General features: G+C 69.0%; 53 protein-coding genes (1 of these 53 cut by a window edge). 24 read left to right on the top strand and 29 right to left on the bottom strand.

Annotated features, from left to right (window positions below):
- Together ABZW60_RS13685 and ABZW60_RS13680 are read right to left on the bottom strand one after the other, a co-directional pair.
- Positions 1-393, bottom strand: partial view of a Uma2 family endonuclease gene (locus ABZW60_RS13685; protein ID WP_355476537.1) — the 5' portion only. 111 nt of this gene lie to the left of the window's left edge; 393 of the gene's 504 nt are visible here — the first part of the coding sequence; it begins with the start codon at positions 391-393; its stop codon lies off the left edge, out of view.
- Complete coding sequence (locus tag ABZW60_RS13680) at positions 390-1,046, bottom strand: DsbA family protein (RefSeq protein ID WP_355476535.1); 657 nt, start codon at positions 1,044-1,046, stop codon at positions 390-392. Before ABZW60_RS13680 ends, ABZW60_RS13685 begins: the two co-directional genes overlap by 4 nt.
- Before the next feature lie 48 nt (positions 1,047-1,094).
- Here ABZW60_RS13680 and ABZW60_RS13675 point away from each other — a divergent pair, with 48 nt between their 5' ends.
- Complete coding sequence (locus tag ABZW60_RS13675) at positions 1,095-1,688, top strand: TetR/AcrR family transcriptional regulator (protein WP_355476533.1); 594 nt, start codon at positions 1,095-1,097, stop codon at positions 1,686-1,688.
- On the opposite strand, the gene ABZW60_RS13670 is transcribed toward ABZW60_RS13675, so the two are convergent.
- A complete protein-coding gene (locus ABZW60_RS13670; RefSeq protein ID WP_355476531.1) occupies positions 1,669-3,366 on the bottom strand; it encodes an IucA/IucC family siderophore biosynthesis protein in 1,698 nt (565 codons plus the stop codon). The two genes, ABZW60_RS13675 and ABZW60_RS13670, sit on opposite strands and share 20 nt — an antisense overlap.
- Positions 3,366-3,953, bottom strand: a complete 588-nt coding sequence (locus tag ABZW60_RS13665) for a GNAT family N-acetyltransferase (RefSeq protein WP_355476529.1) — start codon at positions 3,951-3,953, stop codon at positions 3,366-3,368. Before ABZW60_RS13665 ends, ABZW60_RS13670 begins: the two co-directional genes overlap by 1 nt.
- Before the next feature lie 139 nt (positions 3,954-4,092).
- Between ABZW60_RS13665 and ABZW60_RS13660 the strand changes: the two genes are divergently transcribed.
- A complete protein-coding gene (locus ABZW60_RS13660) occupies positions 4,093-4,764 on the top strand; it encodes a GPP34 family phosphoprotein (protein ID WP_355476527.1) in 672 nt (223 codons plus the stop codon).
- Here ABZW60_RS13660 and ABZW60_RS13655 read toward each other — a convergent pair.
- Positions 4,761-8,003 (bottom strand): BTAD domain-containing putative transcriptional regulator, encoded by a 3,243-nt coding sequence (locus ABZW60_RS13655; RefSeq protein WP_355476525.1) that lies wholly within the window; start codon positions 8,001-8,003, stop codon positions 4,761-4,763. The genes ABZW60_RS13660 and ABZW60_RS13655 overlap by 4 nt on opposite strands.
- 163 nt (positions 8,004-8,166) lie before the next feature.
- On the opposite strand from ABZW60_RS13655, the gene ABZW60_RS13650 reads away from it, so the two are divergent.
- Together ABZW60_RS13650 and ABZW60_RS13645 are read left to right on the top strand one after the other, a co-directional pair.
- Entirely contained in the window at positions 8,167-9,057 is an 891-nt protein-coding gene (locus ABZW60_RS13650) for a hypothetical protein (protein WP_355476523.1), read from the top strand.
- Between the two features lie 50 nt (positions 9,058-9,107).
- Entirely contained in the window at positions 9,108-9,998 is an 891-nt protein-coding gene (locus ABZW60_RS13645; protein WP_355476521.1) for a hypothetical protein, read from the top strand.
- Here ABZW60_RS13645 and ABZW60_RS13640 read toward each other — a convergent pair.
- From ABZW60_RS13640 to ABZW60_RS13630, 3 genes are read right to left on the bottom strand one after another with little or no spacing between them, the layout of a single operon-like run.
- Positions 9,995-11,551: an AMP-binding protein gene (locus tag ABZW60_RS13640; RefSeq protein ID WP_355476519.1), complete on the bottom strand. Its 1,557-nt coding sequence runs from the start codon at positions 11,549-11,551 to the stop codon at positions 9,995-9,997. The genes ABZW60_RS13645 and ABZW60_RS13640 overlap by 4 nt on opposite strands.
- Positions 11,552-11,561: 10 nt before the next feature.
- Positions 11,562-12,686 (bottom strand): DUF5938 domain-containing protein, encoded by a 1,125-nt coding sequence (locus tag ABZW60_RS13635; RefSeq protein WP_355476518.1) that lies wholly within the window; start codon positions 12,684-12,686, stop codon positions 11,562-11,564.
- Entirely contained in the window at positions 12,686-13,492 is an 807-nt protein-coding gene (locus tag ABZW60_RS13630) for an SDR family oxidoreductase (protein WP_355476516.1), read from the bottom strand. The genes ABZW60_RS13635 and ABZW60_RS13630 overlap by 1 nt, the downstream gene beginning before the upstream one ends.
- 167 nt (positions 13,493-13,659) lie before the next feature.
- Between ABZW60_RS13630 and ABZW60_RS13625 the strand changes: the two genes are divergently transcribed.
- A complete protein-coding gene (locus ABZW60_RS13625; RefSeq protein WP_355476514.1) occupies positions 13,660-14,295 on the top strand; it encodes a TetR/AcrR family transcriptional regulator in 636 nt (211 codons plus the stop codon).
- Positions 14,296-14,315: 20 nt separating this feature from the next.
- Here the strand turns inward: ABZW60_RS13625 and ABZW60_RS13620 are convergent, their stop codons facing one another.
- A complete protein-coding gene (locus ABZW60_RS13620; protein ID WP_355476512.1) occupies positions 14,316-14,720 on the bottom strand; it encodes a hypothetical protein in 405 nt (134 codons plus the stop codon).
- A 173-nt stretch (positions 14,721-14,893) separates the two neighbouring features.
- Positions 14,894-15,607, bottom strand: a complete 714-nt coding sequence (gene deoD / locus ABZW60_RS13615) for a purine-nucleoside phosphorylase (RefSeq protein ID WP_355476510.1) — start codon at positions 15,605-15,607, stop codon at positions 14,894-14,896.
- A gap of 39 nt (positions 15,608-15,646) precedes the next feature.
- On the opposite strand from deoD, the gene nudC reads away from it, so the two are divergent.
- Entirely contained in the window at positions 15,647-16,570 is a 924-nt protein-coding gene (nudC, locus tag ABZW60_RS13610) for an NAD(+) diphosphatase (protein WP_355476508.1), read from the top strand.
- Here the strand turns inward: nudC and ABZW60_RS13605 are convergent, their stop codons facing one another.
- Together ABZW60_RS13605 and ABZW60_RS13600 are read right to left on the bottom strand one after the other, a co-directional pair.
- A complete protein-coding gene (locus tag ABZW60_RS13605; RefSeq protein WP_355476506.1) occupies positions 16,571-18,940 on the bottom strand; it encodes a hypothetical protein in 2,370 nt (789 codons plus the stop codon). It lies immediately after the preceding gene.
- 93 nt (positions 18,941-19,033) lie between these two features.
- On the bottom strand, positions 19,034-19,273 hold the full coding sequence (locus tag ABZW60_RS13600) for a mycoredoxin (protein ID WP_355476504.1): 240 nt from the start codon (positions 19,271-19,273) through the stop codon (positions 19,034-19,036).
- A 100-nt stretch (positions 19,274-19,373) separates the two neighbouring features.
- Here ABZW60_RS13600 and ABZW60_RS13595 point away from each other — a divergent pair, with 100 nt between their 5' ends.
- From ABZW60_RS13595 to ABZW60_RS13580, 4 genes are all read left to right on the top strand, one after another.
- Complete coding sequence (locus tag ABZW60_RS13595) at positions 19,374-21,500, top strand: ATP-dependent DNA helicase UvrD2 (protein WP_355476503.1); 2,127 nt, start codon at positions 19,374-19,376, stop codon at positions 21,498-21,500.
- Positions 21,501-21,847: 347 nt separating this feature from the next.
- Entirely contained in the window at positions 21,848-22,045 is a 198-nt protein-coding gene (locus ABZW60_RS13590) for a hypothetical protein (RefSeq protein ID WP_355476501.1), read from the top strand.
- A 149-nt stretch (positions 22,046-22,194) separates the two neighbouring features.
- The gene (locus tag ABZW60_RS13585; RefSeq protein ID WP_131285495.1) at positions 22,195-22,482 is read left to right on the top strand and encodes a WhiB family transcriptional regulator; all 288 of its coding nucleotides are present in this window, start codon (positions 22,195-22,197) and stop codon (positions 22,480-22,482) included.
- 30 nt (positions 22,483-22,512) lie between these two features.
- On the top strand, positions 22,513-22,731 hold the full coding sequence (locus ABZW60_RS13580; RefSeq protein ID WP_355476499.1) for a hypothetical protein: 219 nt from the start codon (positions 22,513-22,515) through the stop codon (positions 22,729-22,731).
- 77 nt (positions 22,732-22,808) lie between these two features.
- On the opposite strand, the gene ABZW60_RS13575 is transcribed toward ABZW60_RS13580, so the two are convergent.
- Entirely contained in the window at positions 22,809-23,336 is a 528-nt protein-coding gene (locus tag ABZW60_RS13575) for an NUDIX domain-containing protein (protein ID WP_355476497.1), read from the bottom strand.
- Between the two features lie 34 nt (positions 23,337-23,370).
- Here ABZW60_RS13575 and ABZW60_RS13570 point away from each other — a divergent pair, with 34 nt between their 5' ends.
- Positions 23,371-24,345 (top strand): alpha/beta hydrolase, encoded by a 975-nt coding sequence (locus tag ABZW60_RS13570; protein WP_355476495.1) that lies wholly within the window; start codon positions 23,371-23,373, stop codon positions 24,343-24,345.
- 1 nt (position 24,346) lies between these two features.
- Here the strand turns inward: ABZW60_RS13570 and ABZW60_RS13565 are convergent, their stop codons facing one another.
- A complete protein-coding gene (locus ABZW60_RS13565) occupies positions 24,347-25,138 on the bottom strand; it encodes a DUF899 domain-containing protein (RefSeq protein ID WP_355476493.1) in 792 nt (263 codons plus the stop codon).
- 132 nt (positions 25,139-25,270) lie between these two features.
- Here ABZW60_RS13565 and ABZW60_RS13560 point away from each other — a divergent pair, with 132 nt between their 5' ends.
- Entirely contained in the window at positions 25,271-26,743 is a 1,473-nt protein-coding gene (locus ABZW60_RS13560) for an MFS transporter (RefSeq protein WP_355476491.1), read from the top strand.
- Here the strand turns inward: ABZW60_RS13560 and ABZW60_RS13555 are convergent.
- Both ABZW60_RS13555 and ABZW60_RS13550 read right to left on the bottom strand, forming a co-directional pair.
- Positions 26,730-28,043, bottom strand: coding sequence for an AarF/ABC1/UbiB kinase family protein (locus ABZW60_RS13555; protein WP_355476489.1), 1,314 nt, complete (start codon positions 28,041-28,043; stop codon positions 26,730-26,732). The genes ABZW60_RS13560 and ABZW60_RS13555 overlap by 14 nt on opposite strands.
- Positions 28,044-28,182: 139 nt before the next feature.
- Entirely contained in the window at positions 28,183-28,341 is a 159-nt protein-coding gene (locus ABZW60_RS13550; RefSeq protein ID WP_012922897.1) for a DUF5679 domain-containing protein, read from the bottom strand.
- A 524-nt stretch (positions 28,342-28,865) separates the two neighbouring features.
- Between ABZW60_RS13550 and ABZW60_RS13545 the strand changes: the two genes are divergently transcribed.
- The 3 genes from ABZW60_RS13545 (at position 28,866) to ABZW60_RS13535 (ending at position 32,544) form a co-directional block, all read left to right on the top strand.
- Complete coding sequence (locus ABZW60_RS13545) at positions 28,866-29,402, top strand: YgjP-like metallopeptidase domain-containing protein (protein WP_355476487.1); 537 nt, start codon at positions 28,866-28,868, stop codon at positions 29,400-29,402.
- Between the two features lie 199 nt (positions 29,403-29,601).
- Positions 29,602-31,806: an MMPL family transporter gene (locus tag ABZW60_RS13540; protein WP_355476485.1), complete on the top strand. Its 2,205-nt coding sequence runs from the start codon at positions 29,602-29,604 to the stop codon at positions 31,804-31,806.
- A gap of 69 nt (positions 31,807-31,875) precedes the next feature.
- A complete protein-coding gene (locus ABZW60_RS13535; protein ID WP_355476484.1) occupies positions 31,876-32,544 on the top strand; it encodes a uridine kinase in 669 nt (222 codons plus the stop codon).
- Positions 32,545-32,560: 16 nt separating this feature from the next.
- Here the strand turns inward: ABZW60_RS13535 and ABZW60_RS13530 are convergent, their stop codons facing one another.
- Complete coding sequence (locus ABZW60_RS13530; protein ID WP_355476482.1) at positions 32,561-33,118, bottom strand: CGNR zinc finger domain-containing protein; 558 nt, start codon at positions 33,116-33,118, stop codon at positions 32,561-32,563.
- A gap of 107 nt (positions 33,119-33,225) precedes the next feature.
- Here ABZW60_RS13530 and ABZW60_RS13525 point away from each other — a divergent pair, with 107 nt between their 5' ends.
- On the top strand, positions 33,226-34,392 hold the full coding sequence (locus ABZW60_RS13525) for an MFS transporter (protein WP_355476480.1): 1,167 nt from the start codon (positions 33,226-33,228) through the stop codon (positions 34,390-34,392).
- Here the strand turns inward: ABZW60_RS13525 and ABZW60_RS13520 are convergent.
- On the bottom strand, positions 34,367-36,622 hold the full coding sequence (locus ABZW60_RS13520) for an FdhF/YdeP family oxidoreductase (RefSeq protein WP_355476478.1): 2,256 nt from the start codon (positions 36,620-36,622) through the stop codon (positions 34,367-34,369). The two genes, ABZW60_RS13525 and ABZW60_RS13520, sit on opposite strands and share 26 nt — an antisense overlap.
- Positions 36,623-36,768: 146 nt before the next feature.
- Between ABZW60_RS13520 and ABZW60_RS13515 the strand changes: the two genes are divergently transcribed.
- From ABZW60_RS13515 to ABZW60_RS13505, 3 genes are read left to right on the top strand one after another with little or no spacing between them, the layout of a single operon-like run.
- A complete protein-coding gene (locus ABZW60_RS13515) occupies positions 36,769-37,506 on the top strand; it encodes a 3-hydroxybutyrate dehydrogenase (RefSeq protein WP_355476476.1) in 738 nt (245 codons plus the stop codon).
- A gap of 18 nt (positions 37,507-37,524) precedes the next feature.
- A complete protein-coding gene (locus tag ABZW60_RS13510; protein ID WP_355476474.1) occupies positions 37,525-38,832 on the top strand; it encodes an MFS transporter in 1,308 nt (435 codons plus the stop codon).
- A 4-nt stretch (positions 38,833-38,836) separates the two neighbouring features.
- Positions 38,837-40,603, top strand: a complete 1,767-nt coding sequence (locus ABZW60_RS13505) for a helix-turn-helix domain-containing protein (protein ID WP_355476473.1) — start codon at positions 38,837-38,839, stop codon at positions 40,601-40,603.
- Positions 40,604-40,607: 4 nt separating this feature from the next.
- On the opposite strand, the gene ABZW60_RS13500 is transcribed toward ABZW60_RS13505, so the two are convergent.
- The 10 genes from ABZW60_RS13500 to ABZW60_RS13455 all read right to left on the bottom strand — a co-directional run bounded on the left by ABZW60_RS13500 (position 40,608) and on the right by ABZW60_RS13455 (position 49,701).
- Complete coding sequence (locus tag ABZW60_RS13500; protein ID WP_355476471.1) at positions 40,608-41,252, bottom strand: isoprenylcysteine carboxylmethyltransferase family protein; 645 nt, start codon at positions 41,250-41,252, stop codon at positions 40,608-40,610.
- Between the two features lie 7 nt (positions 41,253-41,259).
- On the bottom strand, positions 41,260-42,174 hold the full coding sequence (locus ABZW60_RS13495) for a type II secretion system F family protein (protein WP_355476469.1): 915 nt from the start codon (positions 42,172-42,174) through the stop codon (positions 41,260-41,262).
- A gap of 1 nt (position 42,175) precedes the next feature.
- Positions 42,176-44,128, bottom strand: coding sequence for a VWA domain-containing protein (locus tag ABZW60_RS13490; RefSeq protein ID WP_355476468.1), 1,953 nt, complete (start codon positions 44,126-44,128; stop codon positions 42,176-42,178).
- Positions 44,125-45,537 (bottom strand): CpaF family protein, encoded by a 1,413-nt coding sequence (locus ABZW60_RS13485; RefSeq protein WP_355476466.1) that lies wholly within the window; start codon positions 45,535-45,537, stop codon positions 44,125-44,127. Before ABZW60_RS13485 ends, ABZW60_RS13490 begins: the two co-directional genes overlap by 4 nt.
- Positions 45,537-46,697, bottom strand: a complete 1,161-nt coding sequence (locus ABZW60_RS13480) for an AAA family ATPase (RefSeq protein WP_355476464.1) — start codon at positions 46,695-46,697, stop codon at positions 45,537-45,539. Before ABZW60_RS13480 ends, ABZW60_RS13485 begins: the two co-directional genes overlap by 1 nt.
- 13 nt (positions 46,698-46,710) lie before the next feature.
- Positions 46,711-47,514, bottom strand: a complete 804-nt coding sequence (locus ABZW60_RS13475) for an RcpC/CpaB family pilus assembly protein (protein ID WP_355476462.1) — start codon at positions 47,512-47,514, stop codon at positions 46,711-46,713.
- A 25-nt stretch (positions 47,515-47,539) separates the two neighbouring features.
- Complete coding sequence (locus tag ABZW60_RS13470) at positions 47,540-48,640, bottom strand: TadE/TadG family type IV pilus assembly protein (RefSeq protein WP_355476460.1); 1,101 nt, start codon at positions 48,638-48,640, stop codon at positions 47,540-47,542.
- A gap of 20 nt (positions 48,641-48,660) precedes the next feature.
- Positions 48,661-49,083, bottom strand: coding sequence for a TadE/TadG family type IV pilus assembly protein (locus ABZW60_RS13465; RefSeq protein WP_355476458.1), 423 nt, complete (start codon positions 49,081-49,083; stop codon positions 48,661-48,663).
- Positions 49,084-49,229: 146 nt separating this feature from the next.
- Entirely contained in the window at positions 49,230-49,412 is a 183-nt protein-coding gene (locus ABZW60_RS13460) for a Flp family type IVb pilin (RefSeq protein ID WP_355476457.1), read from the bottom strand.
- A gap of 103 nt (positions 49,413-49,515) precedes the next feature.
- Positions 49,516-49,701: a Flp family type IVb pilin gene (locus ABZW60_RS13455; RefSeq protein ID WP_355476455.1), complete on the bottom strand. Its 186-nt coding sequence runs from the start codon at positions 49,699-49,701 to the stop codon at positions 49,516-49,518.
- A gap of 281 nt (positions 49,702-49,982) precedes the next feature.
- Between ABZW60_RS13455 and ABZW60_RS13450 the strand changes: the two genes are divergently transcribed.
- From ABZW60_RS13450 to ABZW60_RS13440, 3 genes are all read left to right on the top strand, one after another.
- Positions 49,983-50,693 carry an A24 family peptidase gene (locus ABZW60_RS13450; protein WP_355476453.1) on the top strand — a complete coding sequence of 237 codons (711 nt, stop codon included), beginning with the start codon at positions 49,983-49,985 and terminating at the stop codon, positions 50,691-50,693.
- Positions 50,694-50,800: 107 nt separating this feature from the next.
- A complete protein-coding gene (locus ABZW60_RS13445) occupies positions 50,801-51,478 on the top strand; it encodes a response regulator transcription factor (RefSeq protein WP_355476451.1) in 678 nt (225 codons plus the stop codon).
- 146 nt (positions 51,479-51,624) lie between these two features.
- Complete coding sequence (locus ABZW60_RS13440) at positions 51,625-52,326, top strand: response regulator transcription factor (RefSeq protein ID WP_355476450.1); 702 nt, start codon at positions 51,625-51,627, stop codon at positions 52,324-52,326.
- On the opposite strand, the gene ABZW60_RS13435 is transcribed toward ABZW60_RS13440, so the two are convergent.
- A complete protein-coding gene (locus ABZW60_RS13435; RefSeq protein WP_355476448.1) occupies positions 52,323-53,243 on the bottom strand; it encodes an NADP-dependent oxidoreductase in 921 nt (306 codons plus the stop codon). The genes ABZW60_RS13440 and ABZW60_RS13435 overlap by 4 nt on opposite strands.
- Before the next feature lie 104 nt (positions 53,244-53,347).
- Here ABZW60_RS13435 and ABZW60_RS13430 point away from each other — a divergent pair, with 104 nt between their 5' ends.
- Together ABZW60_RS13430 and ABZW60_RS13425 are read left to right on the top strand one after the other, a co-directional pair.
- The gene (locus ABZW60_RS13430; RefSeq protein WP_355476446.1) at positions 53,348-53,749 is read left to right on the top strand and encodes a helix-turn-helix domain-containing protein; all 402 of its coding nucleotides are present in this window, start codon (positions 53,348-53,350) and stop codon (positions 53,747-53,749) included.
- A gap of 83 nt (positions 53,750-53,832) precedes the next feature.
- On the top strand, positions 53,833-54,360 hold the full coding sequence (locus ABZW60_RS13425) for a DUF2064 domain-containing protein (protein WP_355476444.1): 528 nt from the start codon (positions 53,833-53,835) through the stop codon (positions 54,358-54,360).
- Positions 54,361-55,235: the final 875 nt, after the last annotated feature.

Raw genomic sequence — 55,235 nt, 5'->3', positions numbered from 1 at the left:
GAGGATGGTCAGTTCTTGGGTGGTGGGGTCGAGCAGCCAGTAGGACTGGATCTGGTGGTGTTCGTAGAGGGTGCGTTTGAGGACCACGTCGGTGGTGCGGGTGGTGGGGGAGAGGACTTCGACCACCAGGACGGGTGGGGCTGTCAGGAGGCGGGGGCCGGCGTCCTTGCGGTGACAGATGAGGAGGTCGGGGCGGAGGGACGTGTTGAGGTCGGGGCGGTAGTCGAGGGAGTTGACGGAGACCAGCAGGTTGGGTGGGCAGGCGTGTTTCAGGAGCACGAGGAGGGCGACAACCGCGGCTTGGTGTGCTGGTGGTTGAGGGCCGGTGATCAGTAGGCGGCCGTCCAGCACCTCATACCGTCGGCTGTCGTGCGGGGCGGAGACTGTGGTCACTGCATCAGCATTACCGATGTCGGCGTGCCGCCGCGGGAGTTATCCACAAGGTTGAACGCGGGGTCGGCAGTGAGGGTCGCCAGGGCGTCCCAGAGTTCGAGGCCGCGCACGGGTGGGACGGGCTCGGACAGTACGGCGCCGCGGAACAGCACGTTCGGTCCGTCGGCGAGTGTGGGTACGACCGGTGCGTTGCGCGACAGTGCGGCGAGTTGCGTGTTGGAATCTTCGAGCGCCGCGTCCCAGCGCGGGTTGTCTGCCTCGGCGAGCCATGAAGAGGCGAGACCGGCGGCGGCCAGGGCGTCTTCGAGTACGGCGGTCGTCGGCGGCTGAGGCGGTCCCGGAACGAAGACGCGGGTGCCCCAGGCCAGGTACAGCTGCTCGATCGCATCGTCGCGGCCGGCGTCCCGGAGCGCCTCGAAGATCCGCAGCACCCGGAGAGACTGCTTGCTGGCGGCAACGGCAATCTCACGGACGAACGACGGTACGCCGTCGGGCGGCCGGTCGCCGTCGCGCATCCACAGGCTGTACGAGCGGAACGTCAGCCGCACCCCCCGCCGCGGCGCGACCTCGGTCAGCCAGCGCACCGCCAGCCAGCTCCACGGACAGGCCGGGTCGGCGTACAGCTCGAGTGTGGTGTTCATCAGATCCCCCATCTGTTCATCAGAGTAAGACTATGATCAACAGAGTGATAGCTTGACGCCATGGCTGTCAAGGACTCGCACCGCGCCCGGCAGGCCCAGGCGACGAAGGAGCAGGTGGCGCGGGCGGCGCGTGAGCTGTTCCGGCAGCAGGGGTACGTCGCCACCACGATCGCGGCGATCTCCGAGAGGGCGGACATCCCGGCGCAGACGATCTACTCGGCGTTCGGCAACAAGCCGGCCATCCTGCGGGAGATCGCACGGCTGTGGATCGCCGAGGCGGAGACCCGGCGCCTCGCGCAGGAGTCGCTCGCCCTCGCCGACCCGGCCGAGCGGCTGCGGGCGGCCGCGCACTGGCATACCCGCCAGTTCGTGACCGGTATCGACGTCATCCAGATCTACCAGGAGGCCGCGCGCGCCGACCCGCGGATGGCCGACGAGCAGCGCACCGTCTGGGCCGCCCGCGAGCACGAGCTGAAGCTCTACCTCGCGTCCTTCGACGGAGACCTGTCACAACCGCAGGACCGCGCGCTCGACATCTTGCTCGCCTGTACGGCCGCCGAGGTCTACCACCTGCTGGTCAGCGACCGCGGCTGGCCGGTGGAGGAGTACGAGACCTGGCTCGGCGACACCCTGGTCAGTCAGTTGCTTCCGTGACCAGCGGATTGTCCAAGGTCCCGACGAACTGCAGCGACCCGGCGACGTCGGTCAGGTCGACCATCTGCTGGTTGTTGCGCAGCTGCAGCCGGTTCAGGCAGGACAGCGCGAACGACGGCGCGAAGATGTCGTACTTCGCGAACGCCTCGGCCAGCTCCGGCGTCGCCGCCTGGTAGTCGCGGATCGACGAAGCCACCACCGACCAGAACCCGGACGGCGTCAGCAGGCCTTCGCGGTCCAGCAACGGCGACAGGAACCGGAAGATGCAGTCGAACACGTCGGTGAAGATCGACAGCAGCTTCTCGTCGTCCGGTACGTCGGCCCGCACCCGCTCCGCCTCCGCCGGCACGACCGTCGACGGGCTGAGGACGGCGATCTCCTCGGCGATGTCCTTCATGATCACGCGGATCGGGATCGCGTCGCGCAGGACCAGGATCAGGTTCTCGCCGTGCGGCATGAACACGAGCTCGTAGGCGTAGAAGCTGTGCAGCAACGGGATCAGGTACGCGTCGACGTACGCGCGCAGCCAGTCCGCCGGCGCCAGCCGGGACGCCTGGACCAGCGCCGCGGCCACCGACGCGCCGTGCCGGTCGACGTGCAGCAGCGACGCCATCGTCGCCAGCCGTTCGCCGGGCTCCAGCGACGGCACCGGGCTCTCCCGCCACAGCGCCGACAGCATCTTCCGGTACGGCGAGGTCTTGTCCGTCGCGTTCTCGTAGTACCGGTTGTGGTACCCGACCGCGGCGATCTCCCGCAGCACGGTGAACCCGTACCGCTTGAGCACCAGGTCGTTCGCGACGACCGAATGCACCCAGTCGTTGATCGCCGGCGTCGCGGCCATGTACGACGGCGACAGCCCGCGCATGAACCCCATGTTGAGCACCGACAACGCCGTCTTCACATAACACCGCGACGGCACGGACCGGTTGAAGAACGTCCGGATCGACTGCTGCGGCTGATAGACATCGTCGGTCGAGCCGAGATGGACGATGTGCCGCTGGGCAATGTCGGCGGCGAAGGTGATCGACGTCTTGTTGTCCCACTGCCACGGATGCACCGGCATGTACACGTATTCGGACGGGTCAGCCTGCTCCGCGAACCGGTCCAGGACCTCGGACCCCAACTCGGAACGCAACAACTCGGCGTAGGTGAGCGAGGTGCTGTGCGACACCGTGGCCCGGTCCCGCCGGACCGCGATCCACGTCAGTTGCACGCCCGCGCCCGTCTCCGGCGCGTACGCCAGGTAGTCCGTCAGGCCGAACCCGAGCCGCCCGTTGTTCGCCACGAAGCACGGATGACCCTCGGTCATCGCGGCCTCGATCGTCTGGAAGTCCGCGGTGACGAGGTCCGCCGCGGTCAGGTCCGGCTTCGACAGCTTGTACGCCGCCGACGCCAGCGTGCTGCTGATCTCCTCGAGGTAGACCGGCAGCATGTCCCGCCCGATCCCGAGCTGCTCGTGGAACTCGGTGATGAACTCCAGTGCGTCGACACGCTCGCCGTCGGCACGCACCACGGCCGAGATGTCCCAATGGTTCAAGGGGTAATGCTCTGCCTCGAACCGGTACCGGCCGACGGCATATCCGTTGCCGTCGGCAACAGGCTCGAGAATGCGCTCGTGGGTGAACTCCGACAACGCTTTCCGGACCAGGGCCTGGTTGACCGTCTCCCAGTGATTCATCAGCCCGCCTCGTTCATCCGGTGCGCGTCGGCGTACTGGTCGCGGGTGCAGAAGCTGAGCCAGGCCTGCTTGCCGGGCAGTGCCACCACGCTGTGCTTGCGGAACCCCATCCGCGCGTTCAGCGCCTGGATCTTCACGTTCCGCACGTCGGGCTCGACCACCACCCGGTCGACCAGCGGATCGCTGAACAGGCTGTCCATGATCGTCTCGAACACGGCCCCGGTGAATCCCGGGATCGGCGCGACCGGCGGCCCGACCAGGACGTGCATGCCGACGTCGCCCGGCGCCACGTCGTACACCCGGCCGACGGCGTCGTACGCCGGGGCGTAGCGCTCCATCAGGAAGGCCGGCCGGCCGTCGTGCTCGCCGATGAACGCGTCGTGGTGCGCGCTGTCCGCGATCCGGAGGTACTCCGCGTGCACGTCGGCGACGGACGCGTCCAGGAGTCCCCAGTAGCGCGCGTACGGCCGGGTCACCCAGCTGTGCAGCGTGGGGACGTCCTCGCCGAGGTCGAACGGCCGGAGGCTGAGGGTGCCGAGACCGGCGACGAAACGCCGGTACGTCGGCTCGGGCAGTGCTCTGGTCATGGCGGAGCTGCTTTCAGGCTGGGCGGGCATGTTAGCTAAGGCTTACCTTAGTAGACCTTACCCGAGCCTCACGACGGACCCCCGGGGTAGTCCGCGCGGCGGATGCGCCGAGCCGCTCGTCGTGCCTACCGTGGTTGGCATGTTGATTGCCGAGGACCTGCTGCTGCTCCTGTACGACGACCAGACCGGTAAGCCGGTCACAGGGTCGCCCGGCCTGGACTACGCGCTGGCCGGTGCGGTGCTGATCGAGCTCACGCTGAACCGGAAGCTCGACATCACCACCAACGGCAAGACCGGCCGCCTGCAGGTACTGGACGGTGCGCCGACCGGTGACCCGATCCTGGACGAGCGCCTGGCCTACGTCGTCAACAAGCCTGGAAAGAAGCCGAAGGACCAGATCGGTGCGCTCTCGAAGCGGCTGCGCGACCAGTTGCTGGCACGGCTCGCGGAGCGGGGTGTGCTGGAGGCGGACCAGGGCAGGGTGCTCGGACTGTTCCCGGTGACGCGCTGGCCGGCCAAGGACGCGCGGCACGAGCAGGAGGTGCGCACCAAGCTGGAGAGCGCGCTGAAGGTCGGTACGACGCCGGACGAGCGCACTGCCGCGCTGATCGCGCTGCTCAGCGCGCTGAACGTCGTCCCGAAGGTCGTCACGGACGCGGTGGACAAGAAGGCGCTGAAGCAGCGGGCGAAGGAGATCGCCGACTCGGACTGGGCCGCGGACGCGGTGAAGAAGGCAGTGACCGAGATGCAGGCCGCAGTCACCGCGGCCATTGTGGTGGCGTCATCCGCAGGAGCCTCGGGTAGCAGTTAGGCGAGGTCTGACGTGGCCTGCGCCTCGAGCAGGCGGAAGCCGTGGGATCGGGCGATGGACGCTGCCTGGGTCGCGGCGTGGACCGCGGTTGTCTGGTGGCCGGTGCTGCGTCGTGCGGCGGACAGAGTGAGCAGCGCCTCGGCTTCGACGTACGGGTACGTCCCACGGGCGATCGTCAGGCTTTCTTCGATCCAATCGATGGCGGCGGCGGGGTCGCCGATCGTCAGGTAGGTGCCTGCGACGGTCGACGCGGTCTGGGCCTGGGGTTTGGGGTCCCGGATGGCGACCGCGAGTTGATGCGCCCGGAGTGCCGTACGGAGGGCGGCGGCCGCGTCTCCGCGCTGGCTGTACAGGCGTGCCCACTCGTCGAGCGTGGACAGCTCACCGCGGAGGTGCGAGCGGCGCTGGTAGGACTCCAGTACGTCGGTGAGCAGGTCGGCTGCGCGGTCGGCCTGGCCCAGTTGCCGCAGCGCGCTCGCCAGGTTGCCGCGGATGGCGAGCACCGACGTCTCCCGACCGGTCTCGTCGCTCTGCAGCGCGGTCTCGAACAGATCGGCTGCCTCGGTCAGTCGGCCTTGGTGGAGGCGGATCATCCCGAGACCGTTCAGCACGATGGCACGGACGTGGCCGCGCTGGTCGTCTTCGGTCAGTTCCAGGGCGCGACGCATCCAGAGTTCGGAGTCGCCGAGCTTCCCGCGCTCGAGTTGCAGCCAGCCGACCTGGTGGGCCATGTAGGCGGCGGCTGGCGTCCAGCCCACCTCGATCGCCAGCGTATGGCCGGCGAGACAGTCGGACAGTGCGTCCTCGTCGCGTCCGACCGCACCGAGGGCTTGCCCGCGGTTCATCAGCATGGCGACCTGTGCGGTGTGGTCGCCGGCGGCGACTGCGGCGGCCAGCCCGGTCTGTGCGGCCGGGAGCGCGCCGTCGGCGTCCCGGCGAATCAGGAAGTACCCCCGGAGCTGGTCCACGATCCGCCAGGCCAGCGACCGTTCCCCCCGCTGCGCTGTGTCCTGCACGACTGCCAACAGGGTGGGGAGCTCGTGGTCGAGCCAGGTGAGTGCCTCGGTTTCGGAGCTGAAGAACGCGGGGCCGGTCCGGCCGCCGAGGCGGACGACGTGCGGATTCGCCCAGCCGATCGCCGCCGTGACGGCCTCGGCGTACCAGGTGTACAGACGGGTCCTGGTGGTTTCGCGTTCAGGGTCGTCGGCCAGCAGCCGCCGGGAGTACAGGCCGAGCAGGTCGTGGAATCGGTAGCGGTCCGTCGAGTGCTGCAGGAGCATGTTCGCCTCGAGCAGGGATTCCAGCACGCGGTCGGCGTCGGCCGTCGACGTACCGAGCAGAATCGCCGTACTGCCGGCGCTGAAGTCGTCGCCGGGGTGCAGACTGCACATCCGGAACGCGTGCTGCGCGGCCGGGCTCAGATCCGCGTAGCTGAGCTGGAAGCTGTTCAGCACACTGGACTCGCCGAGGCTGAGTTCGGTGAGCCGCCGGTTGCCGTCCTGCAGGCGACCGGCCAGATCGGCGACCGTCCACTCCCGCCTGGTGGCAAGCCGTGCGCCGGCGATGCGCAACGCGAGCGGAAGGCGCGCGCAGGCCTCCACGAGTGCGCTCACACCGTCGGGGTCGGCATCGAGCCTCGCGGTGGACGTGATCAACCGTACGGCGTCCTGATGCGGTAGCGGCTCGAGACTCACGGTACCGGCCGTCACCAGGTCCGGCATCCGGCGGCGGCTGGTCACGATCGCGTCGCTGCGCCCGGCACCCGGCAGCAGCGGTTGTACCTGCGCCGCGTCCTGGGCGTTGTCGAGCACGACCAGCATCCGCCGGTCAGCGAGTTCGCTGCGCAGCAAGGCGGCCGCTTCGGCTTCGTCGGTACCGATCCGCCGGCCGGGTACGCCGAGTGCGCGCAGGAATCGGCCGAGGACCCGCAGCGGCGCCGGCGTGATCGTGTCGCTCCCGCGCAGGTCCGCGTACAGCTGTCCGTCCGGGTACTGCTCGCGGAGCTGATGCGCGGCGGTCAGCGCCAAGGCGGTCTTGCCGACCCCGGCGATCCCGTTGATCAGCACGACCCGCGACGACAACGCACCGGAACCGCCGAGCGCGGTACGGATCGTCGCCAGTTCCTCGGTGCGACCGACGAAGTCCGGCGGCGCGGACGGCGTCTGCTGGACGACCACGCGTGTGATCGGCTCCGGCGCGGACCCGCTCTGCTGCCGCAGCACCTCCAGATGGATCGCGCGCAGGCGCTCGCCCGGGTCGATGCCGAGCTCCTCGGCGAGGGCAGACCGGATCCGGTCGTAGGCTGCGAGGGCCTCGGCCTGCCGGCCGCTAGCGGCCAGGGTCTGGATCAGCTCGACGTGCAGCGGCTCGTCCAGTTCGTGTCGCGCGATCAGGCCGCGCAGCGGTCGCAGTGCCTGCTCCGGCTCGTCGAGCTCGCGCGCCAGCCTGGCGAAGGTCCGTACGGCGGCCGCGTATTCGTCGGAGATCGCGATGTAGAGCGGGCTGGCCGCCACCGGCTCCACATCGGTGTCGCCGCGCCACAGCGTGACAGCGTCGGAGAGCGTGGCCAATGCAGCCCGGGGTTCTTCGTGGGCCGCCTGAGCGGTCAGCTCGCGGAACGTCAGCAGGTCGAGGGCGCCGGTGGTCACCGTCAACCGGTAGCCGATGGGGTCGCCGACGATCACCTCGCCGGCGGGCCGGCCGGACTCCAGCAGCCGTCGCAGCCTGGCGATTCGGGTCTGCAGCAGGTTCACCGCGTTTCTCGGTGTGCTGCGCGGCCAGAGCAGGTCGATGAGCTCGTCCTGGCTGACCGTTGCGCCGGCGGCGAGGGCGAGTTGGGCCAGCAAGGCGCGTTGCGGACCGGAGTTGATCGGCACCCGGAGGGCGCCGTGCCAGACCTCCATCGGGCCGAGGACACCGATGCGCAGCGACCCGGTGCCACTGGAGTGCGCGCCGGTGCCGGAGCGGTGTGCCTTGGCGGCGGCATGGAGCTTCCCTGCCTCCTGGCTGCTCAGCGCGAGGGCGGCGGTGATGGCCTCGATCGAATCCGGTTTCGGGCTCCTGGTCCGGCCCTGTTCCAGGTCGCGGATCGCCCCCGCACTGAGTCCGGCCTGGTCCGCGAGTTCCCGTTGTGTCAGTCCGCCGTTCCGGCGGAGCGCGCGCAGAAGTTCACCGAAGCGGCCGTCGGGCTCCAGGGCATGCCTCGGGCCGGGCAGGTCCTGCTGCGGCCGTCCGGGCACGAAGAGGAGCTTACCGGTGGGACCAGCTCGGTCCGGCGGAGTAGGGGCCGAGTACGGGCGGAGTACGGGCAGTGGCGTGTCGGAGGTGCTCCCTAGGGTCCATCGCGGCGTCCGGGTGCACTCCGGCATGGCCGAACCGACTCACCTGGAGGACTTTTCCCTGATGCGTACATCTCTTGTGGCCGCCGCGACGGCGCTGACCGTCGTTGCGGCTGGTGTCATCACCGGAGTCGCCGTGACCGCCCGGCCGGCGACCGCGGCGCTCGGCGACGTTCCGGCGGACTGCAAAGCCTCCACGGCCGCGTACCGAACCGATGGGCAGCGGCTCACCTACGAGTACGCCGCCGGAGGGACCAACACCAAGGCGTACCGCAACGACAGTCTTCCCTGGGTGCCGTCGGCGTTCCAGCAGATGGGCGGTGCCGGTGACGACACCCATTTCCGCACCACCGAGTTCGCGGCTCATCCGACCAGTGGCTGGCTCTTCAAGGTGATCCGTCAGGGCGAGCTGGTCGACGGCACGTGGAGCGTGACGGAGATGAGCGCCAGCCATCTGATGGACGGATTCGGCGGCACCAGGATTCTCGCGTACGGGTACCCCTACTTGTACCGGGCCGCGGGCAACTACCTCTACCGCTACACGGTGGGCGCCACTGACGGCGTACCGAAGGCAAAGGTGCGGCTGGCGGGTACGGCCTGGGACACCGTCACGACGCTCACCTACGAGCGCACCGAGGGCACGGGGGACGCGGCCGTCGACGTGCTGATCGGCACCAAGACCAACGGCGAGCTCAAGGAGTGGCGGATCAAGCGAGCCACGCCGACCGGCGCCATCTCGTCGACGGTGCTGAAGTCCGCCTACTGGGACAAGTTCACCAGCCTCAGCACCGGCTACTGCCAGGACCATCCCAACGGCCGGCCGCTGCTCGGCATCACCTCGACCGGTGCGGCCTCCGTGCACTTCGACGCCAACAAGACGGACCGCAGCGGCACCGACATCAAGGGCGGCTCTCTCGGCTCTCTCGGCTGGACCGCGAAGGCCTACGGCCAGTAGCCGGACCGGCCGTCATGACCATCCGAATCGACCTCCCTGGAGGAGTTCTCGTGAAGCGCAGATCCATCGTGGCCGTCGGGACGGCACTGACCGTTCTCGCGACCGGCCTGATCGCCGGGGTCGCCGTGACCGCCCGGTCCGCGACCGCGGCACTCAGTGACGTACCGGCCGACTGCGGTGCGATCACGGAGGCGTACCGATCAGATGGACAGCGTCTGTCCTACCGCTACATGGGCGGGAAGACCAGCACCAAGGCGATCTCCGGCGACAAGCTCGGTTGGGTGCCATCGGCACTCACGTCGTTCGGCGGCGCCGGGAGCCCGGACTCGTACACGGAGGACGGCCTGGCCGTGCATCCCACCGACGGATACGTCTACCACGTGTACCGCGCTGTCAAGCAGGTCGACGGCGTCCTGAAGGTCACGCAGCTCACCGTCACCCGCGTCGCATCAGGGTTCGCCGGTACCCGGGGTCTCACGACGGCGTGGCCGTATGTCTATCGCCTCGCGGACACCTCGCTCTATCGGTACAAGTTCGCCTACGTCGACGGCAAGCCCAGTCTCTCGGCCCCGGTCAAGCTGTCCGGCCGCGGGTGGGACACGGTCAGGACCCTGAAGCACGTGCGCACCGACGGAACCGCCAGTGCTCCGGTGGACGTCCTGGTCGGCACCAAGTCCAACGGTGAGCTCAAGCACTGGCGAATCACCTACGCCAGCCCGGCGACGATCAGCTCGACCGTACAGAAGACGAGCGGCTGGGCACCCTTCACCAGTCTGAGCCCGGGGTGGTGCAACGACCACCCCAAGGGCCTCGTACTTCTCGGGATCAAGGCGGACGGCAGCGCATCCGCGCACTTCGACGCCAACCAGTCCGACGGCGACGGCTCCGATATCAAGGGCGGCTCGCTCGGCCTGCTCGGCTGGACGGTCAAGGCCTACTAGAGTCGCGCCTTGATCTCTGGCTTGAGCACTTTGCCGACCTTCGATCGCGGCAGCTCCGGCCAGAGCAACACCTCCTTCGGCGCCTTCACGCTGCCGAGCTGTCCCTTCGCGAAGGCGATCAGCTCGGCAGCGTCCACGGACGCGCCCGGCTGGAGCTGTACGACGGCCACGACCCGCTCGCCCCATTTCTCGTCGGGCCGACCGATCACCGCGCAGTCCTGGACGGCGGCGTGCGCCATCAGCGCCTGCTCGACCTCGGTGGAGTACACGTTGAAGCCGCCGGTGATGATCATGTCCTTGGCCCGGTCGACGATGTAGAGGTAGTTCTCGTCGTCCAGGTAGCCGATATCGCCGGTGTGGTGCCAGCCGTACGCCGATGCCGCCGCGCTCGCCTCGGCGTTGCGGTAGTACCCCTTCATCACCAGGGACCCGCGCACCACGATCTCGCCGCGCTCACCGTGCGGGAGCAGCTCGCCGTCGGCTCCCATGATCGCCACGGTGACCAGCGGGGACGGCCGTCCCGCGGATGACAGCCGTCCCCGGGCGACGTTGCCGGCGGCATCGAAATGCGCGGCCGGCGGCAACGTCGAGATCATCATCGGCGCCTCGGTCTGCCCGAACAGTTGCGCCATCACCGGACCGATCCGCTGCAGCGCCTCCTCGAGCCGTGCGACCGACATCGGCGCCGCGCCGTACCAGAAGCACCGCAACGACGACAGGTCCGTGGAGTCGAGCTCCGGCGCCGCCAGCACCATGTAGATCAACGTCGGCGGCAGGAACGTGTGCGTCACCCCGTGTCGCGGTATCAGCTCCAGGAAGGCGTGGACGTCGGGAGCTCGCATGATCACGATCTCGCCGCCGCACGCGAGCACCGGGAAGCAGAGCACGCCGGCCGCGTGCGTCAGCGGTGCCAGCGCCAGGTAGACCGGCCGCTCGCCGAACGGATACCCCATCAGCGTCAGCGCGGTCATCGTCTCCAGGTTGCCGTTGCCCAGCATCACCCCCTTCGGGCGTCCCGTCGTACCGCCGGTGCCGACGATCATCGCCAGGTCGTCCGGATCGGTCAGATCAGGTGCCGGCTGGGACGCGCCCCCGCAGAACGCGTCCCAGCCGACGGACCTCCGGCCAACAGGGTGGGGGGTGGGGCCGGAGGTTGAGGGCTCCCCGTCGAGACACACGAACGTGTGCACCTTCGGCAAAGAGTCCCGAATGCGGTCCACCAGCGGCGCGAACGCCGCCTGGTAGATCAGTACTTCACAGTCGAACTGGTCGAGCAGTTCCCGGTTCTCGGCCGCCTCGTTGCGCGGATTGATCGGGCACCAGATCGCGCCGGCCCGGCTGATCCCGAACACGCAGCTGAACGCCACCGGGTCGTTCGCGGACAGGATCGCGACCTTGCCACCCGGCCGTACGCCGGTCGCCGCCAGCGCGCCCGCGATCCGGTACGACAGCTCCTGCACGTCGGCGTACGTCAGCGACTCGCCGTCCGTCGTCAAGCAGGCGGCGTCCGGCGCCAGCGATGCGCCCTTGTCCAGGTAGTCGACCAGCCGCACAGCAACCCCTCTAGTGGTACACCGTCAGCTGCGGCTCGGACACCAGCCCGAAGCTCCGCAGTACGCCGAGCAACTCGCGGTGGCCGAACGCCTGGCAGCCGCTGGCGAAACCGACCCGCTTCGGCGGCGTCTGCAGCAGCGAGTACGCCGCGTACGCCTGGAGCAGACCGGTCTGCTGGTAGTTGCTGTTGCCGTGGATGACACAGTGCGCCCGGCCGAGCGGCCCGGACGCGTGCACCGAGTCCAGCGTCTTGTTGACGCGGGGGTTCTCGCGCGGCGGCATCTCGTTCATCACCTGGCGGGCGGTCTCCGTCAGTGCGGCGTTCCGCTCGTCCGGCGCCATGTCCTTGGTGGCTTCCAGCGCCGCGGCGACGATCTGCGGGACCCCGTTCATCAGTGCCGCGTTGAACACACCGCCCTGCGCCTTGCAGTTCGCCACCCGTGGGTCGCGCTTGAACCACACCGGATGCGACATGCCGCCCCACGGCAGCGACAGAGCGAGCTCGTGCTGGCCGGGAACGACCAGAGGGACCAGGCCCTGCTCCGGGAACTCGGCGTACTGGTTGTTCTCGAGGTAGTGCGCCTTCGACGTCGCCGCGTTCACCAGGATCGTGCGGGTCGAGGCGATGGTCGGGCTACCGCCCCAGAAGACGGCGATGTCCAGGGAGTCCAGGCCGGGCTGCTCGAGGCAGAGCTGTGCGGCGATCTCGCTGGTCGTGTACATCTGGGCGATGCCCGGCGCCAGCACCAGACCGGCCTCGGCGAACTGCGGACCGTACTTCTCGTCGCAGGTGATCAGCCAGTCCTGCTCGCCGGTCGTGTCGGTGTAGTGAGCACCCGCAGCGAGTGCTGCTTCCACGGCCACCGGGCCAAGCTCACTGAACGGCCCGACCGTGTTCAGCACGACGGACGCGCCAGTGAACAGCTCGGTCAGCGCGGCGACGTCATGGTCGACCGCAGCGATCTCGTAGTCGGCTGTCTCGATGCCAGGAACGTGCGAGTCCATCGAGGCCTTGAGCTTCGTCTCGTCACGGCCGGCGGCCACGAAGGGTACGTGATACTGCCGCAGGTACTCGCAGACGAGCCGCCCCGTGTAGCCGGACGCGCCGTACACGACAACGGGTTTCGTGGTCATCACATCCCCATTCCGCCGTCGACCGGCAGGCCGATCCCGGTGATGAAGCGGGACTCGTCGGACGCGAGGAAGACGACCGCGTCGGCCATGTCCGAGACCTCGCCGAGCCGGCCGGCCGGGGTCAGTCCGACCACCGCGGCGACCGCGGCCTCGGGGGACTCGAACAGTCCGAGCTGGGCGACGTCGTTGGCCAGGCCGGCGCCCATCGCGGTCGGGACCAGGCCGGGGTAGATGCAGTTGACGCGGACGCCGTACCCGAGCTTGCCGGACTCCATCGCGGCCACCCGGGTCAGCCGGTCGACGGCGGACTTGGTCGCGGAGTAGACCGCGATCCCGGGGAAGGCGATGGTGGCGGCGACCGACGCGACGTTGATGATCGCGCCGCCCTGGCCGGCCAGCCCGCCGGGGCGCATCGTCCGCAGGCCCCACTTGATACCGAGCGTGGTGCCGAGCACGTTGACCTCGAGCATCTTGCGGATCTGGTCCGCGGTCACCTCGGTGAGCAGGCTGGTGATCTCGATCCCCGCGTTGTTCACCAGGATGTCGAGGCCGCCGAGGATGTCGTTGGCGGCGACCACCGCGTTCTCCCAGTCGCCGTCGTCGGTGATGTCGTGGGCGACGAACCCGAAGCCCTCGCCGTACTGCTGGTCGAGCGCGTCGGCGACCGTCTCGCCGGCGTCCTTCTGGATATCGCTGATCACGACCTTGGCGCCGGCCGCGGCGAGGGCTTTCGCCATCCCTTCGCCGAGTCCCTGCGCGCCGCCGGTGACCAGGGCCTTACGGCCGGAGAGATCGAGTGAACCCATCTGAAGCTCCTTTGCTCGCACGGGTTGCTCACACTCTGGCCAGACTTTTGACACCCGTCAAGACTTTGTTTGACACTTGTCAAGAAAACTCCCCGCCGCGGGACGCGCCTGGCCCGTGGCGGGGTACTCTGACGCAACGACCCCGACCAACCCCGACCGGAGAGTGGGTGATCGCTGTGGCGTCCGCGGCTGAGGAGCGGCCTGCCCGGATCTCCGGGATCGACAAGATCGAGCGTCGCCGGGTCGCGCTGGCCGAGTCGGCGCTGAAGACCCTCGGCGAGCTCGGGTACGCACGGACCAGCCTGCGGGAGATCGCGAACAACTCCGAGTTCACGCACGGCGTCGTGCACTACTACTTCCGCGACAAGATCGACCTGATCAGCTACTGCGTGCGCTACTACAAGACCAAGTGCGCCCGGCGGTACGACGAGGTGGTCGAGACCGCGACGTCGGGGGAGGACCTCGTCACCGGGTTCCTGGGCAAGATGACCCAGACGCTGGTCGAGGAGACCCCGATGCACAAGCTCTGGTACGACCTGCGGGCGCAGAGCATGTTCGAGGAGCAGCTGCGGCCGGACGTCGAGGCGATCGACCAGCTGCTCGAGGAGATGATCTGGCGGATCCTGACCCGGTACGCCGATCTCACCGGCACCGCGCCGGCCGTGGACGCGCCGACGGCGTACGCGCTGATCGACGGCCTGTTCGAGCAGGCAGTGGTCGGCTACGCCGCGAGCCCGGAGAAGGTCCCGGACCTGCTGAGCGGTCGGCTCCTGCAGGTCCTGCCCAAACTGGTCGCGGCGTAGCCGTCATCCGGGGCGCGGTCCTACTCGGCTCCGCAGTTCGCCGTGCAGAGCTTGTCGGTGAGCGTGAGGATCGCGCCCGGCGCCTCGGAGTCGGCCTCGGTGGAGAACTCGACGGTCCAGTTGCCGGCCGTGGTCGCCGCGGCCGTCTTGCCCTGCTGCTGTTTCAGCCAGTCGACGATCTGGCCCCGTGGGTTCACGTGCGCCAGCTCGAGCGCCTGCGGTGCGAACTCGGCCAGCTTGGCCGCCGCTTCCGCGGGCACCCCGGAGGCCTGGAGGGACACCACCGGCGGACGCGGGTGGTTGCCGATCAGCACCTGCACCGATGTCGTGCCCTGGCTGCACGTCTCGTACGCCTCGTCGGTGCTGCACTGGTAGCTCTTCCCGCTGAGCGCGGCGACGACCTGTGCGGCGGTCAGGTCCGGCAACGTCTCCTCAGGTCCTGAGGACCCTGACGACCCTGACGACGTTGCGCCGGCCGTCGTGGACGCCGAACCGGACGCGCTCGGGCTGTCCGACGACTCGGGCTTGTCGCCCGAGCACGCGGTCGTCCCGGCGAGCAGTGCGACGCAGGCCAGGACGGCAGCGCCGGACCGCCGGTTCAGACCGGCACCTCGATCGCCGCGTCGAGCGCGATCGTGATCATCTCGGAGAACGTCGTCTGGCGCTCCTCCGCGGACGTCACCTCGTGCGTGATCAGGTGGTCCGACACCGTCATGATGCCGAGCGCGCGGCGGCCGAACTTCGCGGCCAGCGTGTACAGCGCCGCGGCCTCCATCTCGATGCCGAGCACGCCGTACTCCGCGGTCCGCGAGACCAGGTCGGGGCGGTCGTTGTAGAACAGGTCGCCGGAGAACACCTGGCCGACGTGCACGTTCAGCCCGGCCGACTCGGCCGCGTCCACCGCCGCGCGGAGCAGCCGGTAGTCGGCCGTCGGGGCGTAGTCGATGCCGTGGAAGCGCAGCCGGTTCATCTGCGAGTCGGTGCTCGCGGACATCGCCACGATCACGTCGCGGACCCGGACCGCCTCGGTGAGCGCGCCGCAGGTGCCGACCCGGATCAGCGTCTGGACGTCGTAGGAGTCGAACAGCTCGTTCGCGTAGATCGAGGCGGACGCCTGGCCCATGCCGGAGCCCTGCACGGAGATGCGCTCACCCTTGTAGGTGCCGGTGAACCCGAACATGTTGCGGATCTCGGTGTAGCAGATCACGTCGGACAGGTAGGTCTCCGCGATCCACTTGGCCCGCAGCGGGTCCCCCGGAAACAGCACCCGCGGTGCGATCTGCCCCTTCTCGGCGGCAATGTGAATACTCATGCGGGGATGCTCTCACGCTCGCGGGATATGTTGAGGCATGTGGCCTACTCCATCGCTCCTGGTTCGCTAGCCCTGTCCCGGTCCGTGCTGGACCGCGCCGCCGACCGCCGCCGTGACGACGACTGGCTGGAGAAGGCGTGGGCCTCGGCGGAGACGCAGGTGGTCGTGGTGGCCGGCGACCAGATCCAGGTGGTCGAGGACCGGTCCGCACTGCGGTTCGTGGCGCCGTCCGAGGCGCCGGAGGGGATCCGCATCTTCCTCGGCATCGACCGTGAGTCCGGCGCCGGGATGACCGCCGAGGGCCGCGCGGTCTTCGGCGTCCTGACCGAGGGCGAGGCCGACGAGTCGTACGGCGGCCTGCGTGAGCTGGGCGCCGTCCTGGACGACCGCGAGGCCGGGATCGCCGTCCACGTGATCGGACTGTCCAACTGGCACGCTGTCCACACCCACTGCTCGAACTGCGGCGACCACACCGAGGTGGTGGAGGCCGGGCACGTCCGGCGCAGCCCGGCGTGCGGGCTGTCGCACTTCCCGCGCAGCGACCCGGCGATCATCGTGCTCGTCACCGACGACCAGGACCGCGCCCTGCTCGGCCGCAACGAGGCCTGGCCCGTCGGCCGGTACTCCACGCTGGCCGGTTTCGTGGAGCCCGGCGAGTCCCTGGAGGCCGCCGTCCGCCGTGAGGTGCTCGAGGAGACCGGCGTGATCGTCGGGCCGGAGGTCGAGTACGCCGGCAGCCAGCCGTGGCCGCTGCCCGCCAGCCTGATGCTCGGGTTCTACGCCAAGGCGACCGGTTTCGACATCGAGGTGGACGCCGACGAGATCGCCGAGGCGAAGTGGTTCACCCGGGAGGACCTGCGCGCGCTGGTCGAAGCCGGCACGATGGCCCTCCCGGGAGCGATCTCGATCTCCCGCCGCCTGATCGAAGGCTGGTACGGCGACAGTCTCAGCGGGAGCTGGTGATCACCGGCCCACGTCGGAGCGGGCCGCGGCGATCACGATGAGTGTGCCCTCCCAGCGCTCGATGGAGCCGTCGGCCTGGAGTTCTCGTACCTTCTGCGTGACCGCGCTGACATAGGCGCTGTGGCTCGGCCAGTCCGCCTCGGCGTCCGGCAGTACGTCGGTCAGTGTGCAGCCGTAGCTCAGGAAGCGGTTCTGCACGTGACTGTCGATGTTGCCGGTCCAGACCGTCGTACGGAGATCGGACTGCGGGCAGCTGTCGACCGGCGGTGTGTAAGAGGCCAGGTTGGTCGGGTTGATGTAGCCGTCCGGCCGCAGCAGCGTGTAGTAGGTGCCGTCCGGCGTCTGGGTGAGCCGGTTGAGGCCGTGGTCGCGCAGTACGGTCGCCTGGCCGCTCAGGATGTCCAGCACGAACAGCCGGCCGCCACTGACGCCGTAGAGGTAGCCGTCACGCCAGGACAGTGCGCCGTCCTGGGAGCCGGTAAAGCCGCTGAACACCGGCAGCAAGCGCTTGACCGCGCCGGTCGACGGATCAATGGAGAACACGATCCCGTCGGCCAGACCCCAGATGTTGCCGTCCGGCCCGGTGATCAGCTCGTTGATGCTGGCGGCGCCCGGCACCGGAACGATGTCGGTGAGTACCTGCCCCGTGGCCGGGTTCACCTTCACCAGGTGCGCCTCGCTGGCCCGCGGATCGGTGCCCTGACCGCCCTCGATGCTGGAGCCGACCCAGACGTCGTTGCCGGATGGCACTGCCGAGGCGATCGTCTGGTCGGTCACCAGGTTGCGGTAGACCGTGTGGCTGCCGCTCGGTACGTCGTACACGGTGAGCGCGCCGCCGTACTCGCCGTACGCCGGGGTGGTGCCGACGTACACACGGTTGCCGGCGGGGACCACCGCGACCGGCCTGTTCTGGTGGTCGCTGTCGACCAGGCTGAACAATTCCTTGGGGTTGGTCGGGCTGTCCGGCTGCGTCGGGTCCCAGAGCGAGAGCCGGCCGTACGGGTAGATGCCGACGTACATCTTCCCGTTGCCGTCCCAGGCCCAGCCCTCCACCTGGCCCTGCCGCGTGGTGACTGTCGACTTACCGGTCGCCGGGTCGTACACGGCGGTGGAGCCGTTCAGGTAGACGTTGACGAACACCTTGCCCGTGCTGGGGTCGGCCAGCTCGTGCATCAGTGGCGACGGCACGTACTGGAACGGCGAGCTCCACTGCGCGAGCGTCCCGTCCGCCGGGTTGTAGCGGAACGTGCCACCGGAGTAGTTGCCGGCCAGGCCGTACAGGACCGGTACACCGTTCTCGGTCACCCAGCCGTAGCCGATCGAGGCGCCACGGGTCAGTGTGCGCGGCGGTGAGACCGGACCGACCGTGTTGGTGTCCAGGTCGTAGTGCGTGAGCGACAGGGTGTTGTTCGTGAAGTAGACGCCGCCCGGTCCGGCCGCGGAGACACCGCGGGCAGCGATCGGATAGTCCATCACCAGCTGACCCGTCGTGGCGTCGGTGTACTTGACCTGCTCACCGGTGACCGCGTCCACCACCACCAGCCGGCTGCTGGCGTTCGCGAACACCTTCCCGCCGGCGTAGTCCAGGTCGATGAAGTCCTTCGCCGTCGTGCCCGGGGGAGTGATGTCCTCGACGACCTTGGTGTCCGGGTCGATGCGGAGCAGCCGGGCGTTCGGGGTGGAGACGCCGACGAACAGCTTGTTGTGGTCGGGGTCGTAGACCGTGGACCGCGCGTACTGCTGCACGGGGTCGAGTGAGCCGTAGTCGGTGACCTGTCCGGTCGACACGTCGTACTTGAAGGCGTGCGCGTTCGGGTACGTCCCGGCGTACACGTTGCCGGCCGGGTCGGATGTGAGGCCGTAGATCTGGGACTGGCCGGGGATGGGCTGACCCAGGTCGGTCACCTCGCCGGTCGCGGGGCTGTAGCGGTACAGGTGCGCGTTCGCGTACGTCCCGAGGTAGACGTCGCCGTTCGGCGTCACGACGATCGCCCAGCCTCCCGCCGCGCCTTGCAACGGCACGGTGCGGATCAGCTCACGGGTGTGCAGGTCGACGACGTTCAAACGGGCGTTCTCACCCGCTGGTACGGCGTACACCACATCGCGGCCGTCAGGGGTCCGGCCGATCGCGCCCTCCATGATCGTCAGTGAACTGACCGGCGAACCGAGGTCCTTGATGACATCGGCACTCGGCGCGAACGGCTTCGTCGGCGTGCCGAGCGGCCAGTTCTCCGACGGGAACGGGTGCGGCAGGTCCGGGGGCGCGTCGCCCGGCGGGGCCGCTGCCGCGGGCAGGCCGCTCGTGACGAGCAGGCCGAGCACGGCGGCGAGCGTGATCAGGGCATGGCGGAATGAACGGCGCGAGAACATGGGCGGACTCCCTGCGACGGCGTTCATCGCAAGGTATAACGGCCATGACCGTAAAGTCCATAACTCAGGCGATATGACCTGAGTCAGGGTGTGTCAGGCGACGAGCTTGTCCGCGACCTGGGCGAGCGAAGGGTTGGTCATCGCGGTGCCGTCCGGGAAGACCACCGTCGGGACCGTCTGGTTCCCGTTGTTGATCTTCTCGACGATCTCGGCCGCGCCCGGGACCTGCTCGATGTCGACCTCGGTGAACTCGATACCGGCTCGCTTGAGCTGGCCCTTGAGCCGGTGGCAGTAGCCGCACCAGGGCGTGGAGTACATCGTGAATGCCGACATCGGCGGACTCCTTGTGGAGTGGGAGGGGAATATGTCGGGCGCGCCGTCTAGGGTTGCCTTCGACGTATCCGAACCATGTTGCAGGTGGTGCTGTTCCCGCATGTCCCAGCCCGTGAGCGACTTCACACGCCCCGCCTCCGCCGAGAGCCTGCTCGAGGCCCTCGACCCGGAACAGCGGGCAGTCGCGACGTCGTTGCACGGGGCCGTCGCGGTGATGGCCGGCGCGGGCACCGGCAAGACCCGGGCGATCACCCACCGGATCGCGTACGGCGTGCGCACCGGGACCTTCGACCCGGTCCGGGTGCTCGCGGTGACGTTCACCCAGCGGGCCGCCGGTGAGATGCGCGGCCGGCTCGCCCAGCTCGGCGTCCAGGGCGTGCAGGCCCGCACGTTCCACTCCGCCGCGCTCCGGCAGGCCCGCTTCTTCTGGCCGAAGGTGTACGGCGGGGAGCTGCCGCCGATCGCGGACCGCAAGTTTCCGCTGCTGACCGAGGCAGCGTCCCGCTGCCGGGTCCGGGTGGACACGCCCGCGCTGCGCGACCTGGCCGGCGAGGTGGAGTGGGCCAAGGTGAGCAACGTCCGCCCCGACGACTACGCGCGGCTGGCGCCGAGGTCGGCCCGGGCGCTGGCGGCCTTCGACCCGCCGACGATCGCCCGGATCTTCGCGGCGTACGAGGACGTCAAGCTGGAGCGCGGGCGGATCGACCTGGAGGACGTGCTGCTCTGCACGGTCGCGCTGATGGCCGAGGACGAGCGGGTCGCCGCGGAGATCCGGCGGCAGTACCGGACCTTCGTCGTGGACGAGTACCAGGACGTCTCGCCGCTGCAGCAGAGCCTGCTCGACCTGTGGCTGGGCGGCCGCGAGGACGTCTGCGTGGTCGGTGACCCGGCGCAGACCATCTACTCCTGGGCCGGCGCCGACCCGGAGAATCTGGTGCGCTTCGCGTCCCGGCACCCGTCGGCGACGGTGATCAAGCTGGTCCGCGACTACCGGTCGACCCCGCAGATCGTCGACGTGGCGAACAAGATCCTCGACGCGGCCGGTCCGACGGGGCTGCCCGGGCGGGTCACGCTGCGGTCGCAGAAGGAGGCCGGCCCGGTTCCGGCCTACCGCGAGTACTCCGACGAGGTCGCGGAGGCGGACGCGGTGGCGCGGGCCGTCGTCCGGCTGAAGGACGAGGGCGTGCCGCTGCGGGACATCGCCGTCCTGTTCCGGACCAACGCCCAGTCGGAGAACTTCGAGCAGGCGCTGGCCGAGCGGAAGATCCCGACCGTGCTGAAGGGTGCGGAGCGGTTCTTCGAGCGCGCGGAGATCCGGCAGGCCGCCGTCCTGCTGCGCGGGCAGGCCAAGGCCGGTGAAGGCTCGGACGATCTGGTCACGACCGTGACCGGAGTGCTGGCCGGGGCGGGCTGGACGCAGGAGCCGCCGACCGGGACCGGTGCGGTGCGGGACCGGTGGGAGTCGCTGAGCGCGCTGGTGACGATGACGACCGACTTCGCGGCGGAGCATCCCGAAGCCCGGCTGCCCGAGCTGATGGCCGAGCTGGACCGGCGGGCGACCATCCAGCACGCGCCGCTGGCCGAAGGCGTCACGCTGGCGACGCTGCACGCCGCGAAGGGCCTGGAGTGGGAGTGCGTCTTCATCATCGGGGCGCACGAGGGCACGCTGCCGATCAGCTACGCCCAGACGCCGGCCCAGGTGGAGGAGGAGCGGCGGCTGTTCTACGTCGGGGTGACCCGGGCCAAGCAGCAGCTGTTCATCAGCTGGTCCACCTCCCGCTCGCCGGGCGGCCGCGGGACGCGGGGGCCGACGCGCTTCCTGGACCCGATCGGCGTCCGGACGGCGCGGACCGAGTGGACCCCGTCGGCGTCCGTCGGCTACGAGCGCCCGTCCCGCGCGGAACGCTCGGAGAAGTCCGGCCGGCCGATCCCCAGATGCCGGGTCTGCGGCCGTGGCCTGACCGACCCGGGCGCCCGCAAGCTCGGCCGCTGCGAGGACTGCCCGTCCTCGATCGACCAGAAGCTGTACGACGCCTTGGTCGAGTGGCGCACCGAGCAGGCGGAGACCGAGAAGATGCCGGCGTTCGTCATCCTCACCGACGCGACCCTGACCGCGATCGCCGAGACCCGCCCGGGCGACGCCCAGGCGCTCCGGCAGATCCCGGGCATCGGCCACACCAAGCTGTCCAAGTACGGCGAGCACATCCTCAACCTCTGCACGCGCTGACTGCCCGTTCGGGCAAAGGTGTTGCCAGGCACGCGATCCGCGGCGCATCCTGGAGGACGTGCCGCGTTCTGCTCCTGGCAGACGTGGCAGTTAGGTGACAGAGGCAACGATCCCGGAGCGTGCGGACGGCGTCCCGGAGCGTGCTGGAATCCTGTCGTGGCAGCCAGATCCGGCCGCCGCAGCGGCAACTTCCGGCCAACTTCGCAAACTGGCGATAAATAGTTTGCAGGCTCCGGCGAGGACGGCGTACTGTTCTTTCTGCGGTCGAAGCCTGGCCGAAAACTTCAAACCACCATAGCGATCGAGCTAACCGCCCGCTTCGCCACAACGAGAGGAGGTGCCCTGGAATGAACATCAACACGGTCAAGAAGCCGTTCAGCGACGCTGCCGCGCTGCCGTGCGCCCTGATTCAGGGTGCCTCGCCGCGTCTGCACGTCGCGACCGTTGTGCTCATGGCTTCCGGCGCTGCCCAGTTCAAGGGCGGAGCTGTCGGCGATGTGAAGTACGGCGGTTCGGGTTCTCGAGCATGGAGTCCACCGGTCTGACAAGCGTCAGAGCCGGCACCTCCAAGGCCGCGGAACCCGAAAAGGGTCCCGCGGCCCTTTTGTTTGTCAACACAGTTTTGGTGGCTGTCAACCGGCAGCCGTCACGGACGACAAGAGATCAGCACCAAAGTCACTGGGAGGTGACCGGAATGAGCGTGAGCTTCCTCGATGTCTTCACCGAGGTCGCAACGTCGCAGGACCTGCCCTGTCGGTCCTACGCGCCAGAACTCTTCTTCGCCGAATCGCCGGCGGACGTCGAGTACGCGAAGTCTCTCTGCACGACCTGCCCGCTGAAGGCCGAGTGCCTGGCCGGAGCGCTCGAGCGTTCCGAGCCGTGGGGAGTGTGGGGTGGCGAGCTGTTCGTCCAAGGTGTGGTGGTTCCGCGCAAGCGGCCCCGTGGGCGTCCCCGCAAGAGCGACACCGTCACCGCAGCCTGAACGACTACAACCCATCCGAATCGAGTCAACGTGACCACTCAGACTTTCACCAGGAGCACCGAAATGCATTTACTTCATGAAGATCTCGCCCGTGCTCATTGTCGTGCTTCGCTGCAGGACGCAGAGCAGAACCGGCGCTTCCGCCTCGCTCACCAGATCGAGAAGGCGCAGAAGCAGGCCGAGCGGGCCGGCCGGCGAGCCGAGAGGGCCAGCGCACGCGCGCGCCTCGCACTCGCCCGCCTGGTCTGATCCACCGGAATCCCCGGATTCACACAGCCTGACCAGCTGAATCACTGAGGGGCGGCACCCACCGGGGGTGCCGCCCCTCAGCCACGTCCGGACAGCAGCAGTTGCTGGAGGCCGAGCAGCGTGATGCCGCTGACGATCTCGTGCCGGGCGATCATCGCGGGGACGTCGGCCAGCGGGATCCACTCGATCCGGTCCGACTCGTTCAGCTCGGTCGGCGGTCCGGCGTACCGCACGCCGGTCGACCGGAACACGAAGTGCCGGGAGTCCATGATCCCGGCGGCGGGCTCGGAGCGGATGAGCTCGGTCAGCCCGTCCGCCCGCCAGCCGGTCTCCTCCTCGAGCTCCCGCGCCGCGGCGGCCTCCGGGCTCTCGCCGGCCTCGATGATCCCCATCGGGATCTCCCACGCCCAGGTGTCGGTCAGGAACCGGTGCCGCCACATCAGCAGCACGCAGTCGTCCCGGGTGACGACCGCGGCGGCGATGTCCTTCAGCCGGACCGCGTGGTAGTCGAACCGCCGCCCATCGGGCTGCTCCACATCCAGCCGCCGCACGCTCAGCCACGGATTGGACCAGGCCTCTTCCTCACCGTGGATCACCCAGCGCATGCTGAGGAGCATAGGCGGGGGGAGGTGCCTGGCGATGGAGCTGGCTGACATCGGCGGCCGGAGGCTGGCCTACCACCGGAGCGGGGCGGGGCCGGCACTCGTACTGCTGCACGGCGGGTGGAGCGACGGCCGCGCCTGGCGACCGCAACTGGCCGGTCTGGCCGACAGGTTCGACGTGATCGCCTGGGACGCCCCCGGCTGCGGCGGCTCCGACGACCCGCCCGGCGAGATGACGATGGCCGACTACGCGGACGACCTGGCCGCGCTTCTCGCCGTGCTCGGCGTCGAGAGTGCCGATCTGTGCGGCCTGTCCTTCGGCGGCGGCCTCGCGCTGGCCGTCTGGGAGCGCCACCCGCGGCTCGTCCGCTCGCTGATCCTGGCGGGGGCGTACGCCGGCTGGAAGGGCTCGCTGCCTCCGGACGAGGCCGCGGCGCGGATCCGGAGGGTCCGGGCGGAGGTCGACCGGCCACCGGAGGAGTGGCTGGACGGCTACCTGCCGACGTTCTTCGACGGGCCGGTGCCTCCCGGGACGCTGGAGCTGGTCCGGACGATGATGCTCGAGAGCCGCCGGGCGGGGATGTTGCCGATGCTGAGCGCCTTCGCCGAGTCGGACCTGAACGCGGTGCTGCCGACCATCGCCGTCCCCACTCTGCTGCTCTGGGGCGAGAACGACCAGCGCGCGCCGGTCGGCACGGTCGCCGCGGCCCTGCGGTCGGCAATCCCGGGCGCAGAGCTCGTCGTGCTGCCCGCAGTCGGTCACGAGACCAACCTTCAGGCGCCCGAGGCGTTCAACGCCGAGGTGCGGCGCTTCCTGGGCAGCGGTGGTGCGACACTATGGCCCGTGAGCAGAGCTACCTGTGCATTGTGTGGTCAGCAGGCGGAGTCGGAGGAGGCGCCGCTGACCTGGGCGACCTCGATCGAGGACGGCCGCAAGAAGCTGTACTGCGACCGGTGCGCCCGGGAGAACGTCCGCAACATCGAGGGCAAGCTCGACCCGGTCTACTGGTGAGTCACACCTCGTACTGATCGGGGACGCGCATCGCGGGACCGCCGACGTGCAGGCCGAGGGGCTCCGCGCGGCCGGCCGGCTCCTCCCACGCCTCCTGGCGCCCGAGAACCGTGAAGTCGAGGTACCGGTAGCAGTTGTGGAAGTCCTCGATGCCGCGGCCGAAGGTCGAGTAGGTGTGGAAGACCTCGCCGTCGACCCGCAGGAACGTGCTGATCCCCGGCATCTCCTCGCCGTTCATGTCCGGCGTCCACGGCCCGTCCGTCCACGGCGTGCCCTTCTCCGCGCTCAACTCCTGCTGTGTGCGGAAGTGCAGCAGCACGGGCGCGACCCGGTCGTCCAGCGTGGCGTGGAAGTCGTAGTTGAAGTCGCTCCCGTGCGACGAGTACCAGGGGAAGGTCCAGCCCAGCCGGGCCTTGAACGCGGCGAGCTTCTCGTACGGCGCTCGGGAGACGGCGACCAGTGACGTGTTGCGGACCTGCAGCTGGCGCAGGTTGCCGATCTCGTCGGCGGCCGACGAGCAGCTCGGGCAGCCCTCGTCCCAGTCCGGACCGAACATGAAGTGATGCATCACCAGCTGCTGCCGCCCGGCGAACAGGTCGAGCAGGCTCACCGGCCCGTCCGGACCCTCGAACACGTACGGCTTGGTGATCCGGACCATCGGCAGCCGGCGTCGCTCGGCGTTCAGCCGGTCCCGCGCGCGGGTCACCTCCTTCTCCCTGGCCAGCAGCTCCCGGCGCGCCACCAGCCACTCCTCGGGTGACACGACGTCCGGGAGGTTCCCGATCCGCGTCATGGTCCAGCTCCTCTCGTCGTCGGCGACCACAACGCTAGGGCAGAGGTAGGACAAGTTCCGGGCGTCGTGTCGATCCGGGGCCGATCCGCTCGACGCAGTGGGTGAAGACACCCCTTCGGAAGGACCGGATCAATGACTCTCCGCCTCGACGCCGACGCCGTGGTCACCAGCAGGAGACAGTGGATCGCGCTCGGTGTGTTGTGCCTCGCCACTCTCCTGGTGTCGCTCGACCTGTTCGTGATGCTGCTGGCCGTGCCGGCCGTCACCGAGGCGCTCGGCGCGAGCAGCAGCCAGCAGCTGTGGATCCTGGACGTGTACGGGTTCATGGTGGCCGGTCTGATGATCACCATGGGCACCCTCGGTGACCGGCTCGGGCGCCGCCGGCTGCTGCTGATCGCCGCCGCGGTGTTCGGCGTCGCCTCGATCGTGGCGGCGTACTCGGTCAGCCCCGGCATGCTGATCGGTGCCCGCGCGGTGCTGGGGATCGCCGGCGCCGCGATCGCGCCGTGCACCCTGTCGCTGATCTCGACGATCTTCCCGAACGAGCGTCAGCGGGCCACCGCGCTCGGCGTCTGGGGCGGTTGTTTCACCGTCGGCGCGATCGTCGGGCCGATCGTCGGCGGCGTACTCCTCAACCACTTCTGGTGGGGTTCGGCGTTCCTGATCGGCGTCCCCGCGATGGTGGCGCTGCTCGCGGTCGGGCCGTTCATCCTCCCGGAGTACCGCAACGAACGGGCCGGGCGGATCGACGTACCGAGCGTCGTGCTGTCGCTGGCCGCGATCCTGCCGGCGATCCACGGGCTGAAGCACCTGGCCGCCCACGGCGCCGACGTCGAATCGGTCGTCGCGCTGGTGGCCGGTGCGGTGTTCGGCTGGGTCTTCGTACGGCGGCAGCTGCGCCTGGCGGACCCGCTCGTCGACGTACGGCTGTTCACCCGGCGGACCTTCAGCGTCACGCTCGGCAGCATGACGGCGTACTCGATGCTGTCCGGCGGCGTGATGGTGTTCGTCGCGCAGTACTTCCAGCTGGTGAAGGGGATGACGCCGCTGGCCGCCGGGCTCGCCCTGGTGCCGGGCATGGTGACGTCGACGATCGGCTTCCAGCTCGCGCCGCGGCTGGCGCAGCGGATCCGGCCTGGCGTCCTGATCCCCGTCGGCGTCGCCTTCACGGTCGCCGGCATGGTGGTTGTCAGCCTGGCCACCTCGACCACCGTGCTGGTGATCGCGTTCGCGGTCGAGTGCCTCGGGCCGGGCGCGCTGGTCATCCTGGGCACGAACCTGGTGATCGGAGCGGTCCCGCCGGAGCAGGCCGGCTCGGCCGGCGCGCTCACGCAGACCGGCAACGAGTTCGGCTACTCCCTCGGCATCGCCGTCCTCGGCAGCGTCGTCACCGCGGTGTACCGCGGCCGGACGGACGGCCGTGGCGGCAACTCGCTGGGCGAGGCGGTCAGCAGCGGCGCGACGGGCGACGTACTCGACCAGGCCCGCGACGCCTTCACCTCGGGCCTGCACCTGGCCGCCGCAATCACAGCCGTGGCCCTGACCGCGATGGCGATCCTGCTGGCGGTCACCCTGCGGGCGCTGCAGGTCCTCAGCCGTCGGTGAAGCCCGGCAGCAGCTCCTCCAGCACCGAGCGGAACGGCGCCTCGGCCTCGAGCTGGGACAGGACGGCGATCCCGCCGATCCACACCCGGTGGATCAGCAGGTACGACGGGGGCAGGTTGAGGCGCAGGGCGAGCGACGCGTTGGGGGACCGGAAGTCACCGGTCCGGTTCGCCTGCGCGCGCATCCAGGCCCGGCTGAACTGGAACGTCTCGGTCCGGGCCGGCTCCGCGAACGGCGCCAGGTAGTCCATCAGCTGCTCGGGATCGATGTCCATCCGCGGCTTGATGAAGCCCTCGGCCTTGAGCCCGTCCCGGACCGCGAGACCGTCGCCGTTCAGCGAGATCCGCAGCAGCCGGCCGATCGCCGGCGGCAGGCCGTCCGGGAGCCGGGCGCAGAGGCCGAAGTCGACCACGCCGAGCCGCCCGTCGGCCATCACCCGGAAGTTGCCCGGATGCGGGTCGGAGTGCAGCAGACCGGCGTACTTCGGCCCGCTGAACATGAACCGGACGTACTTCAGCCCGATCGCGTCGCGCTCCTGTTTGGAGCCGTCGGTGATGTACGACGACAGCGGCCGGCCCTCGATCCACTCGGACACGATCACCGTGGGGGAGTGCTTGACCACTCGCGGCACCACGAACTCGGGGTGGTCCTTGAACGCGTCGGCGTACTGCTGCTGGGCCTGCGCCTCGCGGTCGTAGTCGAGCTCCTCGCCGATCCGCTCCTGCAGCTCGGCGACCAGCGGCTTCACGTCGAGGCCCGGGATCATCGTGCCGATCGTCCGGCCGAACCGGCCCAGCTGGCGCAGGTCGGCGCGCAGGGCCTCGGCGGCGCCCGGGTACTGCAGCTTGACCGCGACCTCGCGGCCGTCCTTCAGCCGCCCGCGGTGCACCTGGCCGATCGACGCGGCCGCCGCCGGCTTGTCGTCGAACTCCTCGAACCGGTCCCGCCAGCGCTTGCCGAGCTCCCGCGACAGGATCGTGTGCACGGTCGAGGCCGGCATCGGCGGGGCGGAGTCCTGCAGCTTGGTCAGGGTCGCCCGGTAGGGCGCCGCGAGCTCCTCCGGCATCGCGGACTCCATCAGGCTGAGCATCTGCCCGAACTTCATCGCGCCGCCCTTGAGCTCGCCCAGGACGGCGAACAGCTGGTCGGCGGTCCGGCGCTGGAACTCGGCCAGCACGGCCTCGGCGGGCGCGCCGCCGATGCGCTTGCCCAGGCCGACCGTTGCGCGCCCGGCCGCGCCGAGCGGCAGGCTGGCGAGCTTGGCGGTCCGGCTCAGCGCCTTGCGAGGAAGGTCCGACACCCTCCCATTCTGTCCGGTCGCCCAAGCCCGGGTGCTGCGGGGGCCGGATGGCGCGCCGCGTGTCGCCGGTCCCGGGTACGACGAGAGGCGGTGTCCGGCACGCGCAACGTGCCGGACACCGCCTCTACGACTTGGTGCGTCAGGCCTTGCCGAGGATCCGGTTCAGGTTCGTACCGCACTCGGGGCACTTGGCCTTGGCCATGCGCGTGCCCTTGTCGTTGACCTTGACCTCGCCGTCGGCGGTGCGCTTGGCCTTGCACTTGACGCAGTAGAACTCGCCGCTCCAGGTCTCTGCCATGAGGGCCCTCTCCTTGCTCTGAATTTCAGCCCGGGGTCTTGCCCCGGGCAGTCGTTGGATGCTAACGGCAGACCGTTCCTGCCGTAGGCCGTTCGGCCCAGTCGGGAATCACCCTACGGCAGCTTTTCGCCGGTTCAAGCGCACCTCCCGCTCAGCGCGCCGCGTGATCCCGCCTGGGAAAACCCTTACCGAAAGTTTCGCCCGCACGGAACAGGCTCCCGGGGATCCGCCTCCAGGACCACTCGGCTTCCCCTCCGAGCGGCCCCGGAGGCGGTCCGGGAGCCTGTTGACGACGACGCTAGGAGGCGCCGGCGGCGCTGGCAAGCCTCCGTTGTCCACCCCTGTGGATAACTCTGTGCGCAACCTGTGGGACGCGCCGCGGGGCACTGTGGACGGGCGGGGGAACGCGGTGTGAACAACCAGGGTCGGCAGGATCAAGATCTGGCGTCTGACCTGCGGAAACGCCGATGCACAGGATGTGGACCGAAGAAAGTTGTCGGAATCTGGGGGTACATTTTTGAGCCATGGCCGACTCTCCACCGCGCCCGATCCCGCCTTATGTGGACATCCGTCGCAGCAAGCGCCGCAAGCGCACGGTCAGCGCGTACCGCGACGGTGAGCGGGTGGTCGTGCTGATGCCCGACCGGCTGTCCGCCGCGGAGGAGGCGCGCTGGGTCGAGACCATGCTGGCGCGCCTGGAGAAGCAGCGCAGCCGATCCCGCGTGTCGGACGAAAAATTGTTGGCCAGAGCACACGAACTCGCGTGTCGTCACCTCCCGGAAGTGCCCGAACCTGCGTCGGTGAGGTGGGTTTCGAACCAAAACAGACGATGGGGATCGTGCACCCCGGCGGACCGGTCGATCCGGCTGTCGACCCGGCTGCAGGCGATGCCGGGCTGGGTCGTCGACTACGTCCTGGTCCACGAGCTGGCCCACCTGATCGAGCCGACGCACAACGCCGCCTTCTGGGCCCTGGTCCACCGCTACCCCAAGGCGGAGCGCGCCGAGGGGTACCTGGAGGGCGTCTCCGCCGCCTCCTCGCTCGACCTCGAGGACTTCTGAGCCCGCTCGTCCGGACATCCGATCACCGGGTGCGTAGGGCGTACGGGAAAGGGTGGGGTGGGGTCTGCCCCAGGGGGACCTCGGGGGTTTCCTGCATGGCCGCCGGCGGTCCCTGCCAGCGAGGCTTTTGCCCGTAGCCAGTGCGACGCCAGGGAGCGCTGGGTGGGGCGCCGAGGGGGCGCAGAGGGGCAGGGTAGGTATGGCCAGGGGACAGATCACGGTGCGGGTGGCGCGCTGGAGCGCCACCCATCCGTGGCGGGCGATCGCGATGTGGGTTGTCGTCGTGATCGCCTGTTTCGCGCTCGGCTCCGTGACCGGGACCAAGGAGTCGAAGAACGAGGGTGACATCGGCGAGGTGACCCGGGCGGACGACATCGTCAAGTCCGGCAACTTCGACGACCCGGACGTCGAGAGCGTGCTGATCACGGCGCCGTCCGGACAGCTCGACCGGACCGCGGCGAACCAGGCCGCCGGCGTCGTGATCCAGCAGATGCGCGCCCTCGGTGGGGTCGCGGAGGTCGCTCAGCCGATGCCGTCGCCGAAGAACGACGCGGTCATCGTCCGGGTGACGCTGACGGACGCGCCGGAGGGCTCGGACGACGACGCCCGGGTCCAGCCGCTGCTCGACACGACCGCCAAGGTCCAGCAGCAGTACCCCGACCTCCGGATCGAGGAGGTCGGCGGCCTGTCGATTGGCAAGGCGCTCAACGAGACGCTGGGCAAGGACTTCAAGCGGGCGGAGATCTTCAGCCTGCCGGTGACGCTGGCGATCCTCCTGGTCGCGTTCGGCGCCCTGATCGCGGCGTCGGTGCCGGTGCTGCTCGCGCTGTCCGCGGTCGCCGCTGCGATCGGCTTATCCGCGGCAGCGTCGCAGCTGGTGCCCGCGGTCGACGCGGTGAACAGCGTGATCCTGCTGATCGGTATGGCGGTCGGCGTCGACTATTCGCTCTTCTACCTCCGCCGCGAACGGGAGGAACGCGCCAAGGGCCGCGGTCACGTCGACGCGGTCGAGATCGCCGCCGCGACGTCCGGTCACGCGGTCGTCGTCTCCGGGACCGCGGTGATCATCTCGATGGCAGGGCTGTTCCTGGCGCGGGACGCGGTGTTCTCGTCCTTCGCGGTCGGCTCGATCCTCGTCGTCGCGGTGGCCGTCGTCGGTTCGCTGACCGTGCTGCCGGCCGTGCTGGCGAAGCTCGGGCGCTGGGTGGACCGCCCGCGGATCCCGTTCGTCTGGCGGCTGACCGCGAGCAAGGGCGAGCCGCGGTTCTGGCCGACGGTGCTCAAGCCGGCCCTGAAGCACCCGATCGCCACGCTGCTGGTCGCCGTCACCGCGCTGCTCGCGGTCGCGTCGCCGGCCCTGGGGATGACGCTGAAGTTCCCCGGCACGGAGGACCTGCCCCGGACGACGGCGGTGATGAAGGCGTACGACCGGCTGACCGCCGCCTTCCCCAGTACGGGCACCAGTCACGAGGTCGCCGTCCGAGCGCCTGCGAACCAGCAGCCTGCGGTGAAGGCCGCGCTGGCCGAGCTGATGGAGAAGACCAAGGACGACAAGCTGTTCGCGTCGGACGGTCTCGAGGAGCCGCGCTTCTCCAAGGACGGTACGGTCGCGACGCTCGAGGTCGCCACGCCGTACGAGGGCGGCAGCGACCAGGCGCGGGACTCGCTGACCAAGCTGCGCAAGGAACTGATGCCGGAAACGGTCGGGAAGGTGCCGGGCGTCGAGTACGCGGTCGGCGGGTTCGTGGCCGCGGACGTCGACTACGCGGCCCACACGCGGGACAAGCTGCCGCTGGTGATCGGGTTCGTGCTGCTGCTGACGATGATCGTGATGATGGTGACGTTCCGGTCGGTGGTGGTCGCGATCACGGCGATCGGGCTCAACCTGCTGAGCGCGGCCGCCGCGTACGGCGTCGTCACCGCGGTCTTCCAGAACACCTGGGCCGAGGGCCTGCTGGACTTCCGGTCGAACGGGGCCGTGGTCAGCTGGCTGCCGCTGTTCCTCTTCGTGGTGCTGTTCGGGCTGTCGATGGACTACCACGTGTTCGTGGTCAGCCGGATCCGCGAGGCGGTGCTCCGCGGCGTACCCACCAAGCAGGCGGTGGCCGAGGGCATCACCGGCTCGGCCGGCGTGGTGACCAGCGCGGCAGCGGTGATGATCGGCGTCTTCGCGGTCTTCGCCACGCTGAGCACCCTGGACATGAAGCAGCTGGGCGTCGGCCTCGCCGTCGCGATCCTGATCGACGCGACGATCATCCGCGCCGTCGTCCTCCCCAGCATCATGACGCTGCTCGGCGACGCCAACTGGTGGGCCCCCAAGTGGCTCCGCCCGAAACAGCCCAAGCACACCCCGCAAACCCCACCCGCCCCCGAACCGAACCGCGAACTCACACCCGTCGGCTGAGTCTGGCCGGCGGACGCCCCATCCGAATCCGTTCGGGTGGGGCGCTCGCGTTGATGGATGATGGCGCGCATGGCTGACCGAGCTGAGGTTCTGGGGGAACTGGCCGATGCGGTGCTGGCTGTCGATCGGTGGCATCCGGTGCGGGTCGGGATCGATGGGTGTTCGGCGGCGGGGAAGACGTCGTTGGGGGACGAGTTGGCTGCGGTGGTGCGGGGGAGGACGGGGCGGGAGGTTGTGCGGGTCGGGATCGACTACTTCAAGCGGGCGCCGGAGTTGCGGACGGGGTATCCGGTCGACTCGGCGGAGAGCTATTACTTCGAGATGTACGACTACGACGCGATCCGGGAGCGGTTGCTGGTGCCGCTCGGGCCGGGTGGGGATCGGCGGTACATCTCGGGGCTTCGGGACAGTTCCGCGGCGGTGGTGCTCGACGTACCGGTTCGGACTGCGGCGGCTGATGCGGTGCTGGTCGCGGATGGTGCGTTTCTGCAGCGGCCGGAGCTCCAGGGTTGCTGGGATCTGCTGATCTACGTGCACGTCAGCTTCGAGACCGTGCTCCGGCGCGGGATCGAGCGCGATCAGCAGTGGATGTCGTCCGCCGCGGCCGCCGAGCAGCGCTACAGCACCAGGTACATCCCGGGGGAGCAGCTGTACGTCGACCAGGTGCGCCCGGCCGAATGCGCCGACCTGGTGATCGACAACGAGAATCCCGCCGCCCCGATCCTCACCCGCCCCTGATTGTTCTGGGCTTGTCCTAGGTTGCGTTGGATTGGCGGGCTCGGTGGGTGGCGGCTTTGACTCGGCTTTGGCATTGGGGGGAGTGGAAGCGGCGTTGGCCGTTCTTGGATACGTCTACGAAGACCCGGTCGCAGTGAGGGGCTGCGCACACGCCAAGGCGGCCGGCCAGGTCGCTGCCGACGGCTAGGGCCAGGCCTGCGGCGCAGCCGGCCGCCCAGCCGTTGGCGAGTTGTTCGTCGGGGCCGTGGAAGTGGAGGCTCCACGGGCGATCCTTGCCGCGGTCGAGCTGCGGGCGGGCGTTGGTGTCGAGCAGCAGCGCGTTGATCTCGGCCGCCGCCGCGTCCAGATCGCCGGCGTTCGCGGCCTCGAAGACGATCCGCATTCGGCCCGCCAGGTGCTTCAGCCGCCGCGCGTCGTCGACCGGTACGGCCTTCGGCGGATGGCCGATCGTGGTCAGCGCCTCGGCGACGGCGGCCGTGATCGCGTCCGGCTCGTCGGCGGGAGCGTCGTACGGGACGCCGCCGGTGTACCCGGGCGTCAGCCGGTTCACGTACTCGACCGACGCGGCCAGCACATTCCGAGCATGACTATCAAAAGACACTTGACCAGTCACGCAACACCTCCGTAGGCTCGAGCTTGCGTGACCGATCATAGCCACTTAGACAGTCATGGAGGCTTGAGGTGAGTACTGTCGTCGCGGCCCGTGGGCTCTCCCGCGCGGTGTGGATCCTGGTCGTCGCCCGGGCGGTGAACCGGATCGGGGCGTTCACGCTGCCGTTCCTCGGCGTGGTGCTGTCGGTCGAGTTCAAGGCGTCGCTGAGCCAGATCGGCCTCATCTTGGCGGTCTTCGGGGCCGCGACGCTCCCGTCGCGGCTGCTCGGCGGTCAGCTGGCCGACCGTCTCGGCCGCCGCCGCACGATCGTGCTCGGCCTGACCGGATGTGCGCTCTCCCAGCTGTGGATCGCGCTCAGCCACGCGTTGTGGTCCGCCGTTCTGGCGACGATCCTGCTCGGCCTGGCGTTCGAGATCTATGAGCCGCCCAGCCAGGCGATGATCGCCGACGTCACGGAGCCCGAGGAGCGCCCGGCAGCCTACGGTCTGTACAGCGCGGCGCTGGCCGCGGCGGGCGTCCTGGCTGGTCTCCTCGCCGCCGCGATCAGCCACTGGGATCTCCGCTGGCTCTTCGTCGCCGACGCGATCACCTGTCTGTCCTGCGCCGCACTGGTCGCCGTCGCGCTTCCCGCCGACGTACGCCGGGATCCGCGCGACGGCCTGCCCGACGAAGGTGCCTCGCCTTGGCGCGACCGGCGGCTGTTGCTGCTGCTCGCGGGCGGCACGGTCTTCGCGACGATCTACATGCAGCTGATCATCGGCGTACCGCTGACCCTGCTCGACCAAGGCCTGCCCGAGTCGGGCACCGGCATCATTCTCGCGGTCTCGGCCGTCACCCTGATCGCGGCCCAACGGCTGCTTCGCGTGCAGCACCTGGACGACTTCCGGGCGATCGCGATCGGGTACGCGCTGGTCGGCGTCGGCCTGGTGGTCGTCGCGCTGGCCCACAACCTCGCGGTCTTCCTGCTCGCCGCGGTCCTGTGGAGCCTCGGCGAACTGTTCCTCCTCACCCGGTACCTCACGCAGGCGTCCGGCCTCGCACCCGAGCGGGCCCGCGGCCGCTACCTCGCGATCTTCGGCCTGAGCTGGGGCATCGCGACCACGATCGCGCCGATCACCGTGACCCGGCTCCTCGAGACCGCGGGCCCGGCGGGGCTCTGGCTCACCACCGCCGCGGTCGCCGCCGCCCTCGCCGTCCTCCAGCCGTGGTTCAGGAAGCGACTAGCCGGACCGTGAGACCCTTCGCCACCGGGGTGTTGCTGCCCTTCGCGAGGTCGTCGGCGGACATGAGCACGTTGGTCTCCGGGTAGTACGCCGCGACGCAGCCACGGGCCGTCGGGTACGCCACCAGCCGGAAGTGCGCGGCGCGCCGCTCGACGCCCCGGAACTCGCTGACGATGTCGACGTACTGACCGTCCTCGAGACCGAGCTCGGTCAGGTCGTCCGGGTTCACGAACACGACCTCGCGCGTCCCGTGGACACCGCGGTACCGGTCTTCGAGGCCGTAGATCGTGGTGTTGAACTGGTCATGGCTGCGCAAGGTCTGCAGCAGCAGCCGGCCGGGCTCGGTCGGCAACCAGGTCAGGTCGTTCGCGGTGAACTGCGCCCGCGCGTCGGACGTCCGGAACTCCCGCTTGTCCCGCGCCGCGTGCGCGAGCAGGAAGCCGCCCTCGTTCGCGCGGAGCCGATTCTCGAAGTCCTCGTACCCGTCGGCCACCCGCCCGATCCGCTGCCGGATCAGGCTGTAGTCGTCGGCGAAGTCGGCCCACGGGATCTGTCCCACGTCGGGTACGACGTGTTGCGCCAACGCGCACACGATGCCGATCTCGGACTTCAGCTCCGGCGCCGGGGGAACCAGGTTGCCGGTGGACAGGTGTACTGCGCCCTGTGAGTCCTCGACCGTCACTGATTGCGGGCCGGCCGGCGTGTGGTCGTGGTCCGTGCGGCCGAGTGTGGGCAGGATCAGCGCCTCGCGGCCGGTGACCGTGTGCGACCGGTTGAGCTTGGTCGAGACGTGGACGGTGAGGTCGCACTCGCGCAGCCCGCGGTGCACGACCTCGGTGTCCGGGGTCGCCATGGCGAAGTTGCCGCCCATCGCGAAGAACACGCGGACGTCGCCGTCCCGCAGGCGTTTCACGGTCGCGGCCGCGTCGACGCCGTGCTCTCGCGGCGCGGTGAACGCGAACTCGTGGTCGAGCCGGTCCAGGAACGCGTCCGGCATCTTCTCCCAGATGCCCATGCTGCGGTCGCCCTGGACGTTCGAGTGGCCACGCACCGGGCACGGGCCCGCGCCGGGCTTGCCGATATTGCCCTGGAGGAGCAGCACGTTGACGATCTCGCTGATCGTCGCGACCGCCTCGCGGTGCTGTGTCAGGCCCATCGCCCAGCAGATCACCGTCGCCTTCGAGCGGATGAACCGCTGGGCCAGCTCCTCGATCTCGGTCCGGCGCAGCCCGGTCGCGAGTTCGACCGCGTCCCAGTCGAGCTCGGCGTTGTGCTTCGCGTACAGCTCGAAGCCGCTGGTGTGCGACTCGACGAACGCCTTGTCCAGCACCGTACCCGGGGCGGCAGCCTCGGCCTCGAGCAGCAGGTGCCCGAGGGCCAGGAACAAGGCCTGGTCGCCACCGATCCGGATCTGCAGGTGCTGGTCGGCGAGCTCGGTCCCCTTGCCGACCCAGCCGCGGGGGCGCTGCGGGTTCATGAAGTTCATCAGCCCCGGCTCGGGCAGCGGGTTCACCGAGACGATCGAACCGCCGTTGCGCTTCGCGATCTCCAGGTGGCTGAGCATCCGGGGCGCGTTGGTTCCCGGGTTCTGGCCGACGATCACGATCAGCTCGGACTCCTCGAGCATCTCGAGCGTGACCGCGCCCTTGCCGCTCCCGATCACCTTGGACAGCGCCGTGCCCGACGACTCGTGGCACATGTTGGAGCAGTCGGGCAGATTGTTCGTACCGTAGGCGCGCACGAACAGCTGGTACAGGAACGCGGCCTCGTTGCTGGTCCGGCCGGAGGTGTAGAAGACGGCGTCGTTCGGGTCGGCGAGGGCCTTCAGGTGCCGGGCGACGACCTGGAACGCCTCGTCCCAGCCGACCGGCTCGTAGTGCGTGGCGCCGGCCCGCAGCAGCATCGGCTCGGTGATCCGGCCGAGCTTGCCGAGGTCGAACTCGGAGATCCGCTGCAGGTCGTCGACCGAGTTCTCCGCGAAGAACGCCCGCGGGACCCGCTTGCGGGTCGCCTCCCAGGCCACCGCCTTGGCGCCGTTCTCGCAGAACTCGGCCGCGTGTTTGCGCTTGTGGTCGGGGTCCGGCCAGGCGCAGGACGGGCAGTCGAACCCGCCGTCCTGGTTCATCTTCAGGAAGACCTTGCCGGTCCGCGCCGGGCCCATCTCGCGAAGGCCGAACTTGAACGACGACAGGACCGCGGGGACGCCGGCGGCCTTCTTCTTCGGCTGTTCGATATCGACCATGATTCAACAATAGGTCCACCTATCGTGACGCGCCGCTTTGATAGCCGGGGTTGTGGATAAGTGGGCGCTCGACCTACCGCCGGGTCTGCGGATATGTGGTCCCATCCCATACCCGGCGGGACCCGGGATTCCTACAGTCGTCGCCCATGGAGACCCGTCGAGCCCTCGTCACCGGAGCCGCGTCCGGTATCGGCGCCGCGTGCGCCCAGCGTCTGGCCGCGGACGGCGTCCACGTAGTCGCCGTCGACTTCGACCAGGCAGGTCTGGACGCGCTGGACGGCCGGGACGGTATGGAGACGGTCGTCGCCGATCTGTCCGAGCTGGACCGGCTGTCGGAGCTGCCGACGGACGTGGACATCCTGGTGAACAACGCCGGGGTCCAGCAGGTCGCACCGGTGGAGCAGTTCCCGCCGGAACGGTTCAGCTACCTGCTCCGGCTCATGCTGGAGGCCCCGTTCCGGCTGATCCGGCAGACGCTCCCACACATGTACGGCGCCGGCTGGGGCCGCGTGGTGAACATCAGCTCGGTCCATGGACTCAGGGCCAGCCCGTTCAAGGCGGCGTACGTCGCTGCGAAGCACGGGCTGGAAGGACTCAGCAAGGTCGTCGCACTGGAGGGTGCGGCGCACGGAGTGACCAGCAACTGCGTGAACCCGGCGTACGTCCGGACTCCGCTGGTCACCGCACAGCTGGCGGACCAGGCCGCGACCCACGGCCTGTCCGAGTCGGAGGTGCTGGACAAGGTCCTGCTCGAGCCGGTCGCGGTGAAGCGGCTGATCGAACCGGCCGAAGTGGCGGAGCTGGTGGCCGTGCTGTGCGGTCCCGCGTCCGCCTCCATCACGGGGAGCTCGTTCGTACTCGACGGCGGCTGGACCGCCCACTAACAACTCAGGAGCCCGCCCATGACGGCAACACAACCAACCCAGACACGTCCGTCGATCGTCCGGGTGGTCGGCGCGAGTCTCGTCGGTACGACGGTGGAGTGGTACGACTTCTTCCTCTACGGGGTCGCAGCCTCGGTCGTGTTCGGCGACCTGTTCTTCCCGAAGGGGGAGGAGCTCACCGGGACGCTGCTGAGCTTCGCGACGTTCGCGGTCGGCTTCTTCGCCCGCCCGATCGGCGGTGTGGTGTTCGGGCACTTCGGTGACCGGCTCGGCCGCAAGCAGCTGCTGGTGCTGTCGCTGCTGATGATGGGGATCGCCACCTTCGCGATCGGCCTGCTGCCGACGTACGCACAGGTCGGTGCGCTGGCTCCGGTCCTGCTCACGGTGCTGCGACTCATCCAGGGCTTCGCACTGGGCGGTGAGTGGGGCGGTGCTGTACTGATCGTGTCGGAGCACGGTGACCCGGAGCGGCGCGGCTTCTGGGCGTCCTGGCCGCAGGCCGGTGCTCCGGCGGGTCAGTTGATCGCGAACGGCGTACTGGCGGGGCTGGCCGTGTTCCAGTCCGAGGCTGCCTTCGACTCGTGGGGCTGGCGCATTCCGTTCCTGCTGTCCGCAGTGCTGGTCCTGGTGGGGCTGTGGGTCCGGCTGCGGATCGAGGAGTCGCCGGTCTTCCAGCAGGCGCAGGCCCGGGCCAAGGAACGGCCGGCGGAGAAGCTGCCGTTCTTCGAGGTGATCACGAAGTACCCGCGCGAGGTGCTGACCGCGATGGGTGCGCGGATGGCGGAGAACGTCAGCTACTACATCTTCACGATCGTGATCGCGACGTACGCCAAGGAACACCTGGGGATGGGCAAGTCGTTCGCGCTGAACGCCGTACTGATCGCCGCGGCCGTGCACTTCTTCGCGATTCCGCTGTGGGGTGCGCTGTCGGACCGGATCGGCCGGCGGCCCGTGTACCTGATCGGTGCGGTCGGTGTCGGGATCTGGGCGTTCGTCTTCGTCGCACTGGTGGACACGAAGAACTTCGCCCTGGCGACACTTGCGGTGACGGTCGGTCTGGTTCTGCACGGTGCGATGTACGGACCGCAGGCCGCGTTCTTCACCGAGCTGTTCGGGACACGGGTGCGCTACTCCGGCGTCTCTGTCGGCTACCAGCTCGCGTCGATCATCGCGGGCGGCCTGGCGCCGTTCATCGCGGTCGCACTGCTCAAGGCGTACGACTCGGGCTATGCGATCGCCGTGTACGTCGCAGCGTGTGCGGTGATCTCGGTCGTCGCGGTGACGTCGTACTCCGAAACGCGCCGCCGGGACCTCACTACGCTGTAGGACCATGGAGGAGCTTCTGCGGCTGCTGGCCGAGGATGCGCCCGGCAGCGAGCTGGCCCGGGCGGCGGGCGAGGACGCGGTGGTACGCGACCTCGCCCTGCGCATCCGGGCCGGCATGGACGCCAGCAAGAAGCGGGAGGCCGAGCTCTCGACCCTGGTCGACGTGGCGCGCGAGCTCGCCTCGGCCCGCGACCCTGGCGACGTCCTCGGCACCATCGTGCACCGGACGCGCAGCCTGCTCGGCGTGGACGTCGCTTACCTGACCCTGTACGACCCGTCCCGCGGGGACACGTACATGCGCGCCACCGACGGGTCCGTCTCGGCGGAGTTCCAGCAGGTCCGGCTCCCGCTCGGCGCGGGACTCGGCGGTCTGGTCGCCGAGACCTACAAGCCGTACTGGACCGCCGACTACCCGTCCGACCAGCGGTTCCGGCACACCACCGCGATCGACCACGCGGTCGGCGACGAAGGACTGGTGGCGATCTGCGGAACCCCGCTGATCGTCGACGGGGCCTTCGTGGGCGTGTTGTTCGCCTCCAACCGCACCCGGCGCCCCTTCAGCCACGACGAGGTGTCGCTGCTCGGATCCCTGGCCGCGCTGGCTGCGGTGACACTGCTCCAGGTACGCGCGGCAGCCGAGACTGCTGCGGCGCTGGATCAACTGTCTGCCGCACACGCCGGTGTGGAGCACGCGGCCGCGGCGCATGACCGTTTCGCCGAGATCGTCTTGTCCGGCGGGGATGTGGACGCGATCGCCGCCGCACTGGCCGAGCTGCTCGACATGTGGGTCGTACTGGTCGATGCCAGCGGCAACGAGCTGGCCGTCGCCGGCAGCGTCCCCAGTACGCCGGTGCCGTGGCAGGACTCGGAGTCCGGTCGGTTGACCCGCATCGGTGACTGCTGGGTCGTAGCGGCTACCGCCAAGGGCGAACGGCTCGGTGCGCTCGTCATCGGCGGCGCGGACCACCTGTCGGGTGCAGACCAGCGCATTGTCGAGCGTGCTGCCGTTGTCACCGCACTGGTCCTGCTCTTCCGTCGGCAGGCGGCTGAGCAATCCCAACGTGCACAGGCGGATCTGCTGGCCGACGTACTCAGCGGGAGCGCCGACCCGCGCGCTCTCACCGATCGACTCCGCTTACTGGCGCCGAACCACCGACACGACCGCCTGGTCGTCGCAGTCTGCCGCGGCGACCACACCGCCGTACGGGCTCGGCTGTCCGCGCCGCTGGAAGACCGGCTGGTGCTGGCCGGCCCGTACGGCGGGGACTTGGTGCTGCTGTTCGCCCGTACCAGTGCTGCAGCCGTCGCACGCGAGTTGGCCGAGGTCGCGAAACGCGCCGGCGTGACCGTCGCTGTCACAGGCCCTGCGACCTGGGGAGAGCCCCTGGTCGAAGCACACCGGCAGGCGTCCCGTCTGGTCGCCACGATGCTGCGACTAGGACGCACCAGCGAGTCATCCACGCCTGACGACCTGGGCGTCGCAGGCCTCGTCGGCGCGTCTGAGGTCGACCTGCGCACCCACGTGCACCACGTGCTCGGCAAGGTCCTGGACTACGACGACCAGCGAGGCACCGACCTCATCGGCACCCTGCACGCCTACTTCGCCGCCGGCCAGAGCCCGACCCGCGCCGCCACCTCACTCCACATCCACCCCAACACAGTCCAGCAACGCCTAGACCGCGTCACCGCCCTCCTGGGCGACGGCTGGCAGTCCCCGGACCAAGCCCTCGACATCCAGGTAGCCCTCCGCCTCCACACCGCCCTGGGCTGAGCCCTCAGAACAGGCCTGGGAACAAGGCTGCGGTTCGGGTTCGGTATCCGGCGTAGGTCGGCAAGGTGCCGACGAGGATCTGTTCCTCGCGTCGGGCGCGGTAGACCTGCAGACCGACCAGCGTGATCCAGACCCCGGCAGCCGCCACCGTGCCTGCAGCGATGGCGAGGCCCAGACAGCAGAGGATCTCACCGCTGTACAGCGGGTGCCGGACCCATCGGTAGGGGCCGTGCTCGACGACAGAGCGGGCTTGGGCAAGGACCGACAGGTTCTTCCCCAAGCTGCGCAGCGACCAGACCGACCATGCGGTGCCGCTGACCAACAGGACGTCCGCAATCAGTTCTCTCCTCGCACTGGCGTCCCCGCCGTGCAGCAGCGGAAAGACGAATGGAATCAGGGTTCCAGTAACCGCGGCAATGTGTGCAAAGGCGGAAGGGCTGGTGGCCTTCGCAGGCCCCCGCCGTACGTAGGCCCAGATGATCAGCGCGTAGAACGCCGCGACCAGGGCGCTGCCGGTCCACCGCAGCGAACCCGCGAGTCCACTGCCGCTGGTGTGCGTCAGGGCGATGGTGTCAACCACCAGCATCAGTGTGGCGCACGGCACCATGATCAGGCGGCCGAAGTCCAGCCTCCGCTCGAGAACAGTCATCATCGGCCTACTTCCCGAACAGCAGGTGGGCGATGCTGATCATGCCCGGCCCGATGATGACGATGAACATCGACGGGAACAGACAGAAGACGAGCGGGAAGAGGATCTTCACCGGCACCTTCTGCGCCTTCTCCTCCGCGCGCTGCCTGCGTCGCAGCCGCATCTCGCGGGCCTGTTCGCGCAGCACGTCGGCGATCGTGATGCCGAGTTCGCCGGCCTGGACGAGCGCCGAGACGAACGACCGCAACTCCGGCACCGTCGTCCGATCCGTCAGCGAGCGCAGCGCCTGCGAGCGGGACTTGCCGATCTGCATCTCCTGCAGAACGCGCGAGAACTCCGCCGCCAACGGCCCCGTGGTGTTGCGCGCGACCTGGGCCAGCGCCGCGTCGAACCCGAGGCCGGCCTCGACGCAGACGGTGAGCATGTCGAGGGCATCGGGCAGGGCCCGCTGGAGCTTCTCCTGGCGCTTGACTCCAGCGTTGTACAGCAGAACGTCGGGGAGGAAGAATCCGGCAGCACCGGCGAGGGCCGTGGCGACAATGAGCAGCCCGACTGCACGCAGACCGTACAGCGCGCCGAGCCCGCCGAGGACGAACAGCCCGAGGCCCTTCGCAGCAAGGATCCTGTCCGGCGTCCACGCGGACGGGTTGCCTGCCAGGTCGAGCCGGCGCCGAAGCGTCGCGGTGATCCCCGAGGGGGACAGCCGCACTGCCAAGCTCCGGAGCCAACCCGGCAACGCCGCGAACGGATCACGGTCGGCTTCGATCTCGAGCTGGGGGTGCTGCGTGTAGTGAGTTTCGATCGTGGCCAGCGCCTTGGCCACGCCGCCCTGAGCGGGCCGCGCGGCGACGCCGACGACGGCCAGAACGATGGCGAGACAGAGAGCGGCCAGTCCGCCGATCAGGATCACAGTTGCAGTCATCTCACGCCTCCACCTTGACCAGTGCGCGGATCCAGAACGAACCGACGATCATCAGGACGACGCCGCTGCCGATCAGCATCAGACCGAACGGGGTGGTGAACAGCGGACTCATGTACTGCGGCTTGCTGAAGCTCAGCCACGCGCCGAGCACGATCGGCAGACAGACGATGATGTAGCCGGACAGCCGGCCCTCCGCGCTGAGAGCTTGGACATGCCGGCGGGTCTGAGCCCGTTCCCGCATGGTGTCGACCGTGTTCTTGAGAACCTCTGCCAGGTTGCCGCCGACCTCCCGCTGGATCCGGGTGGCCATCACGACCCACCGCAGATCGTCGCAATCCATCCGGTCTGCGACGTGGGTGAGCCCCTCCTCGAGCTCGACGCCGATCCTGGTCTCGGCCAGCGCACGTGAGAATTCACCCGCGGCCGGTTGGGTACCGTCACGGACGACCGCGTCGACGGCCTGTGGGAGCGAGAAGCCGGACCGAAGCGATCCGACGATCAGTTGCAGCACGTCGGGGAGCTGCTCGCCGAATGCCGCGCGGCGGCGCCCGATACGGAAGCTCAGGTAGAGGTGCTGTCCCAGCCACGCGGCAATGATCCCGATAGGCGCACTCAGCAGCGGAGGCAGGCCGATGAGCATCATCCCGGCGGCGAGCACGGCGCCGACGCAGAGGGTCAGCAGTGCCCATTCGGCCGGCTTGCGCCTGAGATCCGCGAGGTCGAGTCGATCGGTCAGCCCTTGCTCGGCTCCCGTCGAACGCAGTGCCTGGCCGATGAACCCCACAGCGGTCCTGACAGCGGCGCCCTCGGACTCGGTGCTGTGTGGCTCGTCCCGACGAGGTCCGTAGTGACTGAATTTCTGGGTCAACCGCCGCGCGGTGTCTTCGCGAGCTCCTTGCCAGCGGAGGAGGACGACGGTGAGCAAGACGACGAAGAAGACGCCCCCGAGCAAGGCCAGGAGTTGCCAGGACCAGATCGTCCGGTGCTGTTTGACCGGTGGCGGAGCGACGGCAGGCCCGGGCGCCTCGGTGCTGGGCGGCGGCGCGATCGCAGCGAACGTGACCTGAGCGGTCGCGCTGACAGGGCCCGCGGTGACGCGGAGCGTGACCCTCCGGCCGGCCAGCGTGGCAGGTACCGTGACCTCGACCTTCATGCGCGTTGTGAAGTTGTGCGCCACGGCGGCGAATGCCGCGGTGAGCTGGCTGGCGTTCTGAGCCGTCAAAATGCGTCCGCCTGCCGCTGCTGCGATCTGTTGGGCCGCCGACGAATCACTGCTCCCGTAGCGGAAGGCAACGACATCAGCCGGTACGCGGGCGGAGGCGAGCTGGCTCGTGACCGAGGCGAGCGTAGCCCTGCTGGAGGTGTCCACACCGTCGGACAACACCACGAGCCTGCGCTGGGCCGATGTGCCCAGACCGGCTGCCTCGAGCGCGGAGCTTCCAGCACGAACCGCGTCGTACAGCGCCGTGTCCCCAACCGCCTGCACACTGGCGAGTGCAGTGCGAATCGAGAGCCGATTCGCTGTGGGGGCGACGACGAGCCGTGGGCGGTCGGAGAACGTGAGCAGACCGGCTCGTACATCGCTCGGCAACGTAGCCAGGTAGCTCAAAGCGGCCTGGCGTGCGGCCGCGATACCTGACCCGGCCATCGACCCGCTGGTGTCGAGCACGATGATCACTGCGCGCTGCGGGGCCGTGGTCACGGTCGTACTGCTGACCGGCGTGACGTGCGCCGGCAGCCGGTTCCGGCCGACGTCCACGTGCACGCTCTTCGGGTCGAGCTCACCCGGCAGGCCGGCCGTGGTCAGCACCATGTCTGCGTGCCCCGCGCTGACCTGGACCGAGTCGATCCTGGCCGAGGGGCCGGGGTCGGCCTGCGCCACGCTCGGCATCAAAGCGGCGAACCCGGCGAATACCGCCGCGGTGCCGGCGCGCAGTCTCGTGACGGTCGTCATCGGACAGCCTCGTCGGAGCCGAACAGGCGCGGCGGCAGCACGACGCCTTGATCGGCGAGCCGATCCAGGAACCCTGGACGCAGTCCGGTGGATCGCAGCGTTCCGCGGAACCAGCCGCGGTCGTCGACCCCCGCATGGAAGTCGAACAGGAACAGGTCCTGGAGGGTGACGACCTCGCCCTCCATCCCGGCGACCTCGGTGATGTGAGTGATCCGCCGTGTCCCGTCCTTCAACCGCGCCTGGTGCACGATGAGGTCGATCGCGGATGCCATCTGCTCGCGGATCGCCCGCTGCGGCAGCTCGACTCCGGCCATCAGCACCATCGTCTCCAGACGGGCGAGCGAGTCGCGCGGTGCGTTGGAGTGCACAGTGGTGATCGAGCCGTCGTGGCCTGTGTTCATCGCCTGCAGCATGTCGAGTGCCGCGCCGTCGCGGACCTCGCCGATGATGATGCGATCGGGACGCATCCGGAGGGCGTTGCGGACGAGGTCCCGGATCGCGACCTCGCCCTTCTTCTCCACGTTGGACGGCCGGGACTCCAGACGCAGGACATGGTCCTGGCGGAGTTGCAGTTCTGCCGCGTCCTCGATCGTGACGATGCGTTCGTCATCGGGAAGGAACGACGACAAGACGTTCAGCGTCGTCGTCTTTCCGGAGCCGGTACCGCCGCCGATGAGGACGTTCAACCGCCCGCGCACGCAGGCTCGGAGCAGGTCGGCGACCGGCGCGGTGAGGGTCCCGAACGAGATCAGGTCGTCGACAGTGAACGGATCGGCGGCGAACTTCCGGATCGTCAGCAGCGATCCGTCCAGTGCGATCGGCGGTACGACGGCGTTGACCCGGCTGCCGTCGGGCAGTCGGGCGTCGACCATCGGGCTGGCGTCGTCGACGCGGCGGCCCACGCGGGAGACGATCTTGTCGATCGTGCGCCGCAGGTGACTCTCGTCGGTGAACGCGGCGTCCACGGGCGTCAGGCGGCCCTCGCGCTCGACATAGATCTGGTCGTGACCGTTGACCATGATCTCGGAGACGCCGGCGTCGCGCAGGTACGGCTCGAGCGGACCGTGCCCGAGGATCTCGTCGGCGACCTCCTGGGCGACGCGCCCGCGGTCCGCGACGGTCATGGGCGTGTCGTCGCGTTGCAGGACCGCTTGCAGCGTCTGGGTGACCTGCTGCTCGAGTTCACGCTGGTCCAGGTGCGCGTCGTACAGCTTCGGCCCCAGGGTTTCCAGGAGTCCTTGATGCACACTGCGCTTCACCCCCGCGAAGGGGTCGCTGTTGCGCGTCGTACGACGAGGGACCTCGTCGGCGGCCCGCGGTTCGGAGGTACTGGTGGAGGCAGGCCGTGCGGCCTGCACGTCCTGCCCCGGACGTGTCTGCCGCTGGGCAAGCCGTTCTGAGAGGTTCATCATCGCCTCCCGGCGCCGCGGCGGGCGAAGGGCCTGTGCCGTACAGGCTCCGACTGACTCAGCAGTCGCTCGCGGGCGAAACGGGTGATCGCCTGGCTGACCGGATGGGTCGGCGTCGCGATCACGATCGGGGTCCCCTTGTTGATGGAGACGGGCACATTGCGGCTCGACGGAACGTGGCCCTCGATGGTGCTGCGAACCACGCGCTCGACGTCACCCGCGGACAGCCCGACCTTCGAGTCGGACCGGTTGACGACCACGGAGCGGATGCCGCGCGAGTACGAGAGCAGGTCCAGCATGTCCAGCGTGATCCGCAGGTTTTTCATTGCCGGTGTGTCCGGCGTGGTCAGCAGGACATGATGATCGGAGACGTCCATCGCCGTCAGCACATGCTCACTGAACTGTGCCGGGGTGTCGACGACGACGAAGTCGTACATTCCCCGCAGGACGGCGAGTAGTTCACCGATGAGCGATGCGGGGATCTTCTCGGCATCGCCGGGGGTGACCGGCGCCAGCAGCATGTCCAGCCCGGGCCGGTACGACGTGACGAGCGAGGCTGCTCCGGTCGTGTCGAGATGGCCGGCCATCGGCAGGGCGTCGCTGATCGTGCGCACCGGATCGAGCTGGACGCTGATCGCCACATCGCCGAACGAGAGGTCCAGGTCCACGACACAGACCCGGTATGTCTCGCTCGCGGCCAAGGCAGCCGCCAAGTTGATCGCGACCGTCGTCTTTCCGCACCCACCCTTGGCGGAGAACACAGTGACGACCTTGCCGTGGTGTGTCGGCTCGGCCTCGTCGTGGCCGTGCACATGACCGGACAAGGCCCGCGAGTGGTCGCAGGCGGCGCTCAGCGCGTCGTTGTCGCCTGCCGCGACCACCTCGCGCACACCGGCCCGAATTGCGTCGGTGAGCACCGTGACGTCGACGTGCTCGCGAATCAGGATCACCCCGATGGCGGGGCGTTCTAGGCGCAGTCGTGCGCTGAACTCCAAGGCCTGGCCGGTCTCTACCGCCGGACCCACCACGATCAGGTTCTCTGTGGGGTCTTCGGTCAGCGCCCGGAGTGCGGCGCCGAGGTCCTCGACGCTCCGCACGCTGGTGCCGAGCGTCGAGATCAGGTCCGCCGGCACGTCGGCCGGCTGGCACAGGATGGTCATGGTGATCGTCTCCTCACTTCTTCTTCGCCGGCAGCGTCGGGAACAGCGGCTCGATGTGGTCCTCGACCTTGACCTGGGTGGACGGGCCGAGCAGTGCCAGATATGGCAGCGACGTCTGGGTGAGGAGGATGAGGCGCTCGGCATCGGTCTGGCTGCCGGCCAGGGTGACCAGCACCATGTCGTTCTGCGCCGGTGCGGAGCCCTGTGACAGGCCGCCGCCGGACTTGGAGTCCTGCGCGGCCGGCCCGATGGCGATCACCCGGATCTTGGGGATGACGACGCGGGTGTTGCCGAGGCCCTTGCCGAACTGCTGCTTGTGCTGACCGGTGCAGTTCGGTTGTCCGCTGACCTCACTGTTGTTGCCAGCGACAACTGTTCCGAAGACCGCGACGTCGGACCCGGCCTTCACGTTGCCGGCAACGGCCTCTGCACTGCACAGCGTGATGGTGACGGCTACCTTGCCCTCGGGAATCGTCAGACCGCTGGTGGCCTGCGCGGCCGACACGAGCATCGACTTGAGGAGCACCTGTCCGGGCTTGAGGTCGGCCGTGGTGACCAGTTCCTCCAGCGCCGGCGTGATCTCGGCCAGGGCGTCGGACGATACCGACGACGCCGGCAGCGTCTCCTTGTGCAGCGATGCCTTCGCTTCGGCCGCGGTGGTGCCGGACGGGATCACCTTGCCGGCCACGAGCACGGTCACCGCTTGCTGACCCGCGACCGCGCGAGCGTCCGCACGATTGACGTAAATCAGCACTGCGCCTGATCCGACCACGGCCAGCGCGACCGCCAGCACGATGGTCACAACTCTGCGTTTCATGGTTCTCTCTTCTCTGCTGGCGGCTCTAGCCGGCGAGTTTGACGGCGGTAGCGCCGAAATAGGTGCCGCCGCCGATTTGGGTGGCGACCGGGACGAGGGCCTGAGTGAAGTGGCCGTAGATGCAGGACGGCGTCGTTGCTCCGTTCGGGCAACTGCCTTTCGTGAACGGCGCCGGGATGGCGTCCTTCAGCGGGTTCATGTTCGCGTAGCCGGTGAGGATGAACGCGGCGAGTCCGACGAGGTGATACGTCGCTCCGCTGCCGGTCCCGGTAGTGGTGTCGAAGATCGGGATGAAGATCGGGGTCCGGTTCGCGACATAGGACAGCAGAGCGCTCTGACATGCCGCGGACAGGTTCTTGCCCGGGTCGCTTCCGGTGACGTACCCGCTCTGGGTGAGGTCGATGGAGGCGGTGCATCCGCCGATGTCGTTCAGCCAGCCGAACTCGCCGGGCGCGCTCAGGCCGTTGCACGTGGGCGCGTTGGGCGCGTCACGTACATAGATTCGCTGATCCACGCCGAAGACCGGTGGAGTGCCACCACCCGTCGCCTGTGTCCAGGCGCAGAGCGAAAGGGTCATCGCGAGCGATTTGGTGCTCTGGAGCGCTGGTCCCCAGCTCGCCCGGGCGCAGGCGAGAATCGTTGTCCCCTGGTAGCTCGCGTTGCCGGTCAGGGCACGAGCGAACACCGGTGGCAGCAGCGAGGACCCGCCGGCTGTCCTGGTGGCAGTGTGGACGTCCACGTAGTTCTTGTCCGCGGACGTCGGCGCCGGGCAGTCGACGAGGGTGCCTGACGACCCCGGGCAACTCGGCAGAATGTCTTTCGGATCGCGACCACAGACCAGGCTGACGGTCGATGTGCCGTCCTTGGCGTTGAGATTCGCGTACTTCGCGGCCTCTGCAGGCGCACAGAGCGGCTCGAGGCCGCTCCCGGCTGGGGCGGTGACGCAGCTCTTCGCGACCGCGAGAGATCCGGCGTCGGCGCCGTTCTGCAGCTCTGCGCGTTCCTGGTACACGGTGCCGACGTCGATGGTCAGTGCGGCCAGGCCGAGCAGCACGCCGGATGCGAAGAGCACGCCGATCAGCGCACCGAAGGCGCCACGGTCGTCGAGCCGGAGAATCCGCATCATCGGTCGAGCGAGACGTGAGGTCAGGTTTCGCATGGCATGACCCCCCGCGCCGTCAGCGTGGTCTGACCGCTCATACCGCTACCGCCGAAGAAGCTGACGAGGTAGCCGAGCCCTGGCGTGAACTGGAAGGTGTAGCTGACCTGAACGGCGGAGCTGCTCGCCGGCCCGGCACCGGTCGGGCAGGACGACTGAACGGACGCACTGACCGGGCTCAATCCCGTCGCGGCCGCCTGTGCGCGACTTACTGCGTCAGTTCGGCCGAGGGCGACAAGCCGGGCGCCCTCGCGGGCAGCCTGGGTCAGGGTTTCCTGCGCGTTCAGCATCCGGCCGAAGTCGATGATGCCCAGCAGGATCAGCAAGAGCAGGGGAAGCAGAAGCGCGAACTCGACGGCGGTGGCGCCACGGTCCGCGCTGCTGCCCCCATGTACGGACGAGGGAAGCATGCGGCGTACTCCTGCCGCGGGCCGCGTGCGAGGTGTGCGACCGTGGTGAGTTTCCCCGCCGCGATTCCCTCGTCTCGGATACATGAGTTCTCCCGGTGATGAAGACTGGCCGGCTGACATTGGTGTGACCGGCTCGACAGGACGGGTCAGGGGGCGCCGAAAACGCCCGCGAACAGTGCGGAAACCGCTGGGCCGAGGATGGCGACGAGCGGCGCGACGACGACCGCGATCAACGTCGCCACCAGGCCGTACTCGAGCATGGTCGCGCCGCGATCGTCGCGCCGCAGGGACCTGCCTACGGCTTTGACCAACCACATGAGTTCGCGCATCCGGACTCCTTGGCTGGGAGGCAGTGGCGGCCCGGCACACTCCGGCCGGGCCGCACCACCCCACGGGATCGGACTGGATGGATCGGCAGATCGCTCCGGACCGTCAGAGGCTGCCGATGATGCCGGTGAACAGGCCGGCGATGGCGGTCCCCAGCGGGCCGACCGCGGCGGCGACGATGACCGCGATCAGGGCGACCATCAGGCCGTACTCGATCATGGTCGCGCCACGCTCGTCGCTGCGGATCTGCCGGACGAGGGTCTGCATGTAGGTGCGCAGGTCGTTGAGCATGTGAAACTCCTTGTACAGGCGGTGGATTCGGTTCCACCGCAGTCGATCGAACGGCGATCTGCCGATCGGTACCGCAAAGGTGCACGACCGTTGCCTCGTCGCGGCATCGGTCGATCGGTCAGACTGAGGACCTCGACAGGCCGACAACGCCTCGCCCTGGGCGACACGGCTGTCGTCCGTTCGGACGACATGTCCCTCGAACGGCTGCTCTGCGCGTCCACTCGGTCAGTCCCGCGCCTGGATGGTTCCGGAGGTTCACAAGCCGCCCTAGCTTGGCTGGCATGAACATCGAGTGGGCTCTGGCCGGAGGAGCCGTCGGCCTCGTCGCCGGCCTGCTTCTGCGCGGCACGGTCTTCCAGCTGTCCGTGGCGTCAGGCGAGCCGCTGCGCACGACCTGCCAGCGGTGCGCGGGACCCGTCGGCGGGCGCTTCGCCTTTCGCTGTCGGAGCTGCCACCGTTGGCTCGGTCGGCCGCTTGTGCTGGAGTTGGCCACGGCCGCGGTACTGGGTCTACTGCTCTGGCGATTTGCGGGAGAACCTGCTGCAGCCGGGTTCGCCTTTGTCGGAGTAATCGGGGTCGCGTTGGCGGCCATCGACATCTCCGTGCAGCGCTTGCCTGATCGGCTGACCCTTCCGTTGTATCCGGGGCTGGTCGCGCTGTTCGGACTGGCTGCGATCGTCGACGGACACCCGAGCGAACTGGTCCGCGCGTTGCTCGGCGGATCGGCGCTCGGCGGCGGTTACCTGGTCCTCGCGATCCTGAGCCGCGGCCAGCTCGGCGGCGGCGACGTGAAGCTCGCCGGCGGGCTCGGCATCGCGCTCGGCTGGCTGGGTTGGCCGACGTTGCTCACCGGGGCAGCCGCAGGGTTCGTGCTGATGGGTGTGGTGAGCGTGGCGTTGTTGCTCGCGGGCCGCATCGCGCCGAAGGACTCGATCAGCTTCGGCCCGTTCATGCTCGCCGGAGCGCTGCTGACGGTCCTGACCGGCACGTGAGCTGAGGTCGGAGAGACGGGCATCTGTTCCGTCGTACTAGGGCCTAAAGTCCCTATCCCGCACCCGACGTTGTTACCTAGTGTGACTGCGACACGGGGAGGTTTACTATGAGTCACGACATCAGGATTGTCGTGGTCGACGGGCATACGCTGACGCGCTACGGTCTGCTCGGTCTGGTGGGCGGCGAGCCCGGTATGACGATCGTCGGTGAGACCGGGCTGGGGTCCGAGGCCACGGCGACGGTCGCCGACGCGGACCCTGATGTCGTAGTTCTCGACATCGCGCTGCCGGATGCCGACGGCCTGTCGATCGCCCGCGAGCTGCGCGACCGGTATACCGAGCTCGGCATCGTCCTGCTGACCTCCAACGGCGAGGATGATCTGCTGTTCCGCGCGCTCGAGGCCGGGGTCTCGGCATTCGTCCCGAAGGTCGCTCCCGCGACCGAGGTGTTGCCGGCGATCCGGCACGCGGCGGTCGCAGCCGGCTCCTTCATCGCCACCGGTCTCGGGCAGGCCGTCGCCCGACGGCAACAAGCCGTTGTGTCGACCGCTGTTCGGCCAACTACCGGGGCGTCGCTGAGCCCGCGTGAGGCAGAGGTGCTGGCGATGCTCGGCCACGGCCTGTCGGTTGCAGCGATCGGAGCGGCCCTGTACGTCAGCCACTCGACGGCCAAGACCTATGTCGCTCGGCTCTACGAGAAGCTGGGCGCTTCGAACCGCTCGCAGGCCCTGATGGCCGGCCTGCAGGCGGGTCTGCTGCAGCAGCAAATGACCGCCGGAACTTGATAACCAAGCGTTCAACTATGTCGGTGGAAAGCACCTCCGGGAAAACCGTAACGGACTGTGTCCGGCAGCCGATCACAGTTACAGCAGGTCACGACACTCCGCCGCCAGCTGGAGGAGCTGCAGGGGCCGTTTCACGGGGGGACATCATGCGGAACACGATCAAGGTCGTTGTGATCGACGGCCACACGCTGACGAGGTACGGACTGATCCGGCTCGTCACCGCCGACGAGGACATCGCCATTGTCGGGGAGTGCGGGCTCGCGTCGGAGGCGCCGGCGCTCATCGCGTCGAGTTGTCCGGACGTCGTCGTGATGGACGTCGCGCTGCCCGACGGCGACGGGTTCCAGCTGGCCCGTGAGCTTCGGGACCGCCATGCCGAGCTTGGCATCGTCGTCCTGACGGCCCAGGCTGAGGACGACGTCCTCTTCCGGGCTCTGGAGACCGGCGTCTCTGCCTTCGTGGGGAAGACCGCACCGAACAGCGAGGTCCTCGGGGCGATCCGCCATGCCGCGGTGGCCGCGGCGTCCTTCACGGCGACCGGCCTGGCGCTGGCGCTGGCTCGTCGAGGGCAGTTCGCCGCCTTCCCCCCTGTTGACAGTCCCGTGCAGGTGACCGCACCATCGATCAGAGGCTTGGCGCTCAGTCCGCGGGAGCGGGAGGTGCTGTCGATGCTCGCGGCCGGCCGCTCCGTGCCGGTCATCGCCACCACGATGTTCGTCAGCCTTTCGACGGCCAAGACATACGTCTCGCGGCTGTACGAGAAGTTGGGCGCCACCAATCGGGCCAGTGCGATCATGACCGCCATGCGGATGGGCCTCATCCAGTCGGAGTACGACGTTCCCGCCTAGGGCATGAGCACGAGGCGGCCGCGGAGGCCGCCTTCGGCCAGACGTTTGTACGCCAGGCTCGCATGCTCGAGTGGGTACGTGTCAGCTACCCGTGTCGATACAACGCCATGTTCAGCCAAGTGGACCAACGTTCTCAGGTCTGCCTGATTCGCCTGCACCAGGACTTGGTCCACCGTGATGCCGCGAAGGTGCGGAGGACGCTGGCCTCCTTGCAGATGTGCGTGCCGGCCGCGGTTGCGGACTGCCTCCTGTGCGCCGATTCCGATCACCGCCGCGTCGACCAGTCCGTCCACGCCGGCCGGGACGATCCGGCGTACCTCGGTCGGCAGGTCCTTCGAGCGGGCGATGAAGTGGTCCGCGCCGAGGCTTCGTACCAGGTCCTCGTCCTGGTTGCCGGCGGTGGCGATTACGGTCAGGTCGAAGTGCTTGGCGAGTTCGACCGCGTGGCCACCGACGCCGCCTGCGGCGCCGGTGATCAGCACGGTCTGGCCGGGTTCGAGGTCGAGGGCTTGTAGCGCTTGGAGCGCTGTCGAGGCGTTCAGGCCGAATGTCGATGCGGCTGTGAGGTCCAGGTTTTGAGGCGCCCGTGCGACGGCGTCGGTGTCCAGGACGACGTACTCCGCGTGGGTCTTCAGTGATCGGCCGAGCAGGTCGGCGAGCCCGATCACCGGCGTACCTTCGGGAAGGTCGCCGGCGTCGACCGTCCCCGCCACGTCCCAGCCGAGGCCGAACTGCGGCCGCGGGGCGGTCAGCCCGGCCTGGACGAGCACTCCGGCGCTGACGGCCAGGTCGACGGGGTTGACCGCTGCTGCGGCGACCTTGATCCGGACCTGGCCTGCGGCTGGCTCAGGTACTGGGGTCTCGATCAGTTCGATGGCGTCGGGTCCGTCGAGCTGGCGGGCGACGAGTGCGCGCATGACGTTGTCTCTCCTTGTGTGTGGATGTGTGAATCACTCTGGGAGAGTTACTCTCTGGCGGGAAGTACGCACTTGGGAGTGCGTACCGTACGACGAGGAGAGCTATGGCGACCCGCACCGCGGCCCAGCTCCGGGAGGAGGCTGCTCGCGAGTACGACGCATTCCTGGCGACCTGCCCGGCCCGGCAGTTGCTCGACCGGATCAGTGACAAGTGGGTGACTCTGGTGCTGACCGCGCTTGCGGATGGGCCGCAGCGCTACTCGGATCTGTCGCGTCGGATCGCCGGTGTCAGCCAGAAGATGCTGACCCAGACTCTCCGCTCCTTGGAACGTGACGGGCTGTTGACCCGTTCGGTCACGCCTTCCGTCCCGGTGCGCGTTGACTACGAGCTCACGTCCTTGGGGCGCACGCTGATGCCACTTATCGCTGCCATCAAGTCTTGGGCCGAGACGCATATGCCTGAGGTGCAGGCTGCCCGTTCCAGCTACGACGAGGTGAGCGCATGACCGAGGATCGGCGGGTTGTGGTTGTCGTCGTGCCTGCCGTTGGGACGTGGGCTCCGCCTGGGCGGGATCCGGAGGTATGGCGGTTGGCGCTGGCGGAGGACACGTACGAGGTGCTCGCTGCCCTGGACCGGGTCGACGTGGCGGTCGCGGTGGCAGGCGGGGACGAGGCGGCGGTGGCTGAGGTGAGCGCGCTGACCTGGCCCGGCACACCGACGTACGCCGTCGATTCGTCGCGGCCGGTGCTGCATGCGGTCGAGTTGGCGGGTCCGGCTGCGGCGGTCGTCGCTGTTTCGCACGACGTGCCTGATTTGCCCGGGCTGCTGATCGGCAAGCTGTTTCGGGCGCTGAGCCATGCGGACATCGCGGTCACGCCGGCCGAGGACGGTTCGCTCGTCGCTGTCGGTGTGGGGTCGCCTGTTGCTCCGTGGATCGGTGAGCTTGCGCCGACCTTCGACACTCCGCTGGCGCTGCTCGAGGCGCGCAAGCCGCGTCGGCATGCGGTCGCGATCGGCCCCGGCTGGCACCGTCTGCGATCGAACGCTGACATAGCGCGACTGGATCCGGGGTTGGAAGGCTGGGACGCAACAAGATCCCAACTTCGTCACGCCTGACCCGTCACCTTCCCCGAACCCGCTCGTTCACCATGCAACGGGGAGCTACACCGATCGCCGATGCCGTTCAGGGGCGGCACCCGACGACAACCCGGCCGCACCGGGGGGATGCGGTCCGGGCACACGGGGAACCGCCACCGCAGCCGGGGGACTGCAGGGCGAAACGGGGGATGCACGACGGGGGAGGCTGCGCCCGCGCGGATCGGGGGACAAGCGGGCACGGCCGAAATCGCAGTACGGCCGGGATTGCAGGCCTGTAGGCGGTTGCGACACCGGCAAGCACGGTTTGTTGAAGGCGCCTGCCCGGCAGTCGCAGTACGGCAAGTGCAGCGGGGGAACAGGGATCGGCTGGAACGCAAGTACCAGCCGTTGTCGTCCGGAGGACGCAGTACGACGGGGAGTAGCTGGAAGCGCCGCCCAGCGGTCAGCTGCACCAGGGGACGGCGCGGGGGTGTCCGGTGTAACGGCGGAGTTCGGGTTAACGGGGGACGCAGGACCAGCGGGGGAATCACTCACGGGGGACGTCGTGCTGCGGGCACAGCTGAACCCGCCGTACGCGAACTGGCGATGCCGCGGCGATGTGGCGCACGACGGGGACAGCCGGGGTCGCCGTACGTCGGGTGATCGCGGCACGAGGTACCGCGCGGCGCAGGCTGGAGTTCGCAGGGCGGGGGAGCGGGATCCTGAGCCGCGTGGTAAGCAGCGCCGGAACAGATGCGGGCGGCGGAAAACGCAGTACCAGCGGCGGAATCACAGCACGCGAACGCGGTACGACGGGGACGCGGTACGACGGGGACGCGGTACGACGGGGACGCGGTACGACGGGGACGCGGTACGACGGGGACGCGGTACGACGGGGACGCGGTACGACGGGG

Source organism: Kribbella sp. NPDC003557, assembly GCF_040610805.1.
Lineage (GTDB): Bacteria > Actinomycetota > Actinomycetes > Propionibacteriales > Kribbellaceae > Kribbella.
This window is presented reverse-complemented; position numbering and strand designations above follow the sequence as displayed.

Excerpts from the sequence above, each read along its gene's own strand:
- ABZW60_RS13650 (WP_355476523.1), top strand. The coding sequence starts at position 8,167 with ATGCGTACATCTCTTGTGGCCGCCGCGACGGCGCTGACCGTCGTTGCG.
- ABZW60_RS13550 (WP_012922897.1), bottom strand. The coding sequence starts at position 28,341 with ATGGCAGAGACCTGGAGCGGCGAGTTCTACTGCGTCAAGTGCAAGGCC.
- ABZW60_RS13630 (WP_355476516.1), bottom strand. The coding sequence starts at position 13,492 with ATGGGTTCACTCGATCTCTCCGGCCGTAAGGCCCTGGTCACCGGCGGC.
- ABZW60_RS13570 (WP_355476495.1), top strand. The coding sequence starts at position 23,371 with ATGGAGCTGGCTGACATCGGCGGCCGGAGGCTGGCCTACCACCGGAGC.
- ABZW60_RS13460 (WP_355476457.1), bottom strand. The coding sequence starts at position 49,412 with ATGCGCGAACTCATGTGGTTGGTCAAAGCCGTAGGCAGGTCCCTGCGG.
- ABZW60_RS13465 (WP_355476458.1), bottom strand. The coding sequence starts at position 49,083 with ATGCTTCCCTCGTCCGTACATGGGGGCAGCAGCGCGGACCGTGGCGCC.
- ABZW60_RS13575 (WP_355476497.1), bottom strand. The coding sequence starts at position 23,336 with ATGCGCTGGGTGATCCACGGTGAGGAAGAGGCCTGGTCCAATCCGTGG.
- ABZW60_RS13510 (WP_355476474.1), top strand. The coding sequence starts at position 37,525 with ATGACGGCAACACAACCAACCCAGACACGTCCGTCGATCGTCCGGGTG.
- ABZW60_RS13600 (WP_355476504.1), bottom strand. The coding sequence starts at position 19,273 with ATGTCGGCATTCACGATGTACTCCACGCCCTGGTGCGGCTACTGCCAC.
- ABZW60_RS13565 (WP_355476493.1), bottom strand. The coding sequence starts at position 25,138 with ATGACGCGGATCGGGAACCTCCCGGACGTCGTGTCACCCGAGGAGTGG.
- ABZW60_RS13490 (WP_355476468.1), bottom strand. The coding sequence starts at position 44,128 with ATGACGACCGTCACGAGACTGCGCGCCGGCACCGCGGCGGTATTCGCC.
- ABZW60_RS13470 (WP_355476460.1), bottom strand. The coding sequence starts at position 48,640 with ATGATGCGGATTCTCCGGCTCGACGACCGTGGCGCCTTCGGTGCGCTG.
- ABZW60_RS13545 (WP_355476487.1), top strand. The coding sequence starts at position 28,866 with ATGGCCGACTCTCCACCGCGCCCGATCCCGCCTTATGTGGACATCCGT.
- ABZW60_RS13505 (WP_355476473.1), top strand. The coding sequence starts at position 38,837 with ATGGAGGAGCTTCTGCGGCTGCTGGCCGAGGATGCGCCCGGCAGCGAG.
- ABZW60_RS13675 (WP_355476533.1), top strand. The coding sequence starts at position 1,095 with ATGGCTGTCAAGGACTCGCACCGCGCCCGGCAGGCCCAGGCGACGAAG.
- ABZW60_RS13435 (WP_355476448.1), bottom strand. The coding sequence starts at position 53,243 with ATGCGCGCACTCGTCGCCCGCCAGCTCGACGGACCCGACGCCATCGAA.
- ABZW60_RS13480 (WP_355476464.1), bottom strand. The coding sequence starts at position 46,697 with ATGACCATCCTGTGCCAGCCGGCCGACGTGCCGGCGGACCTGATCTCG.
- ABZW60_RS13440 (WP_355476450.1), top strand. The coding sequence starts at position 51,625 with ATGCGGAACACGATCAAGGTCGTTGTGATCGACGGCCACACGCTGACG.
- ABZW60_RS13485 (WP_355476466.1), bottom strand. The coding sequence starts at position 45,537 with ATGAACCTCTCAGAACGGCTTGCCCAGCGGCAGACACGTCCGGGGCAG.
- ABZW60_RS13670 (WP_355476531.1), bottom strand. The coding sequence starts at position 3,366 with ATGAATCACTGGGAGACGGTCAACCAGGCCCTGGTCCGGAAAGCGTTG.
- ABZW60_RS13430 (WP_355476446.1), top strand. The coding sequence starts at position 53,348 with ATGGCGACCCGCACCGCGGCCCAGCTCCGGGAGGAGGCTGCTCGCGAG.
- ABZW60_RS13605 (WP_355476506.1), bottom strand. The coding sequence starts at position 18,940 with ATGTTCTCGCGCCGTTCATTCCGCCATGCCCTGATCACGCTCGCCGCC.
- ABZW60_RS13590 (WP_355476501.1), top strand. The coding sequence starts at position 21,848 with ATGAACATCAACACGGTCAAGAAGCCGTTCAGCGACGCTGCCGCGCTG.
- ABZW60_RS13495 (WP_355476469.1), bottom strand. The coding sequence starts at position 42,174 with ATGACTGCAACTGTGATCCTGATCGGCGGACTGGCCGCTCTCTGTCTC.
- ABZW60_RS13450 (WP_355476453.1), top strand. The coding sequence starts at position 49,983 with ATGAACATCGAGTGGGCTCTGGCCGGAGGAGCCGTCGGCCTCGTCGCC.
- ABZW60_RS13520 (WP_355476478.1), bottom strand. The coding sequence starts at position 36,622 with ATGGTCGATATCGAACAGCCGAAGAAGAAGGCCGCCGGCGTCCCCGCG.
- ABZW60_RS13540 (WP_355476485.1), top strand. The coding sequence starts at position 29,602 with ATGGCCAGGGGACAGATCACGGTGCGGGTGGCGCGCTGGAGCGCCACC.
- ABZW60_RS13445 (WP_355476451.1), top strand. The coding sequence starts at position 50,801 with ATGAGTCACGACATCAGGATTGTCGTGGTCGACGGGCATACGCTGACG.
- ABZW60_RS13475 (WP_355476462.1), bottom strand. The coding sequence starts at position 47,514 with ATGAAACGCAGAGTTGTGACCATCGTGCTGGCGGTCGCGCTGGCCGTG.
- ABZW60_RS13635 (WP_355476518.1), bottom strand. The coding sequence starts at position 12,686 with ATGACCACGAAACCCGTTGTCGTGTACGGCGCGTCCGGCTACACGGGG.
- ABZW60_RS13680 (WP_355476535.1), bottom strand. The coding sequence starts at position 1,046 with ATGGGGGATCTGATGAACACCACACTCGAGCTGTACGCCGACCCGGCC.
- ABZW60_RS13455 (WP_355476455.1), bottom strand. The coding sequence starts at position 49,701 with ATGCTCAACGACCTGCGCACCTACATGCAGACCCTCGTCCGGCAGATC.
- deoD (WP_355476510.1), bottom strand. The coding sequence starts at position 15,607 with ATGAGTATTCACATTGCCGCCGAGAAGGGGCAGATCGCACCGCGGGTG.
- ABZW60_RS13595 (WP_355476503.1), top strand. The coding sequence starts at position 19,374 with ATGTCCCAGCCCGTGAGCGACTTCACACGCCCCGCCTCCGCCGAGAGC.
- ABZW60_RS13535 (WP_355476484.1), top strand. The coding sequence starts at position 31,876 with ATGGCTGACCGAGCTGAGGTTCTGGGGGAACTGGCCGATGCGGTGCTG.
- ABZW60_RS13500 (WP_355476471.1), bottom strand. The coding sequence starts at position 41,252 with ATGACTGTTCTCGAGCGGAGGCTGGACTTCGGCCGCCTGATCATGGTG.
- ABZW60_RS13660 (WP_355476527.1), top strand. The coding sequence starts at position 4,093 with ATGTTGATTGCCGAGGACCTGCTGCTGCTCCTGTACGACGACCAGACC.
- ABZW60_RS13515 (WP_355476476.1), top strand. The coding sequence starts at position 36,769 with ATGGAGACCCGTCGAGCCCTCGTCACCGGAGCCGCGTCCGGTATCGGC.
- ABZW60_RS13585 (WP_131285495.1), top strand. The coding sequence starts at position 22,195 with ATGAGCGTGAGCTTCCTCGATGTCTTCACCGAGGTCGCAACGTCGCAG.
- ABZW60_RS13560 (WP_355476491.1), top strand. The coding sequence starts at position 25,271 with ATGACTCTCCGCCTCGACGCCGACGCCGTGGTCACCAGCAGGAGACAG.
- ABZW60_RS13665 (WP_355476529.1), bottom strand. The coding sequence starts at position 3,953 with ATGACCAGAGCACTGCCCGAGCCGACGTACCGGCGTTTCGTCGCCGGT.